45 protein-coding genes, 1 tRNA gene and 1 pseudogene are annotated in these 42,093 nt (G+C 70.7%); 11 read left to right on the plus strand and 36 right to left on the minus strand.

Translation table 11 applies throughout. From position 1 onward, the window contains the following. Positions 1 to 173: 173 nt before the first annotated feature. The 3 genes from ABFX50_RS47005 to ABFX50_RS47015 are packed head-to-tail and all read right to left on the minus strand — an operon-like array spanning position 174 to position 1,580. The gene (locus ABFX50_RS47005) at positions 174 to 806 is read right to left on the minus strand and encodes an SRPBCC family protein (protein ID WP_183647350.1); all 633 of its coding nucleotides are present in this window, start codon (positions 804 to 806) and stop codon (positions 174 to 176) included. Between the two features lie 31 nt (positions 807 to 837). Continuing rightward, positions 838 to 1,221: a hypothetical protein gene (locus ABFX50_RS47010; protein WP_183647352.1), complete on the minus strand. Its 384-nt coding sequence runs from the start codon at positions 1,219 to 1,221 to the stop codon at positions 838 to 840. Beyond that, complete coding sequence (locus tag ABFX50_RS47015) at positions 1,218 to 1,580, minus strand: hypothetical protein (RefSeq protein WP_346156934.1); 363 nt, start codon at positions 1,578 to 1,580, stop codon at positions 1,218 to 1,220. The genes ABFX50_RS47010 and ABFX50_RS47015 overlap by 4 nt, the downstream gene beginning before the upstream one ends. Before the next feature lie 87 nt (positions 1,581 to 1,667). Between ABFX50_RS47015 and ABFX50_RS47020 the strand changes: the two genes are divergently transcribed. Then, positions 1,668 to 2,162 carry a 2-thiouracil desulfurase family protein gene (locus ABFX50_RS47020; RefSeq protein ID WP_183647357.1) on the plus strand — a complete coding sequence of 165 codons (495 nt, stop codon included), beginning with the start codon at positions 1,668 to 1,670 and terminating at the stop codon, positions 2,160 to 2,162. Here ABFX50_RS47020 and ABFX50_RS47025 read toward each other — a convergent pair. From ABFX50_RS47025 to ABFX50_RS47035, 3 genes are all read right to left on the minus strand, one after another. Then, positions 2,138 to 2,518 (minus strand): hypothetical protein, encoded by a 381-nt coding sequence (locus tag ABFX50_RS47025; protein ID WP_346156937.1) that lies wholly within the window; start codon positions 2,516 to 2,518, stop codon positions 2,138 to 2,140. The genes ABFX50_RS47020 and ABFX50_RS47025 overlap by 25 nt on opposite strands. A 92-nt stretch (positions 2,519 to 2,610) precedes the next feature. Then, entirely contained in the window at positions 2,611 to 3,240 is a 630-nt protein-coding gene (locus ABFX50_RS47030) for a helix-turn-helix transcriptional regulator (protein WP_346156939.1), read from the minus strand. Between the two features lie 35 nt (positions 3,241 to 3,275). Continuing rightward, positions 3,276 to 3,932: a hypothetical protein gene (locus ABFX50_RS47035; RefSeq protein WP_346156941.1), complete on the minus strand. Its 657-nt coding sequence runs from the start codon at positions 3,930 to 3,932 to the stop codon at positions 3,276 to 3,278. Between the two features lie 111 nt (positions 3,933 to 4,043). Here ABFX50_RS47035 and ABFX50_RS47040 point away from each other — a divergent pair, with 111 nt between their 5' ends. The 5 genes and pseudogenes from ABFX50_RS47040 (at position 4,044) to ABFX50_RS47060 (ending at position 7,827) form a co-directional block, all read left to right on the plus strand. Continuing rightward, positions 4,044 to 5,024, plus strand: a complete 981-nt coding sequence (locus ABFX50_RS47040; RefSeq protein WP_346156944.1) for a serine hydrolase domain-containing protein — start codon at positions 4,044 to 4,046, stop codon at positions 5,022 to 5,024. Positions 5,025 to 5,064: 40 nt separating this feature from the next. After that, positions 5,065 to 6,120 (plus strand): phosphoribosyltransferase family protein, encoded by a 1,056-nt coding sequence (locus tag ABFX50_RS47045; protein WP_346156948.1) that lies wholly within the window; start codon positions 5,065 to 5,067, stop codon positions 6,118 to 6,120. A gap of 24 nt (positions 6,121 to 6,144) precedes the next feature. Beyond that, positions 6,145 to 6,531 (plus strand): winged helix-turn-helix transcriptional regulator, encoded by a 387-nt coding sequence (locus tag ABFX50_RS47050; RefSeq protein ID WP_346156950.1) that lies wholly within the window; start codon positions 6,145 to 6,147, stop codon positions 6,529 to 6,531. Positions 6,532 to 6,707: 176 nt separating this feature from the next. Further along, positions 6,708 to 7,106, plus strand: a pseudogene (locus tag ABFX50_RS47055) (DsbA family protein); the annotation flags it as partial. A gap of 262 nt (positions 7,107 to 7,368) precedes the next feature. Beyond that, positions 7,369 to 7,827: a hypothetical protein gene (locus tag ABFX50_RS47060; protein ID WP_346156951.1), complete on the plus strand. Its 459-nt coding sequence runs from the start codon at positions 7,369 to 7,371 to the stop codon at positions 7,825 to 7,827. On the opposite strand, the gene ABFX50_RS47065 is transcribed toward ABFX50_RS47060, so the two are convergent. Further along, complete coding sequence (locus ABFX50_RS47065) at positions 7,809 to 8,564, minus strand: SDR family oxidoreductase (RefSeq protein ID WP_346156954.1); 756 nt, start codon at positions 8,562 to 8,564, stop codon at positions 7,809 to 7,811. The genes ABFX50_RS47060 and ABFX50_RS47065 overlap by 19 nt on opposite strands. A 272-nt stretch (positions 8,565 to 8,836) precedes the next feature. Here ABFX50_RS47065 and ABFX50_RS47070 point away from each other — a divergent pair, with 272 nt between their 5' ends. Further along, on the plus strand, positions 8,837 to 8,998 hold the full coding sequence (locus tag ABFX50_RS47070; protein ID WP_346156957.1) for a hypothetical protein: 162 nt from the start codon (positions 8,837 to 8,839) through the stop codon (positions 8,996 to 8,998). A gap of 55 nt (positions 8,999 to 9,053) precedes the next feature. Here the strand turns inward: ABFX50_RS47070 and ABFX50_RS47075 are convergent, their stop codons facing one another. Next, positions 9,054 to 9,503, minus strand: a complete 450-nt coding sequence (locus ABFX50_RS47075) for a MarR family winged helix-turn-helix transcriptional regulator (protein WP_346156959.1) — start codon at positions 9,501 to 9,503, stop codon at positions 9,054 to 9,056. Between the two features lie 73 nt (positions 9,504 to 9,576). Between ABFX50_RS47075 and ABFX50_RS47080 the strand changes: the two genes are divergently transcribed. The 3 genes from ABFX50_RS47080 (at position 9,577) to ABFX50_RS47090 (ending at position 10,928) form a co-directional block, all read left to right on the plus strand. After that, positions 9,577 to 9,951: a cupin domain-containing protein gene (locus ABFX50_RS47080; RefSeq protein ID WP_346156962.1), complete on the plus strand. Its 375-nt coding sequence runs from the start codon at positions 9,577 to 9,579 to the stop codon at positions 9,949 to 9,951. After that, entirely contained in the window at positions 9,951 to 10,328 is a 378-nt protein-coding gene (locus ABFX50_RS47085) for a cupin domain-containing protein (RefSeq protein WP_346156964.1), read from the plus strand. Before ABFX50_RS47080 ends, ABFX50_RS47085 begins: the two co-directional genes overlap by 1 nt. 123 nt (positions 10,329 to 10,451) lie before the next feature. Beyond that, the gene (locus ABFX50_RS47090; RefSeq protein WP_346156967.1) at positions 10,452 to 10,928 is read left to right on the plus strand and encodes a COG4315 family predicted lipoprotein; all 477 of its coding nucleotides are present in this window, start codon (positions 10,452 to 10,454) and stop codon (positions 10,926 to 10,928) included. Between the two features lie 64 nt (positions 10,929 to 10,992). Here ABFX50_RS47090 and lepB read toward each other — a convergent pair whose 3' ends face one another. The 9 genes from lepB to nadD all read right to left on the minus strand — a co-directional run bounded on the left by lepB (position 10,993) and on the right by nadD (position 17,169). Continuing rightward, the gene (lepB, locus tag ABFX50_RS47095) at positions 10,993 to 11,487 is read right to left on the minus strand and encodes a signal peptidase I (RefSeq protein ID WP_346156970.1); all 495 of its coding nucleotides are present in this window, start codon (positions 11,485 to 11,487) and stop codon (positions 10,993 to 10,995) included. Further along, on the minus strand, positions 11,484 to 13,295 hold the full coding sequence (locus ABFX50_RS47100; RefSeq protein WP_346156973.1) for an ABC transporter ATP-binding protein: 1,812 nt from the start codon (positions 13,293 to 13,295) through the stop codon (positions 11,484 to 11,486). The genes lepB and ABFX50_RS47100 overlap by 4 nt, the downstream gene beginning before the upstream one ends. Beyond that, the gene (locus tag ABFX50_RS47105; RefSeq protein ID WP_346156974.1) at positions 13,292 to 13,804 is read right to left on the minus strand and encodes a TlpA family protein disulfide reductase; all 513 of its coding nucleotides are present in this window, start codon (positions 13,802 to 13,804) and stop codon (positions 13,292 to 13,294) included. Before ABFX50_RS47105 ends, ABFX50_RS47100 begins: the two co-directional genes overlap by 4 nt. Next, positions 13,805 to 14,311 carry a MauE/DoxX family redox-associated membrane protein gene (locus ABFX50_RS47110; protein WP_346156976.1) on the minus strand — a complete coding sequence of 169 codons (507 nt, stop codon included), beginning with the start codon at positions 14,309 to 14,311 and terminating at the stop codon, positions 13,805 to 13,807. A gap of 67 nt (positions 14,312 to 14,378) precedes the next feature. Further along, complete coding sequence (locus ABFX50_RS47115; protein ID WP_183647410.1) at positions 14,379 to 14,537, minus strand: hypothetical protein; 159 nt, start codon at positions 14,535 to 14,537, stop codon at positions 14,379 to 14,381. Between the two features lie 609 nt (positions 14,538 to 15,146). Next, positions 15,147 to 15,219, minus strand: a tRNA-Ala gene (locus ABFX50_RS47120). Positions 15,220 to 15,375: 156 nt separating this feature from the next. Next, positions 15,376 to 16,005, minus strand: coding sequence for a histidine phosphatase family protein (locus ABFX50_RS47125; protein WP_183647412.1), 630 nt, complete (start codon positions 16,003 to 16,005; stop codon positions 15,376 to 15,378). After that, positions 16,002 to 16,397, minus strand: a complete 396-nt coding sequence (gene rsfS, locus ABFX50_RS47130) for a ribosome silencing factor (RefSeq protein ID WP_346156980.1) — start codon at positions 16,395 to 16,397, stop codon at positions 16,002 to 16,004. The genes ABFX50_RS47125 and rsfS overlap by 4 nt, the downstream gene beginning before the upstream one ends. Before the next feature lie 139 nt (positions 16,398 to 16,536). Then, positions 16,537 to 17,169, minus strand: a complete 633-nt coding sequence (gene nadD / locus ABFX50_RS47135; RefSeq protein ID WP_346124351.1) for a nicotinate-nucleotide adenylyltransferase — start codon at positions 17,167 to 17,169, stop codon at positions 16,537 to 16,539. Positions 17,170 to 17,255: 86 nt separating this feature from the next. On the opposite strand from nadD, the gene ABFX50_RS47140 reads away from it, so the two are divergent. Then, on the plus strand, positions 17,256 to 18,281 hold the full coding sequence (locus tag ABFX50_RS47140) for a M48 family metallopeptidase (RefSeq protein ID WP_183647430.1): 1,026 nt from the start codon (positions 17,256 to 17,258) through the stop codon (positions 18,279 to 18,281). 56 nt (positions 18,282 to 18,337) lie between these two features. On the opposite strand, the gene ABFX50_RS47145 is transcribed toward ABFX50_RS47140, so the two are convergent. The 19 genes from ABFX50_RS47145 to ABFX50_RS47235 all read right to left on the minus strand — a co-directional run bounded on the left by ABFX50_RS47145 (position 18,338) and on the right by ABFX50_RS47235 (position 41,724). Beyond that, positions 18,338 to 20,146, minus strand: a complete 1,809-nt coding sequence (locus ABFX50_RS47145; protein WP_346156986.1) for a serine/threonine-protein kinase — start codon at positions 20,144 to 20,146, stop codon at positions 18,338 to 18,340. 78 nt (positions 20,147 to 20,224) lie between these two features. Further along, positions 20,225 to 20,401, minus strand: coding sequence for a hypothetical protein (locus ABFX50_RS47150; RefSeq protein ID WP_183647436.1), 177 nt, complete (start codon positions 20,399 to 20,401; stop codon positions 20,225 to 20,227). Positions 20,402 to 20,454: 53 nt separating this feature from the next. Further along, the gene (locus ABFX50_RS47155) at positions 20,455 to 21,735 is read right to left on the minus strand and encodes a glutamate-5-semialdehyde dehydrogenase (RefSeq protein WP_346156991.1); all 1,281 of its coding nucleotides are present in this window, start codon (positions 21,733 to 21,735) and stop codon (positions 20,455 to 20,457) included. A gap of 16 nt (positions 21,736 to 21,751) precedes the next feature. Beyond that, positions 21,752 to 22,870, minus strand: coding sequence for a glutamate 5-kinase (gene proB / locus ABFX50_RS47160; protein WP_379504304.1), 1,119 nt, complete (start codon positions 22,868 to 22,870; stop codon positions 21,752 to 21,754). A gap of 10 nt (positions 22,871 to 22,880) precedes the next feature. Beyond that, positions 22,881 to 24,233 carry a GTPase ObgE gene (gene obgE, locus ABFX50_RS47165; RefSeq protein ID WP_183647439.1) on the minus strand — a complete coding sequence of 451 codons (1,353 nt, stop codon included), beginning with the start codon at positions 24,231 to 24,233 and terminating at the stop codon, positions 22,881 to 22,883. Positions 24,234 to 24,453: 220 nt separating this feature from the next. Then, positions 24,454 to 24,711: a 50S ribosomal protein L27 gene (rpmA, locus tag ABFX50_RS47170; RefSeq protein ID WP_090773491.1), complete on the minus strand. Its 258-nt coding sequence runs from the start codon at positions 24,709 to 24,711 to the stop codon at positions 24,454 to 24,456. 15 nt (positions 24,712 to 24,726) lie between these two features. Then, positions 24,727 to 25,029: a 50S ribosomal protein L21 gene (gene rplU, locus ABFX50_RS47175; protein ID WP_183647442.1), complete on the minus strand. Its 303-nt coding sequence runs from the start codon at positions 25,027 to 25,029 to the stop codon at positions 24,727 to 24,729. A 278-nt stretch (positions 25,030 to 25,307) separates the two neighbouring features. Next, positions 25,308 to 27,875: an Rne/Rng family ribonuclease gene (locus ABFX50_RS47180; RefSeq protein ID WP_428834732.1), complete on the minus strand. Its 2,568-nt coding sequence runs from the start codon at positions 27,873 to 27,875 to the stop codon at positions 25,308 to 25,310. Between the two features lie 448 nt (positions 27,876 to 28,323). Further along, positions 28,324 to 29,082 (minus strand): TIGR03936 family radical SAM-associated protein, encoded by a 759-nt coding sequence (locus ABFX50_RS47185; protein WP_183647448.1) that lies wholly within the window; start codon positions 29,080 to 29,082, stop codon positions 28,324 to 28,326. Between the two features lie 93 nt (positions 29,083 to 29,175). Next, the gene (locus ABFX50_RS47190) at positions 29,176 to 31,086 is read right to left on the minus strand and encodes a TIGR03960 family B12-binding radical SAM protein (RefSeq protein WP_183647452.1); all 1,911 of its coding nucleotides are present in this window, start codon (positions 31,084 to 31,086) and stop codon (positions 29,176 to 29,178) included. Between the two features lie 20 nt (positions 31,087 to 31,106). Beyond that, positions 31,107 to 32,267, minus strand: coding sequence for a rod shape-determining protein RodA (gene rodA / locus ABFX50_RS47195; protein WP_346157001.1), 1,161 nt, complete (start codon positions 32,265 to 32,267; stop codon positions 31,107 to 31,109). Next, positions 32,264 to 34,288, minus strand: coding sequence for a penicillin-binding protein 2 (gene mrdA / locus ABFX50_RS47200; RefSeq protein ID WP_346157003.1), 2,025 nt, complete (start codon positions 34,286 to 34,288; stop codon positions 32,264 to 32,266). Before mrdA ends, rodA begins: the two co-directional genes overlap by 4 nt. Positions 34,289 to 34,293: 5 nt before the next feature. Next, positions 34,294 to 34,758 (minus strand): rod shape-determining protein MreD, encoded by a 465-nt coding sequence (mreD, locus tag ABFX50_RS47205; protein WP_183647458.1) that lies wholly within the window; start codon positions 34,756 to 34,758, stop codon positions 34,294 to 34,296. Continuing rightward, positions 34,755 to 35,633 carry a rod shape-determining protein MreC gene (mreC, locus tag ABFX50_RS47210; protein ID WP_346157005.1) on the minus strand — a complete coding sequence of 293 codons (879 nt, stop codon included), beginning with the start codon at positions 35,631 to 35,633 and terminating at the stop codon, positions 34,755 to 34,757. The genes mreD and mreC overlap by 4 nt, the downstream gene beginning before the upstream one ends. Before the next feature lies 1 nt (position 35,634). Continuing rightward, on the minus strand, positions 35,635 to 36,666 hold the full coding sequence (locus tag ABFX50_RS47215) for a rod shape-determining protein (RefSeq protein ID WP_183647467.1): 1,032 nt from the start codon (positions 36,664 to 36,666) through the stop codon (positions 35,635 to 35,637). Positions 36,667 to 37,438: 772 nt separating this feature from the next. Then, positions 37,439 to 37,849 (minus strand): nucleoside-diphosphate kinase, encoded by a 411-nt coding sequence (gene ndk, locus ABFX50_RS47220; protein WP_183647470.1) that lies wholly within the window; start codon positions 37,847 to 37,849, stop codon positions 37,439 to 37,441. A gap of 100 nt (positions 37,850 to 37,949) precedes the next feature. Next, on the minus strand, positions 37,950 to 40,085 hold the full coding sequence (locus ABFX50_RS47225) for a hypothetical protein (RefSeq protein WP_346157009.1): 2,136 nt from the start codon (positions 40,083 to 40,085) through the stop codon (positions 37,950 to 37,952). An 11-nt stretch (positions 40,086 to 40,096) separates the two neighbouring features. Beyond that, a complete protein-coding gene (locus ABFX50_RS47230; protein ID WP_346157010.1) occupies positions 40,097 to 40,438 on the minus strand; it encodes a DUF4233 domain-containing protein in 342 nt (113 codons plus the stop codon). Further along, positions 40,435 to 41,724, minus strand: coding sequence for a bifunctional folylpolyglutamate synthase/dihydrofolate synthase (locus ABFX50_RS47235; RefSeq protein WP_346157014.1), 1,290 nt, complete (start codon positions 41,722 to 41,724; stop codon positions 40,435 to 40,437). The genes ABFX50_RS47230 and ABFX50_RS47235 overlap by 4 nt, the downstream gene beginning before the upstream one ends. Positions 41,725 to 42,093: the final 369 nt, after the last annotated feature.

Raw genomic sequence — 42,093 nt, forward strand, 5'->3', positions numbered from 1 at the left:
AAAACGCTCGGCTGGGAAACCCCAGCCGAGCGTCTCGCTATGCTGCTGGCCGCAGCCAGTTGATCAATCAGTGTTGCGACGACCTCTGGAATTCGCCTGAGGGACGGGGGCTGGCGAGGGCCGGGCGGGAGGGCGCCGCGGCTCCTCGCTCGAACAGCGGCTTTCGCCGGCCGTTACAGGATCGGACCCGGCGCGGGCGGCGGCTCCTCGCCGGGACGGCGACCGGCGGGCGGAACCGGACCGGGGCCGGGAGGCGGGAGCGGCGACTGCGGAGGGAAGTCGTTGCCGACGGTGCCGGGCGGCATCGGCTGGTCGAAGCCTCCGGTGCCAGGGGCGGCCGAGCCCCGCTGGTGCTTGCCTGGCACGTCGCCCCGCCACGCGCCGGTCTCTGTGCCGCGGGACTCGATGAAGTCCTTGAAGCGCTCGAGGTCGCCGCGCACCCGCGCGCGCACGATCTGGAGCCAGTCGCCGACGGTCTCGATGAACCCCTGAGGGTCATAGTCCATCTGCAGCGTGACCCTGGTCGTGGCGTCGTCGAGCCGGTGGAAGGTCACCACTCCGGCCTGGTGCGGCGAGTCCACCGAACGCCAGGCGATGCGCTCGTCCGGGTGCTGCTCGGTGATCTCGGCCTCGAACTCGCGGGTCACCCCCGCGATGTCCACCAGCCACTGGGTGCGGGTGTCGGTCAGCTGTTTGACCGACTCCACGCCCTCCATGAACTGAGGGAAGCTTTCGAACTGTGTCCACTGGTCATATGCGACACGGACCGGGACCCTGACGTCAACTGAATGTTCGATGGTGCTCATGGAGAGATGAGCTGCCCACTCATGCGGACGGCTAACGCCTGCGCCAGAGCCAGTAGAGACCCACGAGCGGCAGGACCAGCGGGATGAACAGGTAGCCCTTGCCGTAGGTGGACCACACTGTGTCGTCAGGGAAGGCCGACGGCGCGAGCAGACTGGCCGTGCCGATCACCAGCACACCCGCCAGCTCGATGCCGAGCGCCCACAGCGCCAGACGGCGCGCGCCACGGGCCAGCGCGACGGTCAGCACGACGTAGACCGCGGCGGCGAAGGCGGACAGGGAGTAGGCCAGCGGCGCCTCGCCGAACCTGGTGAGGATCTGCACGGTCGCCCGAGCCCCCGCGGCCAGCGCGAACAGACCGTAGAGGGCGAGCAGCGCCCGCCCTGGACCCGTGCCGATACCGGTGCCGCCCGTCATGCGACGCCCTGCCAGATCTGCAGCAGGCGGCCCGTCATCACCGCGACCGCGAACCCCGCCACGACCAGGATCGCCGACCCCCACCTGCTCCGCTCGGCCAGGGCGAGGAAGACGCCCGCGGGCGGGATCAGCACGGTGCCTGCGAGATAGCCGAAGAGCGTGGCCTTGTCCTGCGGCCCCTCGCCGCCCGCCACGGTCGCGATCGCCACGCCCGCCTGCGCCAGCAGCGCCACCTCGAGGACGGCGAAGCCGATCAGCAGGACCATGCCCATCGCCCTGTCGCGGATGGCGACGATCAGGCTCACGAGGGTCAGCAGCAGCGCGGCGACGATCACGCAGGTCGCCAGGGTGGTGTTCATCGCGGGACAGGCTATCGCGCGCCCACCCCGGTCCCGATACCTGCCGCGACCACGCTCGTCAGCTGTCGCGGGCATACGATTGACGGAGTGGAACGCATTCTGGTCAGCGCCTGCCTGATGGGGCGCCGTGTCCGTTACGACGGGGGCGCGAAGACCAGCCGCGACGCCCTGCTCGCCGAGTGGCGGGAGCAGGGCAGGCTGGTCCCCTTCTGCCCCGAGGTCGAGGGCGGACTGCCGACGCCGCGCCCCGCCGCCGAGATCGAGGGCGGCGCGGGCGGCGCCGCCGTGCTCGCGGGGGCCGCCCGCGTGCTGACCACCGAGGGCGAGGACGTCACCGGCGCCTTCATGGCGGGGGCACAGGCCGCCCTCGCCGTCGCCACCTCCTTCGGCATCAAGCTGGCCGTCCTCAAGGAGGGCAGCCCGTCATGCGGCGCGCTGTCCGTCTACGACGGCACCTTCCGCGGGCACAGGACCCCCGGGCAGGGCGTCACGACGAGCCTGCTGGAGCTGCACGGCATCAGGGTCTTCACCGAGGACCACGTCGCCGAGGCGGGCGCCTACCTGCGCGCCCTCGAGGCGTAGAGGGCGCCGCCCAGGCTCAGCGCGAGCAGTGTCGCGATGATCCGGTGGTACCAGTCGTTGAGCGGGGTGGACTGCCCGCCGCCGAAGGTGATGGCGACGATGCCGAGCAGCACGCCGCCCAGGGCGATGGCGGGGCCGAGACGCAGTCCGGTCCACGCCCACGGCCTGCCGACGAGCGCGCCGTACGCGCCGGCGAGCAGGGCGCTGCCGCAGACGATCTCGACGATCACGGCGGGCACGACCACGGGCTCGGTGACGGGCCCGATGGCGAAGCCGGTGTGCAGGAGCGCCCCGAGGTAGAAGCTGAGGGCGTAGACGATGGCGAGCGCGCCGAGGCTCTTCCTGAGAGTGTTCACCGCCCCACGGTCGCAACCTCGGGCGCCGGGCGAATCCGCCCCGCGAGGACATCGCGGCTACGCCGCCGGGCGTAGCGGCGGCCTGCGCGCCTTCACCATGTCCGCCCCGCCAGCGCGAGGGCCAGCTGGAAGCGGCTGCGCGCACCGTACCTGTCGAGCAGGACCCGCACCGTGGCGGTCACGGTGCGCTCGCTGACGCCGAGACGGCGGGCCACGACGGCGTCGGTGCACCCCTCGGCCAGGAGTTCGACCACCGCGCGCTCCCTCGCGCTCAGCTCGGGGGGCGCGGCGACCGTCCAGTGCCGCTCGAACATCGCCAGCAGCCCCGCCACCAGCGCGGGCGCCCAGACCTCCAGATGGTCGCCATCGGGGTCGGCGGGGTCGGCGGGGAGCAGGGCCACGCGGCGGTCGACGATGTTGAGCGAGGTCGGCAGCGTCGCGGCACGCCGGTGGTCGCCGTCGATCACCGCCAGGTCGGCGGCGTCCACGCGCGGCGTCGCGGCCCCGACCGGCGCGAGCGTGCGCAGGAGGACCCCGCGCAGGTGGCGCTCTCTTGCGGCGGGCAGCGCGCGCCGCACCGCCTCCTCGTCCACGCTCATCGCGGCGTACATCCCCAGGTGCTCGCGACGCGCCCCGGAGAGCAGCTCGCGGCCCCTGGCCGCCACCAGCCGCGAGGGCACCCGCCGCACCTGCGGCCCTTCCACCCTGCCTGGAGCGAGCACGGCGCCCATTGTCACACGCGGCGTCCCACGCGCCGTCACATGCTCCACGCCTCGTGGACCGTGGTGACCGCGGACGAGGACGGCCTGCCCTCGTTCCACGTGACGGCGGGAGCCCCCGGCACGGCCACGCCGCCGACCGTGATCGAGGCGCTGCGGCACGGCACGAGCTGCATGGACAGGCCGTGACTCACCCCCTGGATCGGGAAGTCAGCGATGCCGACGGGCCTGGCGTCGAGCGGGTCGCCGATCCTGACCGTGAGGTCGCCCGCCCCCGCGAGGGCGCCTCTGAGGGGATCGATCCTGACGTGCACGGCCGCCCGCTCCACGCGTACGGCGGGCCACGACGGCAGCGCCTTGGCCTCGTCGAAGTGCCGCACGAAGTGCTCCTCGATCCAGCGGGCGAGCCGGGGCTCGTCGCCGATCACGCGCAGCCCGCCGGGCGTCCACACCACGAGCGCGGCGCCCGAGCCGTAGCGCGACCAGTCGACCCGCCACACCGAGGCGTAAGCGGTGGGCCGCCCCTCCTCGTACAGGGTCACGAACGGATTGGCCCCGGCCAGGAGCGGCTCGCGGGTCACGTAGGGGTCGGCGGCGGCGGTCCCGCCCATGACGTTCACTCCCATGAGGCCCGCTCCCGCTGTGGCCAGCCCGGCCAGCAGGGCGCGCCTGCGGTTGACGACGATGTTCGGCATGCGCCGATCATGTCCAGGCGCCGGGCGGGGAGAGAAGCGCGTTGCGGATTCCCGCAGCAAGGGCTTGACTCTCACACCGTGTCACGACGTACTGCTGGAGGAATGCACACGATGAACCCTCACGAGGCGGGCTTCGCCCCCGATCTCGCCGACCGTCTGAAGGCCCCCGCCGCCGAGCTGCACGGCCTGGTGATCATGAAGGACAGCAGGCTGGTCCTCGAGCACTACGGCGAAGGTGAGGACCACTCGTGGGGGATCTCCCACGGAGTGGTCGATTTCGGCCCCGACACGCTGCACGACCTGAGGTCGGTGACCAAGAGCGTGGTCAGCCTCCTGTACGGCATCGCCCTGGCCGACGGCCTGGTGCCCGAGCCGCACGAGCCGCTGCTCGCGCACTTCCCCGAATATCCCGACCTTTCGGCCGACCCGCGCAGGGCGGCGCTGAGAGTCGAGCACGCGCTGACGATGACGCTCGGCCTGGAGTGGAGGGAGGATCTGCCCTACACCACGCCCGAGAACAGCGAGATCGCGATGGAGATGGCCTCTGACCGGCACAGGTTCGTGCTGGACCGGCCGATCGTCGCCGAACCTGGCGAGAGCTGGAACTACAACGGAGGCAGCTCGGCCATCCTGGCCAGGCTCGTGGTCAAGGGCGCGGGCGAGCCGCTGCCCGAGTTCGCGCGCAGGCGGCTGTTCGAACCGCTGGGCATCACCCGCTTCGAGTGGATGGCGGGCGACGACGGGGTGCACTCGGCGGCCGCGGGGCTGCGGATGACGCCCCGCGACCTGGCCCTGCTCGGGCAGGCCGTCCTGGAGGGCGGCGCGGGGGTCATCCCCTCCTCGTGGCTGGAGCAGGCGCTGCGCCCGCGCGTGGAGCTGGGCGAGGGCTCGGCCTACGGCTACCAGTGGTGGCTGGGCACCGGTCGGCCGCCGACGCTGTCCGCCAACGGCAACGGCGGCCAGCGGCTCGTCCTCTATCCGGAGCTGGGACTCGTCGTCGCGATGACGGCGGGCCGCTACGACGACCCCGACAGCTGGCGTGCGCCCCAGGCCGTCCTCGACGTGCTGCTCGAGGCGCGCACCGAGGCCTGATCACCGGTGTCAAACGCGGGCGCGGGGGCAGCGGGACAGCATGTTCATCGATCGCGCCGACGCCGGCAGGCGGCTGGCCGTCAGGCTGCTCCATCTGGCGAGTGAGGAGCCCGTGGTACTCGGACTGCCGGAGGGCGGCGTGCCCGTCGCCTTCGAGGTGGCCCGCGAGCTCGACGCGCCGCTGGACGTGGCGGGGGTGTCCGCCGAGGATGAGGGGACAGGGCCAGGAGGCGACGGGGTCGCGCTCGCCGGCCGTACGGTGATCGTGGTCGGCGACGGGCTCGCCTCCGGCTCTACGGCCAGGGCGGCGTGCGCGGCGGCCAGGGCGAGCGGGGCGGCCAGGGTCGTCATGGCGGCTCCCCTGCGGGCGCGGGAGGCCGTCGTGCCCGAGGCCGACGAGGTGGTCTGCCTGATCGAGCCCGAAGGCCCGCGCGCGGTGGGCGAGTGGTACGAGGACTTCGGGCAGGTGACAGAGGCGGACGTGAGCGCCATGCTCGGCAGGGCCGCGACCGCTCCGCGCGCCCGCGACGTCGAGCTGACCGCGCCGCAGGGCGCGGGCGGCATGGTGGTGTTCGCGCACGGCGGCGGCAGCAGCAGGCACAGCCCGCGCAACAGGCGCGTCGCCGCGGCGCTCCAGGAGGCGCGCCTGGGCACGCTGCTGTTCGACCTGACCCGTCCGGAGGAGGACGTCTTCGACGTCCCGCTGCTGGCCAGGCGGTTGAGCGAGACCGTCCGATGGGTGCGGGAGCGGACGCAGGGAGCGCGCATCGGCTACTACGGCGCCAGCACGGGCGCGGCCGCCGCGCTGTGGTCGGCCGCCGAGCTGGGCGACGACATCGCCGCCGTCGTCTCGCGGGGAGGCCGCCCCGATCTGGCTGGTCCACGGTTGGCAGGGGTCACCGCGCCGACGCTGCTCATCGTGGGCGAGCGGGACGAGCCCGTGCTCACGCTCAACCGCTCGGCGCAGGAACGCCTGCGCTGCCCGAACAAGCTGGAGATCGTGCGGGGCGCGACCCACCTGTTCGCCGAGCCCGGCACCCTCGACACGGTGGCCGAACTGGCCCGCGCGTGGTTCGTCAGGCATCTGAACCGCTGAGCTATCTCACGGTAAGCTCGGTGCATGAAAGTGAGCCCGGATCCGAGCACTGACGCCTTCAACAAGGACTGCCCGGGCAGAGAGGTGTTCGACCACGTGACCAGCCGGTGGGGCATCCTCGTGCTGGCGGCGCTGCGCGACGGCCCGCTCCGCTTCTACCAGCTGCGCGACCGCATCGGCGGCATCAGCGAGAAGATGCTCTCGCAGAACCTGCGCGTCCTGACCCGCGACGGGCTGGTGGAGCGCATGGTGGAGCCGGACATCCCACCCAAGGTCTCCTATCGGCTGAGCCCGCTGGGCCAGGAGGGCTCTGCGCCCCTTCGCACCCTGCTCGACTGGATCGCCCTGCGCTCGCCCGACATCCTGCTCGCGCAGAGCCGGCACGACGCGAACCTTTCCCCCCACTCCTGAGTCACATATCGGGGGCCCATTCGCCACGGGGAAAGGACTCGACGCATGCCTGTCGACCTCGACAACGCGCAACCCCTCGCCTGGGACTCGGCCACGCTCGACCCTGACACCAGGGAGATGCTCGACAATTCGCTGTCGCGCTGTTCGTCACCGACCTGGCCTTCGACGATCCCGTCGTGCAGAGCCAGGCGAAGATCGGCATCATCGCGGGTTCGCTGGTGGCGGCGGGGCTGGGCTGGCTGATCTTCAAGCTGGCCTGGAACCAGGGCGGCGTCTGCGCCCCTCCAGGCCTCGAGCCCGATGAGCCGCTGCCGGACACGCTGGCCGTGCCCGTGCACGCGGGCGATCACTCGCGCGGCACCGAGGACGCGGCCGTGACGCTCGTCGAGTACGGCGACTTCGAGTGCCCCTACTGCGGGCGGCTGTACGAGATCCTCGAACGGCTGCGCGAGCGCCGTCCTGACGTGCGGATGGTGTTCAGGCACTTCCCGCTGCGCGAGATGCATCCCCGCTCGCTGCCCGCGGCGCTGGCGGCCGAGGCGGCGGGCGAGGCGGGCAGGTTCTGGGAGATGCACGACGTGCTCTACCGCAACCAGGACCGCCTGGGCGACGCCGAGCTGGAGCGGTACGCCGCCGACCTCGGCGTGCGCCCGTGGACCCGGCCGCGACGAGCACCTGAGGCGGATCGAGGAGGACGAGAGCTCGGGCCTCGACAGCGGGGTGCGCGGCACGCCCACGCTGTTCGTCAACGGCGCGCGCTACACCGGCCCCCTCACGCTGGAGGCGCTGACCAGGGCTCTACGGGATTCGACACCGATGCCGTAGCATCCACGGCTTATGAGCACTGCCACCTCTCTCCTCCCGCTCCTCTACCTCATCCCGACGCTCATCCTCCTGGTCGTCGGCATCGCGCTGACCGCGCGGGCCAGGGCCGAGCACGGCAGAGGCGCGACCCTCGGCCTGGTCGGCTGCGTCGTGCTGCTGGTGGCCGCGATCCTTCAGGGCGGCTACCAGGTCATGATCCCCTCGCTGGTCGAGTCGGGCGGCTTCGAGGTCATCACGATGATGTCCATGATCACCGGCCTGCTGTTCACGGTGCTCAACGTGGTCGGCATCGGGTTGCTGATCTTCGGCGTGGTCGCCCGCCGCGGCGGACCGCAGCCCCAGCAGCAGGCGCAGGGGCAGGGCTGGCAGCAGCCCTACGGCCAGCAGCCTTACGGCCAGCAGCCCCAGTACCCGCAGCAGCAGCAGCACCACCCGCAGCAGCCGCCGCCCGGTCAGTGGCCCTCCAGGTAGTCACCCCAGCCGATCGTCCCCGACGGCAGCGCCCGCGTCGTCGCGTGTCCCGCTCTGAAGGCCCTGCCCAGCCTGCCCGGCACCCGCACCCTGACGATGGGGCGCCGCACCCCCCTCGCGGCCCTCCACCGCTCGGCGAGCTCGGCCATCGTCAGCACCTCGGGGCCGCCGAACTCCTCGATCCCGCCCGAAGGCCCCTGCCCGATCCGGTCCACCAGGCGGGCCGCCACCTCGCGCACGTCCACCGGCTGCGCGCTGATCCCCGCGTCGACCAGCAGCAGGGGCAGCCTGGCGAAGACCTCGTCGACGAACTCGTGGAACTGCGTCGCCCGCACGATCGAGTACGGCACGCCGCCCTCGGCCACGATCCGCTCCCCCTTGAGCTTGGTCATGAAATAGCCCCACGGCACCGCCTCCACCCCCACGATCGAGACGTAGAGCAGGTGCCGCACCCCGGCCTTCGCCGCCGCGTCGACCAGCGCGCGGGTGCCGTCGAGCTCGACCCTGTCGGTGTAGCGGCCCTTGTACGGCGCGGCGGCCAGATGCACCACGGCCTCCACCCCCTCGACCGCCGCGGCGACGCCCTCGCCCGTGGCCAGGTCGGCCACGACCCACTCGACCGCTCCCTCGCGGGGCCGCCTGCTCACGGCGCGCACCTCGAAACCGCGCTCGGTCAGCCGCCGCACGGTCGCCACGCCCAGCCTGCCGGTGGCGCCTGTCACCAGAATTCGTCTCATGCGGCAAAGACGGAGTGGTATCGCGAATTGTGACAGCTGGCTATATTCGGGCTAGACAATGGGCCAGGGCGCGGGGGAGATCGATGAGGTCCGAGGGCGACCCCAATCCGACCGTCAGGATCCGCAGGCCACAGCCGGGGCAGGTGAGCCAGCCGCTGCCCGTGCAGCCAGGGCCTCCGGTTCCTCCGGCGCAGTCGACACCCCCTGGGCGACCCATGCCGCCGCGGCCGCCAGTTCAGTCGGGCGGCCCTGGGGAGCTCGGGTCGGGGACGGTGCGCCTGCCGTACTCGCCCGACGATCTCCCGCCCGTGGTCTACGCGCCGCCGCCGCAGGCGCGCTGGCGCTGGGCGGTGGTCGCGGTCGTGCTGGCGGCCCTGCTGCTGGCGGCGTTGATCTTCGGGGTGATCGGCCTGAACAGCGGCGCGCTCCAGTAGAGGATCCGCCAAGAACACCGCCGTTCTGAGGCCTCGGGGGCAGCAAGAGCGTCACTCAGAGCTGACGCAGCGTCCTGGCCAGGCCCTCGGGCGAGTCGCTGCGTGCCACCACCGCGGTGAGCACCTCGCGCAGCGCCCCGATCGCGGCCTCCCCCGACTCGGCGGAGAGCCGCCGCTCGAAGTCGACATGGAAGTCGTGGCCCGCGGCCAGCAGGGCGCGGGCCCGCTCCGTGAGATGCAGCATCTTCACCCTGCCGTCGGCAGGATCGGAGACGCGCTCCACGAAACCGGCCGCCACCATCTCCTCGACCGTCTTGGCCGCGCCCTGCGGGGTGATCTCCAGTCTGGCCGCCAGCTGGCTGGTGGTCATCGGCCGGACGGCGAGCACCTTCAACGCGAAACCGAACGCCGGCCGCAGGTGGGTGAACCCGCGCTCGGCCAGATGGTCGTGCAGCTCGGCCACGAACTGGTTGTAGGCCAGCCCGAGCAGGACCCCGAAATCCATGTTGACTTTCCTCTCCAGATAGACAACCATGGTTGAAAACCTCGGTTGTAGATCTGTATGGAGGATACACCCCATGCCAGTCGTCCAGGGAGCCACCGCTCCTGTATTCACCATCGGAACCACCCGCTTCACCGGTCTCGCCTCGCCCAGCAGGGGTTCCAAAGAGACCTGTGTGTGGCGCACCCACGTCGCCCCGCGCACCGAGCCGAACATCCACTCCTTCGACAGGGAGGAGGTGCTCGTCGTCACCTCGGGCTCGGGCGTGGCCCACCTCGACGGCGTCGCCCACCCCGTCACCTCGGGCGATGCGATCGTGGTGCCGGCCGGAGCCCTCTTCGGTCTGGCCAACCCGCATGACGAGCCGCTGGAGATGGTCGTGGCGCTGCCCGTCGGGGCGATGGCCAGGCTCGCCGACGGCAGCATGATCGTCCCGCCCGCGGCCGTCTGATGGCGGTCATCCAGGGGAGCAGCGCCCCGGCCTTCGCCGTCCCGCACGTCACCGCCCTCGGTCTGGCCGCGCCCAGCAGGGGCGCGAGCGAGACCTGCGCGTGGCGCTTCACCTTCGCGCCCGGCGCCCCCACCGACACCACGCACATGGTCGACAGGGAGGAGATCTTCGTGGTGCTCTCCGGCGGCGTGACCGCCAGGCTGGAGGGCGCCGAGCACCTGCTGGTGGCCGGCGACGCGCTCATCGTGCCGCCGCACACCCCCTTCGCGCTGGGCAACCCGAACGACGAGCCCGCCGAACTGGTCGCCGTGCTGCCGGTCGGCGGGCAGGCGATCATGCAGGACATGGAGCCGTTCGTCCCACCGTGGGCTCGCTGACCCCCAGCCCGGCCAGGTGGTGAGGTCGCCGAGCGTAAGTTTTCCGTAAGGTCCTGGCCACCAGGTGAACCCGGGCCCGGCCTCTCCCGTGCCGGGGGTATGAGGAAAATTCTGGCTCCCCTGATGGGGACTGTCGCCGTCTCCCTCGTGATCGCCGGGGGCGGCGGGCACAGCATCGAGGGCGCCGCCATGGCCGCGTCCTCGACACCGGACGAGACCCTCTCCGGCATGTCCGACCCGAACCCGTCAGTGCGCGTGGGCGACACGGGAATCGGCAAGATCATTGTCGACGCCCAGGGGCGCACGCTCTACCTGTTCGAGAAGGACACGGGCGGGAAGTCGACGTGCTACGGCGAGTGCGCGAAGGAATGGCCGCCCTATCTCACCACGGACGCGCCCCGAGCCGGTGAGGGAGCGAAGGCCGACCTGGTCTCCACCACGACGCGCGATGACGGGTCCAAGCAGGTCGTCTACGGCAAGTGGCCGCTGTACTACTACCACGACGACAAGAAGGCAGGTGACACCACCGGTCACGACAAGGAGGAGTTCGGCGCCGAGTGGTACGCGCTCACCGCCGCGGGGATGAAGGCGTCCGGTTAGCCCGCAGACGACGAAGGGTGATTCGATCTTGATGACGCTGGACCGCGACGGTTCATTCCCCGTTTCACGGCAGGCGGCGCACCATGACGCCGACCAGCTCGTCACCCCGCACGAAGCCGAACTCTCGGGAATCCCAGCTGCTGGCCGGATTGTCGCCCAGCACGACCAGGGCGCCCGGGGGCACGACCGTCTCGGGTACGTCGCGAAGTGCGGGGACAAGGTGTCTCGGCACGGGTTCGCCCGCCACCGCGGCCGCGCGCTTGACGAGCAACCGCCAGCCGGGGTGATCCGGCTTCTCCGGCAGCTCGGCCGCATCACCCGGTTCGAGGCCCGGTGGCAATCCGACCAGCGGAGCAGGATCCGCGATCTTGACGACGACGATCTGGCCTGATCGGACCTGCCTCGTCCGGCGGACGAGCACTCTGTCCCCTGAGCGCAGATTGGGTTCCATGCTCGGCCCGTTGACAGTGGCGACCAGGTAGCGCCCGCGGATCCACCACAGCGGGGCCGCCAACGCCAGCACGGCGGATGCCCCCAGAAGCAGCTTGCCCGTCTTCACCGTGCCTCCTGGTAACCCGCGGCCTGCAGCCTGAACAGGCGGGCGTAGTGGCCGTCCGCCGCCAGCAGCATCTCATGCGCTCCCAGCTCGGCGACCCGCCCTTCGTGGAGCACGGCGATGAGGTCGGCGTCCCGGACGGCGCTGAGGCGATGGGAGATCAGCAAGCTCGTCCGGCCCGCCCGATACTCCCGGATACGGGTGTGGACCTCGTGCTCCGCCTCGGGGTCCAGACCGGAGCTGGGCTCGTCAAGGATCATCAGGTCCCTGCCGTCGCGGACGAGGGCCCTGGCCAGGGCGAGACGCTGCCACTGCCCGCCCGACAGCACCACTCCGGTCTCCGGGTCACCCTTGTCGGCCTCGGAGAAGAACATGCGCGTGAGCAGCGTGTCATAGCCGCGTGGCAGCTGCGAGATCTTGTCGTGCACTCCGGCGCGGACGGCCGCGTCCCGGATGCGGACCGGGTCGTTGAGGGAGGGCAGGTCGCCGAGCCCGATGTTCTCGGCGGCGGACATGTCGAAGTTCATGTGGTCCTGGAACACGGCACTGATCCGCTCGCGCAGCTGGGCGGGAGGAATGTCCCGCAGGTCCACGCCGTCCCACAGGATCGTGCCGCGCGTGGGGTCGTACATCCTGCACAGGAGCTTGATGAGGGTGCTCTTGCCTGCGCCGTTCAACCCCACCAGGGCGACCGCGGAGCCGTGCGGGATCGTCAGGTCGGCTCCGCGCAGCACCCACGCGTGGTCGTCGCTGTAGCGGAACCAGACGTCCCGCAGTTCGATGCCCCGGCGCAGCTCGGAGGCGGTGCCCTCGTCCACGCTCAGCAGGTCCGGCTCGGTCCTGATCACCGCGACATAGTGGGAGAAGGTAAGGAGCAGCTGATGGGTGGAGGCCACCGAGGAGACGAGCGAGTTGAGCGCGGCCTGAACGCCACCCACGGCCGCGATGAACATGGCGACGTCGCCGACGCTGATCGACCCCTGGCGGGCGGCCACGATGGCCCACCACAGCCCCGCTCCTGCGACCGACGCGCTCAACGCCGTGAGGCCGCCCTGCGTGACCAGTTCCCGGCGGTCCATCCGGCTTTCGGCCGTGTCGGCCACACGCCGCTCCGCCATCATCCGCGCGCGCAGGAACGCGCCGATGCCGAACAGCCGGATCTCGGTGGCGGCCTGCACGCCGGTGAGCAGCCGGCTGTAGAAGAACTCGCGGCGGTGGATCTGCTCGGTCTCCCATTGGAGGGTGGCTCGCCTGCGTGAGAGCAGCAGTTCGGCGACGAGGACCGGGACCGCGGCCAGCAGCACCAGCGCGGTCATGGCGGGACTCAGGATGAGCAAGGAGGCGACGAACCCGACCAGGGACAGGACACCGTGCAGGCTCCCGCAGACTCCGCTGACGAGGTCGCCGGTGGCCCCCGCGGACTCCTGCGCCAGGCGCAGCCGGTCGAGAAACACCGGATCCTCGAAACGCCGGAGACCGACCTGCCGCTCGGCCGCCGCGAACAACCGGTCGGTCGCGACCACCCGCGCGCGGCGGCCGGTCTGGACACGCAGGTAGCGGGCGATCCCCGGGAGCGCGGCGGCCGCCAGGCCGGATGCGGCCAGCCCGAGCGCGAGACCCGTGACCTCGCCCTCGGGAGCGGCCAGCCGGTCGATGACCGACTTCGTCATCCAGGCGGTGGCGATCGGGGCTGCTGCTTCGGCGAGCGTCACGAAGACGTAGCCGCTCACTCCCCCAGGAGCCGATCTCCAGGTCAGCGACATGGCCTCCGCCGCGGCAGAGGCCAGTCCCCGCGCTCCTACGGCGCTCATGCCGTCGACGCGAGGGGGAGATCCTCCATGCGGCCGCCGGCCGCGACGACGCGGTGGTCGGATCCGAGCAGGTAGAGCGCCGGGGTCCAGGTGTTCTGGAACGCGCCCGCCACCGGGCCCTCGAAGTCCTCGACAACGACCCGGGCCACCGGCGAGAGTGCTTCGACCGCCTCGGCGTCCTCACCGGCGACCACGGCCAGGACGTTCTCCCGTCCCAGGACGCTGGCCTGCGCGGCGAAGCCGGGAATGAGCTTGTGGCACGGCTCGCATCCGGCGGAGAAGAACCCGACCAGTCCCTCGACCGTGTCGTGGGAGACCTGCTCACCATCGAGGGTCACGGCGGCGAACTCGCCCACGGGCGATCCCGGCCGCAACGCGATGGGAGGACCGGCGTGCCCGGCGCCTGCTCCTCCGAGTTGCTTCAACCGGCGGATGAGACCGAAGGTGAGCAGCAGGTTGAACACGCACAGCAGGCCGATGAGCACGACGGCGGCGGTCAGGTAGGACATTCAGGAGTTCCTTGCGAAGAGATCGACGACGTCGTCGAAGGTAACGATCACGATCGCGCCGATCGCCCCCGCGGCACCCGCCAGGGCCATACCGCCGAGCGCCGGCAAGCCGTCGGGCAGGAGCACGCCGAGCGCGGCGGCGATGACCAGCAGGCTGTTGCGGACCAGGTGACGGGCTCCGAGAGGGGTGGAGGAGGCACCGAAGCAGCGGCAGGGAGCGTGTTGTCCCCGTGCCAGCGCGACGGCGATCGCCACGGTGAACGCGACGAGCATCAAGCCGGCGAGCCCGAGGCCGTACGACGTTGTCGCCGGCACCAGGACCAGGACAGGAACCAGCGCCTCCAGCAGGACGACCGCCACGGCGAGCGGGCGGAGGGCCCCGTGCGGGACCGGGACGAGCGCGGGCAGCGAACGGCGGAAAGCGTCGAAGTCCCGGACCTTCGACACCGCCGTGACCGCGAAGACCAAAGCGACCAGGCAGGCGCATCCGATCCGCACGTACTCCATCCGCACCCCCCAATGCCACGCGGGCGGCGGCAGAACCGCCGCCCGCGGGATCGCTATGTCAACCTCGTCAGCAGGTGCCGACCCTGACGGTCGTGCAACCCTCGTTCAGACAGCACTGACGCAGGTACTTCACGCCACCCGAGCAGTAGTAGTAGTTGCTGCAGCCAGCCTCCACGGTCACCTTGTGGGCAACGCGTGACAGCAGACGATCGACCAGACCGATCATGGTGTCTCCTCTCCGGCTCTAGCCGAGGTGGTTGGTGATCACGATGATCAGGTCTTCCGAATTACGGCGCAATAACCCAGCCCTAAATCCCCGAAAACGCTTGAGCGGCGCAGCTTCCGAAATTTCGGACATGCACTATTCGCCGGATCGATGTGCACCGAACGGGGGGTTAGACGACTGGACAGCACGGGGGACGGCCGAGGGCCCATCACTCTTGGATCATGGATAGTGCCTGTTCGTAGGCGCGAACAGGGTGCACTCGCGGACGCACAGGTTGTCACGGACCGGGCGAGGGAAACGCTCATCCCGACTGACTGTCAGTCCGAGCTCCCGTCATAAGCCCGTCCACCGACCTGCACACGCTTCTGCGCCGACCACGTCTTGCCCGCCCAGTCCATTGCCCGGAGCCGGCCTCGACGCGGACGAGCACGACAGCACGCCCCGCGTCAGCTCTCGACGACCCCGCAGAGCCGATCGCCCCGCTCCTGCACGTCACCGGGGCCGGAAACGCAAGAGCGGCGGTGTCATCAATGACACCGCCGCCACAAGCCTTCGGCGCTACTCGCCACCGCCCTCTAGCTGAGCCGTGTTCGTGTAACACCCTTGGGGTGGAGCTAAGGAGACTCGAACTCCTGACCCCCTCCATGCCATGGAGGTGCGCTACCAACTGCGCTATAGCCCCTGGTCACCGCTCCGAGTCCTCCCGTTGCGGCGCTCGCAGAGCATATAACCATCGCTCCCGATTCGCATAATCAACAGTTACACCATCGGACCGCGCCCATCCCCCGACCGTTCACCGGCCGTCCCTGCAGGGACAGCCGCTGAAAGACGACCGAGGTCAGGAAGCGGCCTCGGGGGTGTCGTCGCTGTTGACCGGCTCCGGCAGGGTGCCCGCGTTGTGCTCGAGCAGACGCCAGCCCTTGCGTCCCTCCTCCAGCACCGACCACGAGCAGTTGCCGAGCCCGCCCAGCGCGGACCAGAGCTCCTGCGGCAGGCCGAGCAGGTGCGCGATGCCGAGCCGCAGCGCCGCTCCGTGAGAGGCCACCACCAGCAGCCCGTCGTCGTCGAGCTGGCCGGCCCAGCGGCGCAGCGCCGCCCCCACGCGGTCGGCCACGTCGGGCACGGGCTCGCCGTCCGGCGCCTCCCACGCGACGTACTCGGCCGGCCAGCGGGCGGCGATCTCCTCGCGGGTCAGCCCCTCCCAGGCGCCTCCGCCCCGCTCGCGGAAGTCCTTGTCGACCGAGACGTCGAGCCCCACCAGTCTGGCCAGCGCGAGGGCCGTGTCGTTGGCCCTGCGCAGGTCGGAGGAGACGATCATCGTCGGGCGCAACGCGGCCAGCAGCGACGCCGCCCTGGCCGCCTGGGCGACGCCGGTCTCGTCGAGCGGGATGTCGGTGTGGCCCTGAAAGCGGTGTTCGACGTTCCAGAGGGTCTGGCCGTGGCGCAGGCAGACGATCCGCTTGCTCACGTACGGGCCCTTTGGGCGGCGCTCTGGGTCACGCTTTCGGGCAGCCCGATGGCAGGGCAGTCCTTCCAGAGGCGCTCCAGCGCGTAGAAGGTGCGGTCCTCCTCGTGCTGGACGTGCACCACGATGTCGATGAAGTCGAGGAGCACCCAGCGCCCCTCGCGCTCACCTTCGCGGCGGACCGGCTTGGCGTCGCACTCGATGCGGAGCCTGTCCTCGATCTCGTCGACGATGGCGCGCACCTGGCGGTCGTTGGTGGCGGAGCAGAGCAGGAACGCGTCGGTGATGACGAGCTGCTCGCTCACGTCGTAGGCGAGAATGTCGTCGGCCAGCTTGTCGGCGGCGGCCTCGGCCGCGACTCTGACGAGCTGAACGGATCTTTCGGTTGCTGTCACGATGCGGTTCTGTCCTCCTGTGTGACCACGTGTATACCCCACGCTTACCCTGATAGTATCCCCGACGCCCCCAGGCATATGCTCCTGGATTTCGGGCCATCCGTCTGTCCTGGTCAGGGATGGGGCATGTGGTCCCAGGCTAGCCGACGCTCCCGGCCGAACCCGTGTGGTACAGACCGCGCTTGCCGATGTACTGCACGATCCCGTCCGGCACGAGATACCAGATGGGCTCCCCCTGCTCCACGCGCTGCCGGCACTCGGAGGAGGAGATCGCCAGCGCCGGGATCTCGATCAGGCTCACCTTGCCCTCGGGCAGCCCCGGGTCGCGCAGCGTGTGCCCCGGCCTGGTGCAGCCGACGAAGTGGGCCAGCTCGAACAGCTCCGAGGCGTCCTGCCAGTCGAGGATCGCCGCGAGCGCGTCGGCGCCGGTGATGAAGAACAGGTCGGCGTCTGGACCGTAGACCTGTTTGACGTCGCGCAGGGTGTCGATGGTGAACGTCGGCCCCGGCCTGTCCACGTCCACCCTGCTCACCGAGAAGCGGGGGTTCGACGCGGTCGCGATGACCGTCATCAGGTACCTGTCCTCGGGCGCCGACACCTCCCTCTCCGCCTTCTGGTACGGCCGGCCCGTCGGCACGAAGACGACCTCGTCGAGGTCGTAGTGATGGGCCACTTCACTCGCGGCCACCAGGTGACCGTGGTGGATCGGGTCGAAGGTGCCACCCATGACCCCCACGCGTCGCTTTCCCTGGACCCTGGGCGCGTTCATCATGAAACGGACCCTACGCGGAAGCCGTGACCAAGCATTCAGCACCCCCCTTTCTGAGAAACGCGCATCACACCCGCCGCCGACGTAGCATGCCGGACATGACGACCACCCCGGATCGCAGCCGCGTGCAACTGCCCGGCATCTCGTCCCGTGCCTACGAACACCCCGCAGACCGGTCCGCTCTGGTCGCTCTGCGCAAGCTCAGCGGGTTCGACACGGTTCTCAAGCAGATGTCCGGCCTGATCAGTGAGCGCCGGCTGCGCCTGATGTATCTCGCCTCCGCGGTACGCGTGAGCGAGACGCAGTTCCGTTCCCTGTACGACATGGGCCGCGACGCGGCCTACACCCTCGATCTGCACCGGGTCCCTGAGATCTACGTCCAGCAGGACCCCCAAGTACAGGCCAAGGCCATCGGCTTCGACGACCCGTTCATCGTGGTGACGACGGGTCTGCTCAACCTCATGAACGAGGAGGAGCAGCGTTTCGTGATCGGTCACGAGACCGCGCACATCCTGTCGGGTCACGCCGTCTACCGGACGATGCTCGACATCCTCACCCGTCTTGCCACGCGCGTGGCCTGGATCCCGCTGGGCTACATCGGCCTGCGCGCGATCGTGGCGGGACTGGAGGAGTGGTACCGCAAGTCGGAGCTGTCCTCCGACCGCGGCGGCCTGCTGACCGGGCAGGACCCCGAGGCGGCCAAGCGCGCGCTGATGAAGCTCGCGGGCGGCGCCTACACCCACGAGATGAACATCGAGGCCTTCCTGGCCCAGTACCAGGAGTACGACACGGCGGGCGACCTGCGTGACGGCTTCCTGAAGGTGCTCAACCTGCTCGGCACCACGCACCCGTTCGCGGTGGTCCGCGTCGCCGAGCTCGACAAGTGGCACCGCAGCGGCGAGTACGACCGCATCATCGGCGGCGACTACCCGCGCAGGGAGCACGACGCCGACGCCCGCGTCACCGACGAGGTCAAGGCGGCCGCCGAGTCCTACCGTCGTTCGTGGTCGGAGTCGCAGGACCCGTTCATCGGCGTCCTGCGCGACGTGGCCGAGGGCGCGGTCAACGCGGGCGAGCGGATCTTCAACCGCTTCTCCCGCCGCGACGGCAGCTGACGAAGACGCAGGCGGCCTGGAAGACGCGGCTTCCAGGCCGTCGAAGCGGCGGGGCGCTACAGCAGCAGGGCGATCGCGCGCACCGCCGCCGCGCAGAGCGCGACGAATCCGCCCAGTACGGCCAGCGCGCGCAGCCCTTCCTTGCGCAGGTCGGGCAGCATGGCGCCGACGCGCTCGACCTCTCTGCCGGTGATCGCGCCGCACAGCACACCGAAGACGACGCCCGCCGCCGTGACGGGCGCGGTCTGCTGCCACCAGTCGGGGCCCAGCTCCCCTCCCGCCACCATCCACAGGATCCCGCCCGCCGCCGCGGCCACGGGTAGCCCTGGCCAGCCCGCCGCGGTGATCGCGGCCCCGGCCAGCGCCAGCGGGAACAGCAGCACCCTGAGCGCCACCTTGACCCGCTTCGAGGTGCGGTTGCGCACCATCCAGTGGTTGATCCACACCGTCCGCACCAGCACCACGAACGCGGCCGTGATCCCTATCCCTGCGATCGGCCAGATCACCGTCGCCACCACGCACGGCACGGCCAGCACGGCCAGCAGCAGCAGCGCCGCGTTGCCCGCAGGCAGCGTGGTCGAGGCGGGCTGCACCTGGCCGGCCTGCGCGGCGGGCCGCCTGACGCGCGGCACCCTGGGCTGCGCCCTGACCGCCTTCCCCTCCTCGGCGGTACGGCCCGCGGCGCGGCTCCTGGCCGCCACCGACATCCGGCCACGCGCCGCCTTCGGCTCCTCGGGCGTACGGCTGCGCGCACCCTCCTGGGCGCGCGAGCGCACGACCTTGCCCTCCTCGGGAGAGACCCTGGGCCTGACCGGCTTGCCCTCCTCGGAGACCCGCGGCCTGACCGGCTTGCCCTCCTCCGAGACCCGCGGCCTGGCGAGCTTGCCCTCCTCCGAGACCCGCGGCCTGACCGGCTTGCTGTCCTCGGGCAGGCGCGGCCTGACGACCTTGCCCTCCTCGGCTGAGCGGGCCCTGACCGCTTTCGCCGCCTCGGAGGCGCGGCTCCTCGCGGCCTTGGCCGCGTCGGCCGCCCTGCCCCTGAGCGCCTTCACGTCCTCGTCGGCGGCCGAGACGGTCGCCCTGGCCAGTCTGGCCAGCCGGTCGGCCAGCAACGCCGCCGTCGGCCGCTTGCCAGGCTCCCTGTTGAGCGCCGCCCGCACCAGCGGCAGCAGCCCCGCGGGCACCCCCTTGAGGTCGGCCTGGCCGTTCAGCACCGCGTACATCTGCGCCTCGACCGTGCCCCGCCCGAACGTCGGCCTGCCGGTCGCCGCGAAGGCCACCGTGGCCGCCCACGCGTGGACGTCGGCGGGCTCGCCCACGTGCTCGTCGGCGAACAGCTCGGGAGCGGCGTAGCCCGGCGTTCCGAGGAAGGTGCCGGTCATCGTCAGCCTGGTGGCGTCGATCACCTGGGCGATGCCGAAGTCGATCAGCACAGGACCCTCGGTGCCCATGAGGATGTTGGCGGGCTTCAGGTCGCGGTGGATGACACCCGCGGCGTGGACGATCGCCAGCGCCGCCGCCACGCCCTGAGCCAGCTGCACGAGGTCGGCGCCCTTCAGGGGGCCGCTGCGCCGTACGCGCTCGAGCAGGGTGTCGCCCTCGATGTGCTCCATCACCAGGTAGGGCCGCACGCAGTCGAGGTCGGCGTCGATCACCCTCGCGACGTAGGGGCTCTCGACCCTGCGCAACGCTCGTACCTCGCGCTCCAGCCGGATGCGCGAGGCGGAATCCTCGATGAGGTCGTGCAGCACCTTGAGAGCGACGCGCTCACCCCGGCGGGTGCTGGCAAGATACACCTCGCCCATACCGCCACGACCGAGGCGTTCGAGCAAGGTGTAAGGCCCGACCTTGCCGAGCTTGCTCACGCTCCCTCCCCGCTCGGCGCGCCCATAAGGGACACAACCCTAGCGGTGTGACCCCTGTTTATGCCCGCGGCACGCCGGTCATCGGCGGGAAGTGTGGGACAGCATGGACTCGAGCCTGACCGTCGGCTCCTCCGAGAGCTTCCTGCGGCCCTTCCTGCGCCAGTTGATGTGTCCGCGGCTCTCCATCCACAGCAGCAACCGGTCGGCGCCGAACAGCACGGCGCCCGCGAAAATGATCGCTATCACCAAAGCCATGAAGGCCAGTCAAGCCCTGTGCGGGCGCGCCCGCACAGGGGAGACACGCAGGATTACCCTCCGCAGGCCGGGATAACGGTCCCCGTTGACGTGCGCAGATGCCCCTCACCGGTGTAGACCCACTTGGTGGAGGTCAATTCGGGCAGGCCCATCGGGCCGCGCGCGTGCAGCTTCTGGGTGGAGATCCCGATCTCGGCGCCGAAGCCGAACTCGCCGCCGTCGGTGAACCTCGTGGAGGCGTTGACCGCGACCGCCGCCGAGTCGACGAGCTGCACGAACCTGCGGGCCGCGCCCTGGGAGCGGGTGACGATCGCGTCGGTGTGGCCCGAGCCGTACTTCCTGATGTGCGCCACCGCCTCCTCCAGCGACCCGACGACGGCGGCGGCGATGTCGAGCGAGAGGTACTCGGTGAAGAAGTCCTCCTCGGTCGCGGGGACGACCTCTCCGTGGACGGCCATGCCGGGATCGGCGTGGACGGTCACCCCCGCCTCCTTCAGCGCGGCCAGCGCCCTGGGCAGGAAGCGCTCGGCCACGTCGGCGTGCACCAGCAGCGTCTCCGCCGCGTTGCAGACCGAGGGCCGCTGCGCCTTGGCGTTGAGCAGGATCTCCACGCCCAGGTCGAGGTCGGCGTCCGCGTCGACGTACACGTGGCAGTTGCCCACGCCCGTCTCGATCACCGGGACCGTGGACTCCTCCACGACCGAGTTGATCAGCGAGGCGCCGCCGCGCGGGATCAGCACGTCCACCAGGCCGCGCGCCCGCATCAGCTCCTTGACGGAGTCGCGGGTCAGCCCGGGCACCAGCTGCACGGCCCCCGAGGGCACCTCGGTCGGCTCCAGGGCGGCCTGCATGATGGCGACCAGTGCGGTGTTGGAGGAGTAGGCGCTGGAGGAGCCGCGCAGCATGACCGCGTTGCCGCTCTTGAGGCACAGCGCGGCGCCGTCGACGGTGACGTTGGGCCTGCCCTCGTAGATGATGCCGATCACGCCGAGCGGCACCCTGAGCTGGCGCAGCTCCAGGCCGTTGGGCAGTGTCGAGCCCCTGACCACCTCGCCGACGGGGTCGGGCAGGTCGGCGATGTCGCGCACGGCCTGCGCGATGGCCTCGATCCTGTCCTCGTCGAGCCTGAGCCTGTCGATCATGGCCTCGGAGGTGCCGCCCTCGCGGGCCCTGTCCACGTCGAGGGCGTTGGCCTCGATGATCTCCTTGGCGCCCGCCACGAGAGCGTCGGCGATGGCGCGCAGTGCCCTGTCCTTGGCCGCCCGCGGCAGCGGGGCCAGCTCGGCGGCGGCCTCTCGCGCCGCATGGGCTACCTTCAGGAACTCCTCGGACATCGCGCCCTGCCTCTCACTAGCTGTGGGACTCCAGTATGACGATGTCGTCGCGGTGGATGAGCTCGCGTTCATATTCCGGACCGAGCGTGCTGGCCAGCTCTCTGGTGGAGCGTCCCATCAGGCCGGGGATCTCGCCCGCGTCGAAGTTCACCAGCCCGCGCGCCACCACGCGGCCGCGCGGTCCGCACAGGTCCACGGGGTCGCCCGCGGCGAAGTCACCCTCCACCGACACCACGCCCGCGGGCAGCAGCGACTTGCGGCGCGTGACGACCGCCTCGACCGCGCCCTCGTCCAGAGTGATCCGTCCGCGGCCGGTGGTCGCGTGCGCCAGCCACAGCAGCCTGGTGCCGGGGTGCCTGCCGCCCGGGTGGAAGAAGGTGCCGACGTCGGCGCCCGCCAGCGCCTGGGCGGCGTGCGCGGCGGCGGTGAGCACCACGGGCACACCCGCGCCCGTCGCGATGCGCGCGGCCTGCACCTTGGTGACCATGCCGCCGGTGCCGACCGCCGCTCCGTTCTTGCCCAGCTCGACGCCTACCAGGTCGTCGGGGCCCCTGACCTCGGCCAGGCGTCTGGAGCCCGCCCTCGAAGGCGGGCCGTCGTAGAGCGCGTCGACGTCCGACAGCAGCACCAGCGCGTCGGCGTGGATGAGATGGGCCACCAGGGCCGCCAGCCGGTCGTTGTCGCCGAAGCGGATCTCGTCGGTGGCCACCGTGTCGTTCTCGTTGACGACCGGCATGATGCCCAGCTCCAGCAGCCTGCTCAGCGTGCGCTGCGCGTTGGCGTGGTGGGAGCGGCGCATCATGTCGTCGGCCGTCAGCAGCACCTGGCCGACGCGCAGGCCGTACCTGGCGAAGGAGGAGGTGTAGCGCGCGACCAGGACGCCCTGGCCGACGGAGGCGGCGGCCTGCTGGGTGGCCAGGTCGCGCGGGCGCGCCGACAGCCCCAGCGGGCCGAGGCCGGCCGCGATCGCGCCCGAGGAGACGAGCACGATCTGCGTGCCGGTACGGCGCCGCGCCGCCAGCACGTCGACCAGCGCGTCGACCCTGTCGACGTCGATCACGCCCTGGGGAGTGGTGAGCGAGGAGGAGCCCACCTTGACGACGACCCTCGACGCTGAGCTGATCTGTTCGCGCACGAGCTGCAGCCTATCCGAGCCTGTTGTCCGTCCCTCGCGGCCCCGAGTTGATCGACTCGGCGTTGAGCGTGGGCTGCCAGTCGAAGATGTAGCCGTCGTCCATCGAGCCGATGACCACCTCGGCGCCGGCCGTCGCCCCCGCCTTGACCAGCTCCTCCTCGACGCCCAGCCGCTCCAGGCGGTCGGCGAGGTAGCCCACGGCCTCGTCGTTGGTGAAGTCGGTCTGCCTGATCCAGCGCTCCGGCTTCTCGCCGGTGACCTGGAAGAGGTTGTCGTTGACCTTGCGGACCGCGAAGGTCGCCGCGCCGAGCTGCTTGGGCCGCAGCACCAGCCTGGTGGGCTCCTCGACCGGCCTGGCCGCTCTGGCGGCGGCCACCCACTCGCCCATGGCGAAGGTCAGCTCGCGCAGGCCCTCGTGCGTGGCGGCGGAGACGGTGAAGACCTTCAGCCCGCGCTCCTGCAGGTCGGCGCGGACGATGTCGGCCAGCTCCCTGGCGTCGGGCACGTCGGCCTTGTTGAGCACGACCATCCTGGGCCTGTCCTCGAGCTTGCCGTAGGCGTGCAGCTCGGCCTCGATCACCTCGTAGTCGGTGATCGGGTCGCGGCCCGGCTCCATGGTCGCGCAGTCGATGACGTGCACGAGCATGTCGCAGCGCTCCACGTGGCGCAGGAACTCGTGCCCGAGCCCCTTGCCCTGCGAGGCCCCGGGGATCAGCCCCGGCACGTCGGCCACCGTGAACACGGTCTCGCCTGCGGTGACCACGCCCAGGTTGGGGATCAGCGTGGTGAACGGGTAGTCGGCGATCTTCGGCCTGGCCGCGCTGAGCGCGGCGATCAGCGACGACTTGCCCGCGCTCGGGAAGCCCACCAGCGCCACGTCGGCGACGCTCTTGAGCTCCAGCATGACGTCGAGCGCGTCGCCGGGCTCACCGAGCAGCGCGAATCCGGGCGCCTTGCGCTTGGAGTTGGCCAGCGCCGCGTTGCCGAGCCCGCCGTGACCGCCCTGGGCGATCACGTAGCGGGTGCCCATGCCGACGAGGTCGATCAGGACCTCACCGGTCTTGGCGTCCTTGACCACGGTGCCGTTGGGCACGGGAAGGACCACGTCGGCACCGTTGGCGCCCTCCCTGTTGCTGCCCTGCCCCTGCTTGCCGTTGTCTGCCTTGCGGTGCGGGCGGCGGTGGTAGTCGAGCAGCGTGGCGGTGTTGGGGTCGACCTCGAGGATGACGTCGCCGCCCCTGCCGCCGTTGCCCCCGTCAGGGCCGCCGAGCGGCTTGAACTTCTCGCGGTGGACGGAGGCGCAGCCGTTCCCGCCGTCGCCTGCCCTGATGTGCAGGACCACCTGGTCCACGAAATCCGCCACAGCTCTTCTCTCCATCTTGTACGGCAGGCCGACCACGGCCCACCCTTGTCACGTGGCCGGCGCCCCTCCAGGGAGACGCTCCTGCGGCGCACGTGGCTGGCCACCGTTACGCGGTCGGTGCCGCGTGCCGTACCCGAGAGCCCCGCGGGACCCTCTGAACGCGAACGAGGGGTGGACCGGAACGATCCACCCCTCGTTACAACGTCCTGCGGCGGCGGATTTACTCCGCGACCGGGACGATGCTCACGGCGCGACGGCCGCGCTTGAGGCCGAACTGCACGTGGCCCGCGGCCAGTGCGAACAGTGTGTCGTCGCCACCACGACCGACGTTGTCGCCGGGGTGGAAGTGGGTGCCACGCTGACGGACGATGATCTCGCCCGCGTTGACCAGCTGGCCGCCGAAGCGCTTGACGCCCAGGCGCTGGGCGTTGGAGTCACGGCCGTTCCGGGTGGACGACGCGCCCTTCTTGTGTGCCATCTCTACAACTCCCGATCAGGCCTGGTTGATACCGGTGATCTTCACCTGGGTGTACCGCTGGCGGTGACCCTGGCGCTTCTTGTAACCGGTCTTGTTCTTGTACTTGAGGATGCGGATCTTGGGGCCCTTGGTCTCACCGAGAATCTCGGCGCTCACCAGGAACTTGCCCGCCTCCGTGGTCACGTCGCCATCGTTGACGACGAGCACCGTCGGCAGCGAAACCGAAGAACCAACCTCGCCGGCGACCTTGTCCACCTCGAGGACGTCACCGACGGAGACCTTCTGCTGCCTGCCGCCGCAACGAACGATCGCGTACACCGCGGAACCCTTCTGCTGACTCTCTGAATGCTGCGCCCGGCATTCGATTGCTGTCTGGAAACGACGAACCGAGTGGGCGCGCGAACAGGGCGCGTCACCGGACGCACCGATTGACTAGGTTACCGGATTCCCGGCCCCCGGTCGAACCGGTCGGATCGTCGGACAAGCCAGCCTCACCCGGTGGCGCCCCAACCCCCGAAGGGGGAGGTCACGCCGCCATGTGGGAAAAGCCGGCCCGGTTGGCGCCCCGCTGGGGCGGGGCGCCGCCGAAGACGGCGCTAATCGGCCGACTTGGCACGGCGGGAGCGTCTCCGCCCCCTGCCGGAAGTCTGGTTCGCCTGGTCGTCCTCCGAGCCGGGAACGTCTTCAAGCGCACCGGTCACGGTATCACGGCTGGCGGAGTCGTTGGCCGCGGAGACCTTCTCGGCGACCGCCTTCTCCACCGCCATCTTGCCCTGCGTGCCGCGCGGCTCCGGCTTGCCCTCGACCGGCTCGGCCGAGACGATCAGGCCCCGCCCGTTGCAGCACTCACATGGCGTCGAGAAGGCCTCCAGCAGGCCCTGTCCGACCCTCTTACGGGTCATCTGGACCAGACCGAGCGAGGTGACCTCCGCGACCTGGTGCTTGGTCCTGTCGCGCGCCAGGCACTCGAGCATCCGCCGCAGCACCAGGTCACGGTTGGACTCCAGGACCATGTCGATGAAGTCGATGACGATGATGCCGCCGATGTCGCGCAGCCTGAGCTGGCGGACGATCTCCTCGGCCGCCTCCAGGTTGTTGCGGGTGACGGTCTCCTCGAGGTTGCCGCCCTGCCCGGTGAACTTGCCGGTGTTGACGTCGACGACGGTCATCGCCTCGGTGCGGTCGATCACCAGCGAGCCGCCCGAGGGCAGCCACACCTTGCGATCCATCGCCTTGGCCAGCTGCTCGTCGATCCTGTAGGTCTCGAAGACGTCGCCGTCCTCGTCCCACCTGGCCAACCGGTCGGCCAGGTGCGGCGCGACGTACTTGACGTACTCCTCGACCGTGTCCCACGCGTCCTCACCCTGCACGACCAGCGAGGAGAAGTCCTCGTTGAACACGTCGCGGACGACCCTGATGGTCAGGTCGGGCTCGGAGGACAGCAGCTCGGGCGGGCTGGCGGACTTGGCCTTCTTCTGGATGGCCTCCCACTGCGCCGACAGCCTGGCCACGTCGCGGCCGAGCTCCTCCTCGGAAGCGCCCTCGGCGGCCGTGCGCACGATCACGCCGGCGTTCTCCGGCATGACCTTCTTCAGGATGCTCTTGAGCCGCGTGCGCTCCTTGTCGGGCAGCTTGCGGCTGATGCCCGTCATCGACCCGTCGGGCACGTAGACCAGGTAGCGGCCGGGCAGCGAGATCTGGCTGGTGAGCCTGGCGCCCTTGTGGCCCATCGGGTCCTTGGTGACCTGCACCAGGACCGACTGGCCCGACTTCAGCGCCGCCTCGATGCGCTTGGGCTGGCCCTCGAGCCCCGCGGTGTCGAAGTTCACCTCACCGGCGTACAGGACGGCGTTGCGCCCCTTGCCGATGTCGACGAAGGCCGCCTCCATCGAGGGCAGCACGTTCTGCACCTTGCCGAGGTAGACGTTGCCCACGTACGACTGGCTGGCCTCGCGGTTGACGTAGTGCTCGACGAGGATGCCGTCCTCGAGGACCGCGATCTGGGTGCGGTCGCCGTTGCGGCGCACCACCATCATCCTGTCGACGGACTCGCGCCTGGCGAGGAACTCCGACTCGGTGATGATCGGCGGCCTGCGGCGGCCCAGCTCGCGCCCCTCGCGGCGGCGCTGCTTCTTGGCCTCCAGGCGGGTCGAGCCGCGCACGCTCTGCACGCCGTCGGCGGAGGTGTCGAGCGCGCTCGACCTGCCGGTGCGCGGCGCGCGGATGCGCACGACGGTGTTGGGCGGGTCGTCGGTGGCCACCTCGGCGACCTCGTCGCCGCCCCTGCGCCGCCTGCGCCTGCGACGGCGCGAGCTGGAGCTCTCCTCCTCCTCGGCGTGGGCCTCCTCGGCCTCCTCGCCGCTGTCGTCGGACTCCTCCTGCTCGTCGGAGTCGTCGGAGTCGGACTCGTCGTCGCGCTCGCGGGACTTGCCCCTGCCTCTGCCGCCCCTGCGGCGGCGACGGCGACGGCTGCCGCCGTCGTCCTCGTGGTCGGTGTCGTCGGTGTCGACGTCCTCGTCGGTCTCCTCGGCCGCCTCCTCGCCGAACTGCGAGTCGGCCTCGTCGGCCTGCGGCGGCTTCACCGGCTGCGGCGGCTCCACCCTGACAGGCTGGGCCTGGCTGGGGTCGGGCGCCTGGAACAGCGGGGTGAAGACGGCGGCGGGACGCTGGAAGGCGGCGCCGGTCTCCTGAGCCGCCTGCGGCGAGAGCCCGAACGGGTCGACGAACAGCGCGGGCCTGGTGACCGGCTCCTCGTCGAGGTCCTCACCGGCGGGCTCGTCGTCGAGCGGCTCGCTCTCCGGCAGCGTCTCGAGCAGTTCCTCGGCGACGACGGCCTCGACCGGCGACACGGGCTCCTGCTCGGGCTCGGGCTTCTTGCGGGTGCGGCGCCGCTTGGGCGCGGCCTCCTCCACGACGGCCTGCTCGCCGGCCTCCTGCGCGGCGACAAGGCCTGCGGACTCCGCCTCGGTGTCACCGGCCACGACCTGCGCAGGCACGGCCTCAGCCGCGCTCTCAGCGGCTTCTGCGGCCTTCTTGCTGGTACGGCGGCGCGTGGTCGTGGTGGCGGTCGACCTGGACCTGGTGGCCCGCTTCGGCGCGGGCTCCTCGACGGCCTCGGCCACGGCCTCCTCGACGACGCCTGCCGTACCCGGAGTCGTCGTCACGGACGCTTCCTCGGCCCCGCCGTCGGTTGGCGGAAAATCGGTTGACGCGGCCCCCGGACCCCCGGAAGCCTGCGTGGTGACCACTACCGCGGGAGCGTCGTCGATCTCCGGCGGCGGGCCCGCGGGCCTGCTCGCCGCGCGCCGGCGCTTGGGCGTGGTGGGCTGTTGTGTTGTGTCCCCGTCAGGGCCATGGGCCCCGGCGTTGGGCTCGTTGTCGAGCATGCGGGCGCTCTCCCGTCAGCCCCCGGGCGCGTCGCCGCGCCGCGCAGGAGCCATCGTGTCTCGTTGTCCGCCCGCACCTTGCGAAAGGCGCGGGCGCCAAGTCCTGTCAGCGGTCGAGCCCTCCGAACCCCGCCACCGTGCGGGGCTCGCAAAGCCTTCCCAATCCATGAGGACGGGCTCATCGGACCGCCATGTCACGAGTGACGGCGGTCCCTCAGCACATTCCTCATTGACCGGCGCCGTGCGCGCCTGCCGGCTCCGCTTCGCCGCCGCGCATCGTGTCGCGGTCAAGGTCGAGCGGGTCGGCGGGTTCACCGGATACCGCGTCGAGCGGCCCCTGCGCCAGCCTGGTCACCTCGGGGGGGACCGGCGGCGCGAAGTCGGCCACAAGGCGCAGGCCCGTGAGCACGTCGTCGGGTCGAACGGCAGGCGTCATGTGCCGAACAACCATGCGCAGTATGACACACGACTGTCCGGGCACCTGAGCTGCAGTTCCTTCTGAAGCCAGTGTCAGCACCGCCTCGCGGGCGTCGAAACGCCGCATCCCCTTCTTGGTGAGGCGTTCGACCTCGACGGTGCCGGCGGTGAGGAACTTCTCCACCGCCACGCGCGCGAGCTCGGCGTCGGCGCCTGGCAGCCTCAGCTCCCATGCCGATCCCTCCAGCCGGTCGGCGAGCGCTCCCGAACGCGCCTCGACGACGTCGATCACGTCGAGGCCGGGAGGAAGCGAGGCGTCGAGCTCCGCGCGGATCCTGTCGGGATCGCACGGCTCGGTCAGACCGAGCTCGAGATACTCGGCCTCGCTGGCGACACCGGTCGGCGCCGCCCCCGCGTAGGAGATCTTCGGATGGGGAGAGAAACCCGCGCTGAAAGCGACCGGAATGCCGGCACGGCGGACCGCCCTCTCGACGGCCCGCGAGATGTCGCGGTGGCTGGTGAAGCGCAGGCGACCGCGCTTGGCGTAGCGCACGCGTAGGCGCTGCACCGTCGGCGCGGGCGGAGGCCCCTCGGGAACAGGCTTCAGAGCGTCGTCTTCCTTCCCGTGTCAGAGTTTCTTGGTTCCAGGATAAGGCCGTGTCTATACCACAGTAAGCGGCAGCAGTTTCTTACCTGTGGGACCGATCTGGATCTCGGTGCCCATCGTGGGGCAGACGCCGCAGTCGTAGCACGGGGTCCACCGGCAGTCCTCGACCTCCGTCTCGTTGACGGCGTCCTTCCAGTCCTGCCAGAGCCACTCGCGGTCGAGGCCCGCGTCGAGGTGGTCCCACGGAAGGACCTCGTTCTCCTCGCGTTCGCGCGTGGTGTACCAGTCGACCCCGACCCCGGTCTTCTCCGCCGCCGCCATCCAGCGTTCGTAGGAGAAGTGCTCGCTCCAGCCGTCGAAACGGCCGCCGTCCTCCCAGACCGCCCTGATGACCGCGCCGACCCTGCGGTCGCCGCGCGAGAGCAGGCCTTCCACGATCGAGGGCTTGCCGTCGTGGTAACGGTAGCCGATGGCCTTGCCGTACTCCCTGTCACCACGCAGCGACTCGCGCAGCGCCCTGAGCCGCCGGTCGACGGTCTCGTGGTCGGCCTGCGCGGCCCACTGGAACGGGGTGTGCGGCTTGGGCACGAACCCGCCGATGGAGACCGTGCAGCGGATGTCGCGCGAGCCCGTCGCCTCCCTGCCGGCCTTGATGACCTTCTTGGCCAGGTCGGCGATGCCCATCACGTCTTCGTCGCGCTCGGTGGGCAGGCCGCACATGAAGTAGAGCTTCACCTGCCGCCAGCCCTGGCTGTAGGCCGTGGTGACGGTGCGGATCAGGTCTTCCTCGGTGACCATCTTGTTGATCACCTTGCGCATGCGCTCGGAGCCGCCCTCGGGAGCGAAGGTCAGGCCGGAGCGGCGGCCGTTGCGCGAGAACTCGTTGGCCAGGTCGATGTTGAAGGCGTCGACCCTGGTCGAAGGCAGCGAGAGCGAGGTGTTCGTGCCCTCGTAGCGGTCGGCCAGGCCCTTGGCGACCGCGCCGATCTCGGAGTGGTCGGCCGACGACAGCGACAGCAGCCCGACCTCGTTGAAGCCCGACTCGCGGATGCCGTTCTCGACCATCGCGCCGATCGTGGTGATCGACCGCTCGCGGACCGGGCGGGTGATCATGCCGGCCTGGCAGAACCTGCAGCCGCGGGTGCAGCCTCTGAAGATCTCGACGCTGAAGCGCTCGTGGACCGTCTCGGCCAGCGGGACCAGCGGCTTCTTCGGATACGGCCACTCGTCGAGGTCCATGACGGTGTGCTTGTGCACCCGCCACGGCACGTTGGGCCTGTTGGGCGCGACACGCTTGATGCGCCCGTCGGGGTGGTACTCGACGTCGTAGAACTTGGGCACGTAGACCCCGCCGGACTCGGCCAGCCGCATGAGCAGCTCGTCGCGTCCTCCTGGGCTGCCCTCGGACTTCCACTCGCGGACGACCTCGCTGATGGCGATGGCGATCTGCTCGCCGTCGCCGAGCACGGCCGCGTCGAGGAAGTCGGCGATCGGTTCTGGGTTGAAGGCGGCGTGCCCGCCGGCCAGCACGATCGGGTCGTCGTCACCGCGGTCGACGGCGGCGAGCGGGATGCCCGCCAGGTCGAGCGCGGTCAGCATGTTGGTGTAGCCCAGCTCGGTGGAGAACGAGACGCCGAGCACGTCGAAGGCGCGCACGGGGCGGTGGCCGTCCACGGTGAACTGCGGCACGCCCTCGGCACGCATGAGCGCCTCGAGGTCGGGCCAGACCGAGTAGGTGCGCTCGGCCAGCGTGTCGGGCAGCTCGTTGAGGATCTCGTAGAGAATCGCCACGCCCTGGTTGGGCAGGCCCACCTCGTAGGCGTCGGGGTACATGAGCGCCCAGCGCACGGAGGCCTCGTCCCAGTCCTTCACCGTCGAGTTGAGCTCACCCCCGACGTACTGGATCGGCTTCTGCACCTTGGGCAGCAGCGCTTCCAGGCGTGGGAACAGTGACTCGACAGACATAGCACCAAGGGTAGTCGGTGTCAGAAGGACTGTTCCCTGATCCGGATGGCCTGAAGGAACCCGACGGCTATCAGGTTGGCGAAGGTGGAGGTGCCACCGTAGGAGACGAACGGCAGCGGCAGGCCCGTGATCGGCATGATTCCGACCGTCATCCCGATGTTCACGAACGACTGGAAACCCAGCCAGCACACGATCGAGCCCGCCACCAGCGTGCCGAAGCGGTCGTCGCACTGCTTGGCGATGTGCAGCCCGCGCAGCAGCACCACGCCCAGCAGGACCACCACCGTGACCGAGCCGAGGAAGCCGAACTCCTCGCCCGCCACCGTGAAGATGAAGTCGGTGTGCTGCTCGGGCACGAACCTGCCGGTCGTCTGCCCACCCTCGAACAGCCCCTTGCCGAACAGCTCGCCCGAGCCGATCGCGATCAGCGACTGGGTGCTGTTGTAACCGACCCCCCGCGGGTCGACGCCCGGGTCGATGAAGGCGGTGAACCGGGCCACCTGGTACGGCTCCAGCAGATCGAGCAGCCACACCGCCACCGCCGCCACCACCACGGAGAAGGCCAGCAGCAGGATCCACCGCTTCTGCACGCCCCCGAGGATCAGCGCGCCCGCGATGATCACCGCGAGCACCAGCGTGGTGCCGAGGTCGGGCTGGAGCATGACCAGGCCCATCGCCACCACCGCTGACAGCAGCGACAGCACCACGTCGAGCGCGCGGGGCCTGTCGGTGCCCTCGGCGGGCTGGGCCAGCAGCATCGCCAGCATCAGCACCAGGCCCAGCTTGGCGAACTCCGACGGCTGGATGGCGAACCCGCCACCCAGCATGATCCACGAGTGCGACCCGTTGACCGTGGTGCCGACCGGGGTGACGACCAGCACCAGCCCGATCAGCGTCACCAGATAGACCACGGGCGCGTAGGCCCGCAGCAGCCGGTGGTCGACCATCGTCACCAGCCCGCACAGGACCGCGCCGATCGCCAGGTTGAGCATGTGCTTCTTGACCAGCCCCGTGGAGCCGGCCGCCCAGGTACGGGTCGAGGACCACACCAGCAGCGTGCCGATCACGCACAACGCGGCGACCGCCACCAGCAGCACCCAGTCGATGCGCCACACGTTCGACTGCGCGCCCACCGCACGGGCGAAGGGATGACGGCGCTCCAGGAGCGTGCGGTCCATCATCGCGCCACCGTGCCGTCGCTCCTGATGGTCGGCAGCTTGGTGTCGGGGATCGCGGGAGGCTCCCCCTTGAGCCCGTAGATGCCCTCGTAGATCTCCCGTACGGCGGGCGCCGCCGTGGAGCCGCCCATGCCGCCCTGCGAGACCATGACCACGACCACGAAGCGCGGCTTGGAGGTCGGGGCGAACGAGGCGAACCACGAGGTGTCGGCCTTGCCCCACACCTCGGCCGTGCCGGTCTTGCCGCCGACCTTCACCTTGTCCATCGGGAAGCCCGAGAACGCGCCCGCCGCGGTGCCGTCCGAGGCCACCTGGCTGAGGGCGTTCTTGATGTAGGCCCGCTCGCTCGGGCTCAGCGGCAGCTTGCCCCTGACGGGGACGTCGATGCGCTTGACCACCTGGCCGCCCGGCCGTACCAGCGCCCATCCGATCCTGGGGCTGCGCAGCTTGCCGTCGCTGACCAGCGCCGCGTAGGCGGAGGCCAGCTGCAGCGGTGTGACCAGCACGTCGCCCTGCCCGATGGAGAAGTTGGCCGCGTCACCCGGACGCAGCAGGTAGCCCTCCAGGCAGTTCTCGTGGGCCAGCTGCTTGAGGAAGGCCGCTCGCGACCTGTCGGTGACCTCCGGGTAGCCGATGCGCGCCCTGCGGCAGTTGTCGGCGCTCGTGGCCGCCCACAGGTTCTTCTTCCACGTGCGGTCGGGGATGCGCCCCGCCGACTCCCCCGGCAGGTCGATGCCCGTCGGACGGCCGAACCCGAAGGCCCTCGCCATGTTGGCGAAGCGCTCCTTCGGCGGCTTCTTGGGCCGCAGTCCGCCGTCCTTGATCCACTGCTCGTAGGCCGCCTTGTAGAAGATCGTGTCGCACGACTTCACCAGCGCCGTGTGCAGCGTCAGCGAGCCGAGCCCGATGCCGCGGAAGTTGTTGAACGCCCTGCTGCCCACCATGAACGAGCCGGGACAGCCGTACGTGCCGTTGATCGGGTAGCCCGCGCGCAGCATCGCCGAGACCGACGACACCTTGAACGTCGAGCCAGGAGCGAACTCCCCCTTGATGGCCCGCGAGACCAGCGGCTTGCCCGCGCGCTCCGACAGCAGGCGCTGGTACTCCTTCTCCGAGATGCCGCCCGTCCAGATCGCGGGGTCGTAGCCCGGCGCGCTGGCCAGCGCCACCACCCTGCCGGTGCGGGCGTCGAGCACGACGCCCGCCGCGCCGTCGGCCTTCGGGGCCTTCTTCATCGCCCCGTCCACGGCTTTCTCCACGATGTTCTGCACCCGCGCGTCGACGCTGGTGATGAGCGTGTCGCCGGGAATGGGCGCCACCTGCTTCTCCACGCCGAGCGCCTTGCCCATCCTGTCGACCTGCACCCGCCGCAGGCCTGGCGTGCCGCGCAGGTAGTGGTCGTAGATCGCCTCCACGCCGTCCCTGCCGACCAGGTCGACGCCGGAGAACCCCGCCTTCAGCCCCTCGCGCTTGTCCAGCTCGTCCTGGGTGACCGGCTGCAGGTATCCGAGCATCTGCGCGCCCGCCTTCCCTCCCGGATACTCCCGTACGGCCTGCACCTCGGCGGTCACGCCGGGGAACTCCTCCTGGCGCTCGAGGATCTGCAGCGCCTCGCGCGTGGTGGCCTTCAGGTCGATCGGGATCGGCTGGTACGGCGAGCCTGGCCAGCACGGCCTGGTCACCCTCGGCCCGCACGGCGTGATGCGGCGCTCCAGCAGCCTGACCGGGCTGCCGAGCACCTCGGACAGCCGCTTGAGCACGGCCGCTCCGCCGTCCTTCATCCTGATGAGCTCGGTCCTGTCGACCGACACCACCAGCGCCGTCCTGTTGCGCACCAGCGGCCGCCCCGACGCGTCGAGGATCTGCCCCCGCACGGCCGGCACGACGACGGCCCTGGTCCTGGTCTCCGTGGCGGCGTGGACGAACTCGTCACCGCGCAGAATCTGGACCTGCCACAGCCGTACGGCCAGCACCACGAGCATCGTCAGCACCAGCACGTGGAGCACGACGAGTCGGGTGCGCATGCGGATCACGCCGGGATCACCCGCGCTCGGTCGCCTGCCACCAGCCAGACCACCACGGGGGCCATCAGGAGCGAGTAGACCGCGGTCACCGGCAGCGACAGCGCCAGCGACGCGCTCGCCACGCGAGGGTCGGCGATCAGCCCCGCCACGGCCGCGGCCAGCAGCGGCGCCGCCAGCACGCACAGCACGACGGTCCAGACCGGCCCGCCGACGCCGCGTCCCGCCAGGTAGCCGACCACGGTGTAGACGAAGGCGTACTGCCCGAGCATGTGCGCGGTCGGCGGCGCCAGGTCGACCAGGATCCCCGTGCCGAACCCGATCACCGCGCCGGCGGCCGGCCCTCTGGCCAGCGCGACGCCGACCACGACGAGCAGGACCAGGTCGGGCACGCCGCCCGCGGGCAGCGACAGCCTGTTGACGATGGTGAGCTGGAGCAGCAGGGCGGCGACCACCGCTATCGCGGCGATCACCGCTGACCGTCCCTGATGGGCAGTACCGCGTCGCGCGGGTCACGCTTGGGCGCGGCCACCACGACACCCACCACGTCGAGCCCGCTGAGGTTGGCGAAGGGGCGCGCGTAGGCGATGCGTGTCAGCTCCCCCGGCGTCGCCTCCACCTGCTCGATCACCCCGATCGGCACCCCCGGCACGTACGGCACGCCGCGCTGGGAACCGAAGCTGACGATGCGCGTGCCCGGGGTGAGCTGCGCGGTCGAGTCGAGCAGCCGGAAACGCACCAGCCTGCCGTACTCGCCCACGCCGTTGATGACGCCGATCTCGTTGCCGCCCTCGAGGCGCGCGCCCGCCGAGGAGGCGGGGTCGCTCAGCAGCACCACGGTGGAGGTCCGCGCCGTGGCCTGCACGACCCTGCCGACCAGCCCGTCGGCGTTGACGACCGTCATCTCGGGCCGCACGCCGTCGTCGGTGCCCGCGTCGATCTCGACCGCGTCCTCGAAGCCGGGATGGCCCCTGCGGGCGATCACGCTGGCGGTGACGACCGTGAAGCCGCCGCGCTGCGAGGTGCCGATCAGCCGGCGCAGCTCGGCCGAGCGGGCCCTGTCGAGGGCCGAGGCCGCCAGGTCGGCGCGGAGCCTGGCGTTCTGCCCCTCGAGCTCCTCGATCCTGCGCTGGGCGCTGGTGGAGTTCGCGACGGCGCTGACGAACTCCCCCACCGGCCGCGTGATGCCGGTGACGACCTGCTCGGCCGTGCCGAACAGCGAGGCGCCGGCCCCTCGCGCGGGGCCCAGCGGCGAACTCACGCCCGTGCGGTGATCGATGGTCAGGACGACCAGTGCCGCGGTGAGCAGCAGACCGAGAATGAGCCGGGCCCGGCGCGTGTCCCTCATGTCAGTGACGCGGTTCCGGGACGAGCACGGAGCTGAGATCCTCGAACTCCTCCACGCACTTGCCCGAGCCGAGCGCGACCGAGTCGAGCGGGTTCTCCACCATGTGCACAGGCATGCCCGTCTCGTCTCTCAACCGCTCGTCCAGCCCCTTGAGCAGCGCGCCGCCACCCGTCAGGGCGATGCCGCGGTCCATGAGGTCGCCCGACAGCTCGGGCGGGCACTTGTCGAGCGTGGTCTTCACCGCGTCGACGATGGAGTTGACCTGCTCCTCGATCGCCCTCCTGATCTCCTCCGCCGACACCACGATCGTCTTGGGCAGCCCGCTCACCAGGTCACGCCCGCGGATCTCGGCGTGGAGCTCGTCGTGAGAGGGACGGGCGGAGCCGATCGCCATCTTGATCTCCTCGGCGGTGCGCTCTCCGAGCATCAGGGAGTGCTCCTTCTTGGCGAAGGTGATCACCGCCTGGTCGAGCTCGTCGCCGCCGACCCTGATCGACTGGCTGGTCACCACGCCGCCCATCGAGATGATCGCCACCTCGGTGGTGCCGCCGCCGATGTCGACGACCATGTTGCCGGTCGGCTCGTGCACGGGCAGCCCCGCGCCGATCGCGGCGGCCATGGGCTCCTCGACGATGTAGACCTTGCGCGCGCCGGCCTGGTATCCGGCCTCCTTCACCGCCCGCTGCTCGACACCGGTGATGCCACTGGGCACGGCGATGATGATGCGCGGCTTGGCGAAGTGCCGGCGCTTGTGGACGCGCTGGATGAAATAGCGCAACATCCGTTCTGTCACGTCGAAGTCGGCGATCACTCCGTCTTTGAGTGGTCGTACGGCCACGATGTTGCCGGGCGTGCGGCCGATCATCCGCTTGGCCTCGATCCCCACCGCCACGATCTTGCCCGTAGTGGTGTTGATCGCGACGACGGACGGCTCGTTGAGCACGATTCCGCGGCCACGCACGTATACCAACGTGTTGGCGGTGCCAAGGTCGACCGCCATGTCACGGCCGAGAAAGGCGAGCTTGCTGCCCATGGGGAACGAGCCTTCCGTAACGTCGTCCGCTAATAATTACGGATCGCATTCGAATCGTAACGTGACGTACCCACCTGAGAGAGCAATGACCGCTGACGGCCCACAAAAAACTCCCCGCCTCTTCGCCACCACCCGTTTGCCCACATAGCCCACTTCGGCAACGGCGCCACCCCATCGCCTGCGGCGAAGGTCACTAGGTGCCGCCGACCGTAATGTCACCCCAAACCCCGCCCAGATCTCTCCCACGCCCGCCGAACCTCACTTTTCCGAATCCGACCGAAGGAAAGTCCGCCTTACAGCCCACGTCCGCCGGAAAACCCCGCGCCCCGCTCCCCGCCCCCGGAAACCCTCGCGCCCCGCTCCCTGACCCTGGAAGCCTTTCCCCCGCGCCCTGAGCCCCGCTCTCCCCCACTCGAAGCCTCGCCGCACCGCGCCAACCTGAAGCCTTGCCTTCGACCTGAGCCGAGCCCGAAAGCCCACTGCAAGCCCGGAGCTTTGCCTCGCGCCCTGAGCCTGCGCTATGAGCCGCCCCTGCCTTGGGCCGTCTCGGCTCCTCTCGGGCAGTCCTCCAGCTCCCGTCGTGGCTCCCTGCGGCCCCGGAGGCCTCGCCGCGTGGGCTCGGCGTGGTCCGTAGCGGCGCCCGGCCTGCGGGTCTCGAGGAGCGTCCCCTGGACAGAGCCCGGCCGGTGAGCACGGGGGCGCTTGGGTGGGCTTGCCGTACACAACAAAAAACGCCGACCCGCACCAAGCGGGCCGGCGTTCAGAGGGACCTCTAGAAGCGGTCCGGGAAGAAGATCTTGATCTCACGGGCGGCGGACTCAGGCGAGTCGGACCCGTGGACGACGTTCTCGCCGATCTCCAGCGCGTGGTCGCCGCGGATCGTGCCGGGAGCCGACTTCACCGGGTCGGTCAGGCCGGCCAGCGAACGGAAGGCCTCGATCGCGCGCGGGCCCTCGACCACCAGCGCCACCAGCGGCGCGGAGGTGATGAACTCCACCAGCTCGCCGAAGAACGGCCGCTCGGAGTGCTCGGCGTAGTGGGCCTTGGCGGTCTCGGCGTCGAGGTGGCGCAGCTCCATGGCCGCGATCTTGAGGCCCTTGCGCTCGATACGAGCGATCACGTCACCGATGAGACCGCGCTTCACCCCGTCGGGCTTGATCAGGACAAGAGTGCGCTCGGACACTGGTGGTTCTCCTTTGAACTGGATGTCTTGGTCGCGAAATGCGGCGAACGCGCGAAGCTTACCGCCCCCACACGAATTCCCCGTGCTCGACGGCGCTCACCTAGTCGGGCTCGGAGGCTTCTGGCGACTGCGTGGGCGGCGGGACGACCGGTGTCGAACCCGTCCCTTCACCCTGCCGCTCAGGCTCGTCGCCGCCGGTCGGGCCCCCATCCGCCGAGGAACCGTCCACGGAGCCTCCGTCGCCGGAGGGTCCGTCTTCCGACCCCTTGCCGACCAGGGAACCGTCCGCCGAGGCCCTGCCTGCCGAGGAGCCATCCGCCGAGCCTCTGCCTGCCGGAGAACCGTCCGCCGAGGCCCTGGCGGCCGGGCCGTCGCGTGAGGCGCCGTCGGGCTGGGCACGCGGCGCGCCGTCCGGAACGCCCTCGCGCGGGACAGCGTCCCCGCTGCCCTCGCCCGACGCCGTGCCGCCGGAGGGGCGCTCCCCAGAGGCCGACGTGTGAGACGCCCCGGCCGACGGCCTCACGCGCGCGGCCGGCACGCGGGGAATCTCTCCCGTGGGCGCGTCCTTCTCCTCGTCCCCTACCGATCCGTCCCCCTGCCCGCCGGACAGGGTGCTGACAGGATCACCCGCCTCGTCGGCCCTGCTGTCGGAGCCCGCGGCCCCTGGCCGCTCCAGGCCATGGCGTTGATCGGCCTCCACCGTCGGCAGCGTGTCGTACGGCCTGCGCCCTGCCGCCTCCGTCTGCCCGGGCACCACCAGCACGTCGGACGCCCCGGCGGCCGGCACCGGCCTCTCAGGCGTCTCCGGGACCGGGCCACCGGCAGGCTCCGGAGCGCCGGAGCTCCGCACCGCGGTGCGCCGTCCGAGCAGCGCCGCCAGCATGATGACCGCCACCACCAGGAACCCGGCGATGAGCACCCACAGGTGGAGCGCGCCCACGAACCTGTCGACCAGCTGCTGCGGCGACGTCGGCCTGCCCAGCAGCACCATCTGCACGCCTGTGCCGAGCAGGTACCCGGCCAGCACGCCGGGGAAGCACAGCGACAGCCCGTAGAGCGCGGCGCCTGGCCCCGTCATGCGCAGGGCGGCGGTCAGCGCCACCGCCGCGCCCACGGCGAGCAGCACGAACGGCACGATCAGCGTGAGGCCCTCGCTGGCGGGGACCATCACCCGCACCGCGCACAACCCCAGCACGACCGTGACGAGCCCGGCCCCTGACAGCTTCTGCATCGAGGCCCTGTCGAGCAGCCCGACGACCAGCGCCGCCGCCGCCCCCGCCACCGCGCAGACGAGGAACGGCAGCCACAGGCCCTTGAGCCCAGGGCCGCCCACCCCGCCCAGTTCCATGTATGTGACCTGAGCGGCCGTCGGCAGCACGACCACGCCGACGGCGAGCATCGCGTAGGACAACGTGCGCCCCGCGGGTCCCTCGAACGTGCCGATCGAGGCCAGAGTGAGCAGCGCCGCGATCGAGAACAGCGCCGCCAGGATGACCAGCGGAGGCGGCCACCCGAACGTGGTGCCGATGGCCAGCACGGCCAGGCCCGCGGCGGGCACGGCGGTCAACGTCAGCTTGCTGCGCTCGATGGCCCGGGGCCCCGGCGTGCTCATGGCGCCCGTCGCCACGCTGAGCGCGAGGTAGATCGCGGCCAGCGTGAGCGCGACCCCGGTCAACATCGGGTACGGCTGCAGCGTGACCCGCCAGTCGCGCGCGTTGTCGAGCGGCAGCAGCGCCAGCGCCTGAGCGGCGAGGAGGCTGACTGCCAGCATGCCCGTCCACAGCGCCCGCAGCAGCGGCGCCCGCTCCCACGCCGCCATCAGCAGCGCGGGGATCAGCAGGCCGGCGCCCACCCCGTGGACGACTCGCAGCACGCCCACGACGAGCGCGGAGCCCGCGAACCCGCCCGCCGCGTCGGCCGCCGCCAGCACGGCCAGGCCGACGAGCAGGATGGGAGCCGCCTTCATGCGCTGCACCAGCACCGCGGCGAGCGGCACTGTGAGCATCATCGCGGGCAGGGCGAGCCCGTGTGCCCTGATGAGGCCGAGCTTGTCCATGTCGGCGGGCAGCAGCCCGGCGACGAGCGAGACGGTGTTGGGGATCGCGAGGATCGCCAGGGGCAGCGCCGCGACGATCAGCAGCCCGAGTATGAGGTCAAGCAGCCAGGAGTGCCTGGTGCCTGTGAGGGGTCCGGCGAGGCCGACGGCCTGGGACCGCTCGATGGGGGGGACGGCCATGTTCGCCGACTTTAGCGGGAAGTCACGCCTTCGACACGGCGAGCGACGAATATCGCCGTGATCCACAGCGCCGCGAAGATCGCCCCGAGGAAGAACATCATGGGCACGAGGAAGCCCGTGGCGATGGCCAGCACCTGCACCAGGCTGCCGACCACGTACCCGGAGGGCCGCTTGAGCAGCCCCGCGGCGACCACGCACAGCACGGCCAGCCCGATGCCCACAGTGACGGCCACGGGCACGGAAACGCCCTGGATCCTGATGGCCACCGGGGTGATCAGCGCCACCACGATCGCCTGCATGCCGAGGACGCTCGCGCCCAGCCGCCGCATGCCGGGGGTCACCTCGAAGTTCATGGCTTGTCCACCTTCAGCAGCAGGCGCGCGTCGCCCGCGGTGACCACGGAGCCCGTGATGAGCACGCCGGTCCCGCTGAACTCGCCGGCCGCGTCGGCGATGCCGATGCCCCTGTCGATGGCGTCGTCGAGCCGTTCGACCACGTGGACGCGGTCCTCGCCGAACATGCCCACGGCCAGCTCGGCCAGCTCCTCCAGAGGCATCGAGCGGGGCGAGGAGTTACGGGTGACGACGATCTCCTCCAGTATCGGCTCCAGGAGCTCGAGGAGCGCGCTGACGTCCTTGTCCGCCATGACCGCCACGACGCCGATCACCTTGGCGAAGTCGAAGGACTCGTGCAGGCCGTCGAGCGTGGCCTCCATGCCTCCGGGGTTGTGGGCGGCGTCGATGATGACCGTGGGACTCGTGCGGACCACTTCCAGCCGTCCGGGTGAGGACGCCTGGGCGAAGGCCTGCCGTACGAGCTCGACGTCGAGCGGGTCGTCACCCCCTGTGAGGGCTTCCACGGCCGCCAGGGAGCACACGGCGTTGCTCGCCTGGTGCGCGCCGTACAGGGGGAGATAGACGTCCTCGTAGACGCCCTTGAGGCCGCGCAGGGTGAGCAGCTGCCCGCCGAGCGCCACCTCACGGCTCAGCACACCGAACTCGAGCCCTTCACGCGCCACGACGGCGCCCACCTCGACCGCCCTGCGCATGAGCACCTCGGCGGCCTCCAGGTCCTGCTGGGCGAAGATCGTGGTGGAGCCCGCCTTGATGATGCCCGCCTTCTCCCCCGCGATGGAGGGGATGTCGGGCCCCAGCCTGTCGGTGTGGTCCAGCGAGATCGGCGTGATGACGGAGACGGCCGACTCCACCACGTTCGTGGCGTCCCAGCTGCCGCCCATCCCCGTCTCGATCACCGCGACGTCGACCGGTGTGTCCGCGAAGGCGGCGTACGCCATGGCCGTCAGCAACTCGAAGAACTGGATGCGCCGGCCCTGGGTGTCGGTCAGCTCGACGTACGGGGCGATCTCCTCGTACACCTCCGCGAACCGCTCCTCGCTCAACGGCTCGCCGTCGACCACGATGCGCTCGCGCATCGAGACCAGGTGCGGGCTCGTGAACCGCCCGACCCGCAGGTTGCGCTCCCTGAGCAGCACCTCGGTCAGCCGCGCCGTGCTGGTCTTGCCGTTCGTTCCCGCGATGTGCACGACGGGGTAGGCCTGTTGTGGGGAGCCGAGCAGGTCCAGAAGGGCCACGATTCTGTCCAGCGTCGGCTCGAAGTCCCACTCGACGCCGCGTTCCATGATGGCCCGCTCGACCGCACGATAATCCACCTGACAAGCCTATCCGCTCCTGCCGCCGGCCCTTCCCCCGCCAGCGCCGCGTGCGCCCACGTGGCCTTCCCCACGCCCCGCGCCTCGTACGGTCTGGGCGCAGCGCGGAGAGACGCGAGCAGACAGGACGAGCGCCCGCATCCGAGTCTTCCCACGCCCCGCGTTCGCACGGTCTGGGCGCAGTGCGAAGAGACGAGAGCAGACGGAACGAGCGCACGTATCCGAAGCCCGCCCGGACAACAGAAATGACCCCGGAAATGCAGAAAGGGCCCCACCCAACGGGTGAAGCCCTTCCATACAAAGATTGCGCGGCGGCGACCTACTCTCCCACACCCTCCC

This window comes from Nonomuraea recticatena, from assembly GCF_039533245.1.
GTDB lineage: Bacteria > Actinomycetota > Actinomycetes > Streptosporangiales > Streptosporangiaceae > Nonomuraea > Nonomuraea roseola.

What these genes read in the sequence shown, in the direction of transcription:
- ABFX50_RS47005 (WP_183647350.1), bottom strand. Translation starts at nt 806, where the DNA reads ATGAGCACCATCGAACATTCAGTTGACGTCAGGGTCCCGGTCCGTGTC.
- ABFX50_RS47010 (WP_183647352.1), bottom strand. Translation starts at nt 1,221, where the DNA reads ATGACGGGCGGCACCGGTATCGGCACGGGTCCAGGGCGGGCGCTGCTC.
- ABFX50_RS47015 (WP_346156934.1), bottom strand. Translation starts at nt 1,580, where the DNA reads ATGAACACCACCCTGGCGACCTGCGTGATCGTCGCCGCGCTGCTGCTG.
- ABFX50_RS47035 (WP_346156941.1), bottom strand. Translation starts at nt 3,932, where the DNA reads ATGCCGAACATCGTCGTCAACCGCAGGCGCGCCCTGCTGGCCGGGCTG.
- ABFX50_RS47040 (WP_346156944.1), top strand. Translation starts at nt 4,044, where the DNA reads ATGAACCCTCACGAGGCGGGCTTCGCCCCCGATCTCGCCGACCGTCTG.
- ABFX50_RS47045 (WP_346156948.1), top strand. Translation starts at nt 5,065, where the DNA reads ATGTTCATCGATCGCGCCGACGCCGGCAGGCGGCTGGCCGTCAGGCTG.
- ABFX50_RS47050 (WP_346156950.1), top strand. Translation starts at nt 6,145, where the DNA reads ATGAAAGTGAGCCCGGATCCGAGCACTGACGCCTTCAACAAGGACTGC.
- ABFX50_RS47060 (WP_346156951.1), top strand. Translation starts at nt 7,369, where the DNA reads ATGAGCACTGCCACCTCTCTCCTCCCGCTCCTCTACCTCATCCCGACG.
- ABFX50_RS47065 (WP_346156954.1), bottom strand. Translation starts at nt 8,564, where the DNA reads ATGAGACGAATTCTGGTGACAGGCGCCACCGGCAGGCTGGGCGTGGCG.
- ABFX50_RS47075 (WP_346156959.1), bottom strand. Translation starts at nt 9,503, where the DNA reads ATGGATTTCGGGGTCCTGCTCGGGCTGGCCTACAACCAGTTCGTGGCC.
- ABFX50_RS47080 (WP_346156962.1), top strand. Translation starts at nt 9,577, where the DNA reads ATGCCAGTCGTCCAGGGAGCCACCGCTCCTGTATTCACCATCGGAACC.
- ABFX50_RS47085 (WP_346156964.1), top strand. Translation starts at nt 9,951, where the DNA reads ATGGCGGTCATCCAGGGGAGCAGCGCCCCGGCCTTCGCCGTCCCGCAC.
- ABFX50_RS47090 (WP_346156967.1), top strand. Translation starts at nt 10,452, where the DNA reads ATGGGGACTGTCGCCGTCTCCCTCGTGATCGCCGGGGGCGGCGGGCAC.
- ABFX50_RS47100 (WP_346156973.1), bottom strand. Translation starts at nt 13,295, where the DNA reads ATGAGCGCCGTAGGAGCGCGGGGACTGGCCTCTGCCGCGGCGGAGGCC.
- ABFX50_RS47105 (WP_346156974.1), bottom strand. Translation starts at nt 13,804, where the DNA reads ATGTCCTACCTGACCGCCGCCGTCGTGCTCATCGGCCTGCTGTGCGTG.
- ABFX50_RS47110 (WP_346156976.1), bottom strand. Translation starts at nt 14,311, where the DNA reads ATGGAGTACGTGCGGATCGGATGCGCCTGCCTGGTCGCTTTGGTCTTC.
- ABFX50_RS47115 (WP_183647410.1), bottom strand. Translation starts at nt 14,537, where the DNA reads ATGATCGGTCTGGTCGATCGTCTGCTGTCACGCGTTGCCCACAAGGTG.
- nadD (WP_346124351.1), bottom strand. Translation starts at nt 17,169, where the DNA reads ATGATGAACGCGCCCAGGGTCCAGGGAAAGCGACGCGTGGGGGTCATG.
- ABFX50_RS47140 (WP_183647430.1), top strand. Translation starts at nt 17,256, where the DNA reads ATGCCGGACATGACGACCACCCCGGATCGCAGCCGCGTGCAACTGCCC.
- ABFX50_RS47150 (WP_183647436.1), bottom strand. Translation starts at nt 20,401, where the DNA reads ATGGCTTTGGTGATAGCGATCATTTTCGCGGGCGCCGTGCTGTTCGGC.
- ABFX50_RS47155 (WP_346156991.1), bottom strand. Translation starts at nt 21,735, where the DNA reads ATGTCCGAGGAGTTCCTGAAGGTAGCCCATGCGGCGCGAGAGGCCGCC.
- rpmA (WP_090773491.1), bottom strand. Translation starts at nt 24,711, where the DNA reads ATGGCACACAAGAAGGGCGCGTCGTCCACCCGGAACGGCCGTGACTCC.
- ABFX50_RS47190 (WP_183647452.1), bottom strand. Translation starts at nt 31,086, where the DNA reads ATGTCTGTCGAGTCACTGTTCCCACGCCTGGAAGCGCTGCTGCCCAAG.
- rodA (WP_346157001.1), bottom strand. Translation starts at nt 32,267, where the DNA reads ATGATGGACCGCACGCTCCTGGAGCGCCGTCATCCCTTCGCCCGTGCG.
- mrdA (WP_346157003.1), bottom strand. Translation starts at nt 34,288, where the DNA reads ATGCGCACCCGACTCGTCGTGCTCCACGTGCTGGTGCTGACGATGCTC.
- mreC (WP_346157005.1), bottom strand. Translation starts at nt 35,633, where the DNA reads ATGAGGGACACGCGCCGGGCCCGGCTCATTCTCGGTCTGCTGCTCACC.
- ABFX50_RS47215 (WP_183647467.1), bottom strand. Translation starts at nt 36,666, where the DNA reads ATGGGCAGCAAGCTCGCCTTTCTCGGCCGTGACATGGCGGTCGACCTT.
- ABFX50_RS47225 (WP_346157009.1), bottom strand. Translation starts at nt 40,085, where the DNA reads ATGGCCGTCCCCCCCATCGAGCGGTCCCAGGCCGTCGGCCTCGCCGGA.
- ABFX50_RS47230 (WP_346157010.1), bottom strand. Translation starts at nt 40,438, where the DNA reads ATGAACTTCGAGGTGACCCCCGGCATGCGGCGGCTGGGCGCGAGCGTC.
- ABFX50_RS47235 (WP_346157014.1), bottom strand. Translation starts at nt 41,724, where the DNA reads ATGGAACGCGGCGTCGAGTGGGACTTCGAGCCGACGCTGGACAGAATC.